At 62.4% G+C, this 57,671-nt stretch carries 34 protein-coding genes and 1 riboswitch (2 of these 35 running past the window's edge); of the genes, 10 read left to right on the top strand and 24 right to left on the bottom strand.

Annotated features, from left to right (window positions below; genetic code table 11):
• On the bottom strand, window positions 1-2,843 hold the 5' portion of the coding sequence (gene dnaE, locus H6678_10965; protein ID MCB9474320.1) for a DNA polymerase III subunit alpha. The gene continues 613 nt to the left of window position 1, outside the view; 2,843 of the gene's 3,456 nt are visible here — the first part of the coding sequence; the start codon lies at window positions 2,841-2,843; the stop codon falls past the left edge of the window.
• Between the two features lie 1,059 nt (window positions 2,844-3,902).
• Here dnaE and H6678_10960 point away from each other — a divergent pair.
• From H6678_10960 to phoU, 5 genes are all read left to right on the top strand, one after another.
• Window positions 3,903-4,874: a phosphate ABC transporter substrate-binding protein gene (locus tag H6678_10960; GenBank protein ID MCB9474319.1), complete on the top strand. Its 972-nt coding sequence runs from the start codon at window positions 3,903-3,905 to the stop codon at window positions 4,872-4,874.
• A gap of 99 nt (window positions 4,875-4,973) precedes the next feature.
• Window positions 4,974-7,190: an ABC transporter permease subunit gene (locus H6678_10955; GenBank protein ID MCB9474318.1), complete on the top strand. Its 2,217-nt coding sequence runs from the start codon at window positions 4,974-4,976 to the stop codon at window positions 7,188-7,190.
• Window positions 7,190-8,734: a phosphate ABC transporter permease PstA gene (pstA, locus tag H6678_10950; protein MCB9474317.1), complete on the top strand. Its 1,545-nt coding sequence runs from the start codon at window positions 7,190-7,192 to the stop codon at window positions 8,732-8,734. Before H6678_10955 ends, pstA begins: the two co-directional genes overlap by 1 nt.
• Window positions 8,735-8,742: 8 nt before the next feature.
• Complete coding sequence (gene pstB, locus H6678_10945; GenBank protein ID MCB9474316.1) at window positions 8,743-9,552, top strand: phosphate ABC transporter ATP-binding protein; 810 nt, start codon at window positions 8,743-8,745, stop codon at window positions 9,550-9,552.
• A 40-nt stretch (window positions 9,553-9,592) separates the two neighbouring features.
• Entirely contained in the window at window positions 9,593-10,291 is a 699-nt protein-coding gene (gene phoU / locus H6678_10940; GenBank protein MCB9474315.1) for a phosphate signaling complex protein PhoU, read from the top strand.
• Window positions 10,292-10,468: 177 nt separating this feature from the next.
• Here the strand turns inward: phoU and H6678_10935 are convergent, their stop codons facing one another.
• The 18 genes from H6678_10935 to ribD all read right to left on the bottom strand — a co-directional run bounded on the left by H6678_10935 (window position 10,469) and on the right by ribD (window position 30,062).
• Window positions 10,469-11,665 (bottom strand): SUMF1/EgtB/PvdO family nonheme iron enzyme, encoded by a 1,197-nt coding sequence (locus H6678_10935; protein ID MCB9474314.1) that lies wholly within the window; start codon window positions 11,663-11,665, stop codon window positions 10,469-10,471.
• A 333-nt stretch (window positions 11,666-11,998) separates the two neighbouring features.
• A complete protein-coding gene (locus tag H6678_10930) occupies window positions 11,999-12,556 on the bottom strand; it encodes a hypothetical protein (GenBank protein MCB9474313.1) in 558 nt (185 codons plus the stop codon).
• A gap of 75 nt (window positions 12,557-12,631) precedes the next feature.
• Complete coding sequence (locus tag H6678_10925; protein MCB9474312.1) at window positions 12,632-13,027, bottom strand: VOC family protein; 396 nt, start codon at window positions 13,025-13,027, stop codon at window positions 12,632-12,634.
• Window positions 13,028-13,045: 18 nt separating this feature from the next.
• A complete protein-coding gene (locus H6678_10920) occupies window positions 13,046-14,449 on the bottom strand; it encodes a DUF389 domain-containing protein (protein ID MCB9474311.1) in 1,404 nt (467 codons plus the stop codon).
• Window positions 14,450-14,677: 228 nt separating this feature from the next.
• The gene (gene nhaA / locus H6678_10915; protein ID MCB9474310.1) at window positions 14,678-15,898 is read right to left on the bottom strand and encodes a Na+/H+ antiporter NhaA; all 1,221 of its coding nucleotides are present in this window, start codon (window positions 15,896-15,898) and stop codon (window positions 14,678-14,680) included.
• Between the two features lie 57 nt (window positions 15,899-15,955).
• The gene (locus H6678_10910; protein ID MCB9474309.1) at window positions 15,956-16,582 is read right to left on the bottom strand and encodes a carbonic anhydrase; all 627 of its coding nucleotides are present in this window, start codon (window positions 16,580-16,582) and stop codon (window positions 15,956-15,958) included.
• Window positions 16,583-16,628: 46 nt separating this feature from the next.
• Window positions 16,629-17,207: a DUF1211 domain-containing protein gene (locus tag H6678_10905; protein ID MCB9474308.1), complete on the bottom strand. Its 579-nt coding sequence runs from the start codon at window positions 17,205-17,207 to the stop codon at window positions 16,629-16,631.
• Between the two features lie 202 nt (window positions 17,208-17,409).
• Window positions 17,410-18,276: an NAD(P)-dependent oxidoreductase gene (locus tag H6678_10900; GenBank protein MCB9474307.1), complete on the bottom strand. Its 867-nt coding sequence runs from the start codon at window positions 18,274-18,276 to the stop codon at window positions 17,410-17,412.
• Window positions 18,277-18,333: 57 nt separating this feature from the next.
• Window positions 18,334-18,837, bottom strand: a complete 504-nt coding sequence (locus tag H6678_10895; GenBank protein MCB9474306.1) for a DUF1569 domain-containing protein — start codon at window positions 18,835-18,837, stop codon at window positions 18,334-18,336.
• A 100-nt stretch (window positions 18,838-18,937) separates the two neighbouring features.
• Entirely contained in the window at window positions 18,938-19,747 is an 810-nt protein-coding gene (locus H6678_10890; GenBank protein ID MCB9474305.1) for an ion transporter, read from the bottom strand.
• Window positions 19,748-19,877: 130 nt separating this feature from the next.
• Window positions 19,878-20,624 (bottom strand): class I SAM-dependent methyltransferase, encoded by a 747-nt coding sequence (locus tag H6678_10885; protein ID MCB9474304.1) that lies wholly within the window; start codon window positions 20,622-20,624, stop codon window positions 19,878-19,880.
• 369 nt (window positions 20,625-20,993) lie between these two features.
• A complete protein-coding gene (locus tag H6678_10880; GenBank protein ID MCB9474303.1) occupies window positions 20,994-21,980 on the bottom strand; it encodes a T9SS type A sorting domain-containing protein in 987 nt (328 codons plus the stop codon).
• Between the two features lie 342 nt (window positions 21,981-22,322).
• Window positions 22,323-23,954 (bottom strand): DNA repair protein RecN, encoded by a 1,632-nt coding sequence (gene recN, locus H6678_10875; protein ID MCB9474302.1) that lies wholly within the window; start codon window positions 23,952-23,954, stop codon window positions 22,323-22,325.
• Between the two features lie 60 nt (window positions 23,955-24,014).
• Window positions 24,015-26,417, bottom strand: a complete 2,403-nt coding sequence (locus H6678_10870) for a T9SS type A sorting domain-containing protein (protein ID MCB9474301.1) — start codon at window positions 26,415-26,417, stop codon at window positions 24,015-24,017.
• A gap of 50 nt (window positions 26,418-26,467) precedes the next feature.
• Window positions 26,468-26,929 (bottom strand): 6,7-dimethyl-8-ribityllumazine synthase, encoded by a 462-nt coding sequence (locus H6678_10865; GenBank protein ID MCB9474300.1) that lies wholly within the window; start codon window positions 26,927-26,929, stop codon window positions 26,468-26,470.
• Window positions 26,930-27,016: 87 nt separating this feature from the next.
• The gene (locus H6678_10860; protein MCB9474299.1) at window positions 27,017-28,243 is read right to left on the bottom strand and encodes a bifunctional 3,4-dihydroxy-2-butanone-4-phosphate synthase/GTP cyclohydrolase II; all 1,227 of its coding nucleotides are present in this window, start codon (window positions 28,241-28,243) and stop codon (window positions 27,017-27,019) included.
• Window positions 28,244-28,337: 94 nt separating this feature from the next.
• Window positions 28,338-28,994 carry a riboflavin synthase gene (locus tag H6678_10855; protein MCB9474298.1) on the bottom strand — a complete coding sequence of 219 codons (657 nt, stop codon included), beginning with the start codon at window positions 28,992-28,994 and terminating at the stop codon, window positions 28,338-28,340.
• Window positions 28,995-29,006: 12 nt separating this feature from the next.
• Window positions 29,007-30,062, bottom strand: a complete 1,056-nt coding sequence (gene ribD, locus H6678_10850; protein MCB9474297.1) for a bifunctional diaminohydroxyphosphoribosylaminopyrimidine deaminase/5-amino-6-(5-phosphoribosylamino)uracil reductase RibD — start codon at window positions 30,060-30,062, stop codon at window positions 29,007-29,009.
• Between the two features lie 362 nt (window positions 30,063-30,424).
• Window positions 30,425-30,550, bottom strand: a riboswitch (FMN riboswitch).
• Between the two features lie 526 nt (window positions 30,551-31,076).
• On the opposite strand from ribD, the gene H6678_10845 reads away from it, so the two are divergent.
• The 4 genes from H6678_10845 to H6678_10830 are packed head-to-tail and all read left to right on the top strand — an operon-like array spanning window position 31,077 to window position 34,442.
• Entirely contained in the window at window positions 31,077-31,892 is an 816-nt protein-coding gene (locus H6678_10845) for a DUF2797 domain-containing protein (protein MCB9474296.1), read from the top strand.
• Window positions 31,889-32,797, top strand: coding sequence for a patatin-like phospholipase family protein (locus H6678_10840; GenBank protein ID MCB9474295.1), 909 nt, complete (start codon window positions 31,889-31,891; stop codon window positions 32,795-32,797). Before H6678_10845 ends, H6678_10840 begins: the two co-directional genes overlap by 4 nt.
• Window positions 32,794-32,958 (top strand): SlyX family protein, encoded by a 165-nt coding sequence (locus tag H6678_10835; GenBank protein ID MCB9474294.1) that lies wholly within the window; start codon window positions 32,794-32,796, stop codon window positions 32,956-32,958. The genes H6678_10840 and H6678_10835 overlap by 4 nt, the downstream gene beginning before the upstream one ends.
• Entirely contained in the window at window positions 32,955-34,442 is a 1,488-nt protein-coding gene (locus tag H6678_10830) for an ATP-dependent DNA helicase RecQ (protein MCB9474293.1), read from the top strand. The genes H6678_10835 and H6678_10830 overlap by 4 nt, the downstream gene beginning before the upstream one ends.
• 281 nt (window positions 34,443-34,723) lie before the next feature.
• Here H6678_10830 and H6678_10825 read toward each other — a convergent pair whose 3' ends face one another.
• Both H6678_10825 and H6678_10820 read right to left on the bottom strand, forming a co-directional pair.
• Window positions 34,724-39,613, bottom strand: a complete 4,890-nt coding sequence (locus tag H6678_10825) for a S8 family serine peptidase (GenBank protein ID MCB9474292.1) — start codon at window positions 39,611-39,613, stop codon at window positions 34,724-34,726.
• Between the two features lie 725 nt (window positions 39,614-40,338).
• Window positions 40,339-45,006: a S8 family serine peptidase gene (locus H6678_10820; GenBank protein ID MCB9474291.1), complete on the bottom strand. Its 4,668-nt coding sequence runs from the start codon at window positions 45,004-45,006 to the stop codon at window positions 40,339-40,341.
• Between the two features lie 767 nt (window positions 45,007-45,773).
• On the opposite strand from H6678_10820, the gene H6678_10815 reads away from it, so the two are divergent.
• Window positions 45,774-49,706 carry a hypothetical protein gene (locus H6678_10815; protein ID MCB9474290.1) on the top strand — a complete coding sequence of 1,311 codons (3,933 nt, stop codon included), beginning with the start codon at window positions 45,774-45,776 and terminating at the stop codon, window positions 49,704-49,706.
• A 507-nt stretch (window positions 49,707-50,213) separates the two neighbouring features.
• Here H6678_10815 and H6678_10810 read toward each other — a convergent pair.
• From H6678_10810 to H6678_10800, 3 genes are all read right to left on the bottom strand, one after another.
• On the bottom strand, window positions 50,214-54,329 hold the full coding sequence (locus H6678_10810; protein ID MCB9474289.1) for a UvrD-helicase domain-containing protein: 4,116 nt from the start codon (window positions 54,327-54,329) through the stop codon (window positions 50,214-50,216).
• Complete coding sequence (locus tag H6678_10805; GenBank protein ID MCB9474288.1) at window positions 54,326-57,022, bottom strand: DEAD/DEAH box helicase; 2,697 nt, start codon at window positions 57,020-57,022, stop codon at window positions 54,326-54,328. Before H6678_10805 ends, H6678_10810 begins: the two co-directional genes overlap by 4 nt.
• Window positions 57,023-57,377: 355 nt before the next feature.
• Window positions 57,378-57,671: the 3' end of a lamin tail domain-containing protein gene (locus H6678_10800; GenBank protein ID MCB9474287.1), read on the bottom strand. Its footprint extends 2,952 nt past the window's final position; the window shows 294 of its 3,246 coding nt (coding positions 2,953-3,246); its start codon lies beyond the right edge, outside the window; its stop codon occupies window positions 57,378-57,380.

Here is a 57,671-nt window from a genome sequence, read left to right as displayed (position 1 = left end):
TCGCGGGCCAGGCGATCCAGATCGGTCCAGGGCGCCACGTCGGAGAGGCGCGGCTTGGGCAGCTCGGTTTCCGTATCACCACCGCCTCCGAAGAGACTCATCTGGTTGCGGGACTCCTGCTCGTGCAGCACCTGGGCGTAGGACAGCAGCACTTCCACATTGGCGAACAGCGAGGCGCGGTGTTCTTCCAGGCTGTCGAGCGCACCGGCCTGGATCAGGCTTTCCAGCACCTTGCGGTTGGTCAGGCGCGTGTCCACCCGCTCGAGCAGGTCGAATACCGACTTGAAGGGACCTTCGGCCCGGCGCGCGGCCAGAATGCACTCGATGGCCGCCGAACCCACATTCTTGATCGCGCCCAGCCCGAAACGGATGTCGCCATTCACCACCGAGAATTCCGACTCGGACTCGTTGATGTCCGGAGGCAGCACACGAATGTTCAGCTTGCGGCATTCTTCGATGTAGAGCACGACGCGCTTGGTGTCGTCCTGGTCGTTGGTCATGACGGCGGCCATGAATTCCGCCGGATGATTGGCTTTCAGCCAGCCCGTCTGGTAGGCCAGCCAGGCGTAGGCCGCGCTGTGTGACTTGTTGAAGCCGTAGTTGGCGAACTTGAAGAGCAGGTCCCAGATCTTCGTCGCGATGTCCTCGCTGATGTCCTGGGCGCTGGCCCCTTCGAAGAAGATGACTTTCATCTTCTCCATCTTGGCCTCGATCTTCTTGCCCATCGCACGGCGCAGTTCATCGGCCTGCCCCAGGCTGAATCCGCCCACGGCCTGGCCGATCTGCATCACCTGTTCCTGGTAGACGATGATGCCATAGGTCAGCTCCAGATACTTCTCGAGAATCGGATGCAGGTAGCTGATCTGCTCGCGCCCGTGTCGGCGATCGATGTAGGACGGAATGTTGTCCATGGGACCGGGGCGGTAGAGCGCGTTCATGGCGATCAGGTCGTCCAGGCGCTCCGGTTGCAGGCGCTTGAGATGTTCCTGCATGCCCGAGGATTCAAACTGGAACACACCCACTGTGTCACCGCGCCCGAAAAGTTCGTAGGTCCTGCGATCGTCACGCGGGATGGATTCGATGTCGAACTCGATTCCGCGCGCCTTCAGGTGGCGCTGGGTGTCCTTGATGATGGTGAGGGTGCGCAGACCCAGAAAGTCCATCTTCAGCAGGCCGACCTCGTCGATCCACTGCCCGTCCCACTGGGTGGTGATCACATCTTCCTGGCCCTTGGGACCTTTTACCTTCTGCAGGGGCACGAACTGGGCCAGCTCGCCGGGAGTGATCACGACGCCCGCGGCATGCACACCCGTGGCCCGGTTCAGGCCTTCCAGCACTTCCGCATGCTGCCAGACCTGGGCCATGCGCTTGTCGGTCTCGAGCAATTCGTTCAGCTCGGGCAGCTGCATCCGGCAATTCTTGAGGGTAATGGCCTCGCCATTGGCCAGTTTCTCGGGAATCATCTTGGTGATGTGATCGGTCTCGGCGAAGGTCAGCCCCAGCACGCGGCCCACGTCCTTGATCACGGCCTTGGTCTTCAGTCGGCCGAAGGTCACGATCTGGGCCACGCAATCGTGCCCGTACTTGTCGCGCACGTACTCGATGACTTCGCTGCGGTGCTTGTCCTCGAAGTCGATGTCGATATCGGGCATGGAGACGCGTTCGGGGTTGAGGAAGCGCTCGAAGAGCAGCCCGAACTCCAGTGGGTCGATGTTGGTGATGCCCGTGGCATAGGCCACCATCGACCCGGCGGCACTGCCACGGCCGGGGCCCACCCGGATGTCATGCTGGCGCGCGTAATCGATGAAGTCCTTGACGATCAGGAAGTAGCCCGGGAAACCCATCGCCTTGATCACGCCAATCTCGAACTCGAGCCGGTCGCGGTGCCCCTGGGGCGGATTGGGTCCGTAGCGCCAGATCAGTCCTTCGCGGCAGACCTGGGCAAAATACTCGTCCAGAGTCTGGGCCGGTGAGTCGGCCGGAATGGGAAAGGCGGGCAACTGGCGTGCGCTGAAGTCCAGTTCCACATTGCACTTGTCGGCGATTTCAGTCGTGATCTTGCAGGCATCCTCGAAGCCGATCATCAGGTCGTACATCTGCTGCTGGCTCTTGAACCACAACTCCGTGGTGCCATAGCGCAGGTTGCGCGGATCGTGCTGCACCTGGTCGCGCACACGCACATAGATGTCATGACTGTTGACGTGGGTGGGCTCGAGGTAGTGCACGTCGTTGGTGGCCACCAGTGGAATCATCAACTGATCGCTCAGTTCGCGGATACGGGAGCGGGCCTTGTCTTCGTCGCGGATTCCGTGGTTCTGCACTTCCAGGTAGAAATCGTCGCCAAAGAGATCGCGGTAGAAGCGCGCGGTGTCCAGCGCGGCCGTCCAGTCGTCGTTGACCAGCGCCTGATTCACTTCTCCGGCAAGGCAGGAGGAGGTGCAGACCAGCCCCTTGTGATACTCGCTGATCAGCTCACGATCGACGCGCGGCTTGGAATAGAAGCCTTCGAGATAGCCCCGGCTGACCAGACGCAGCAGGTTGTGATAGCCTTCCATGTCCTTGGCCAGCAGGATCATGTGATAGTAGTTGCGCTGCCCGGGCACCTTGCGCTTGACCAGTCGCGAGCCGTGGGCCACGTAGACTTCGCAGCCGATGATCGGCTTGACACCCTTGGCGCGGCAGGTCTTGTGAAAATCCAGGGTGCCGAACAGGTTGCCATGGTCGGTCAGCGCCAGTGCGGGCATTTCCAGTTGAACCGCCTTGTCCACCAGCTGGGGCACGGTGGCCGCTCCGTCCAGCAGACTGTAATGGCTGTGATTGTGCAGATGGATGAACTCGGGCATGAAAAAGTCTCGCTGGTGTTGGTGACGAACCGGATGGCCCGTCTTGCTGCGGTTCTGGCCGTTGAAGATACCGAGGCCACAGGACAGCGGGGAGAGCCCCGCCCGATTCTTGCGTGGATAACCGGCCGAAGAGCACAATTGCCGTGGACAACCGGTGAACAACTCAATGGTATGGGCCGGGAGTGACGGGTGGCTGGTCTTGCAGCAGGCAGCACGCCAGCATCCTCCGCTGGCAAGGCAGCAGGCACGACGCCAGCATCCTCCGCTGGCAAGGCAGCAGGCATGACGCCAGCACCCTCCGCTGGCGAGGTTGCGGGCATGACGCCAGCATCCTCCGCTGGCAAGGTCGCGGGCAGGACGCCAGCACCCTCCGCTGGCTAGGCAGCAGGCAAGACGCCAGCACCCGCCGCCAGCGGGCATGACGCCAGCATCCTCCGCTGGCAAGGCAGCAGGCACGACGCCAGCATCCTCCGCTGGCAAGGCAGCAGGCACGACGCCAGCACCCTCCGCTGGCAAGGTTGCGGGCAAGACGCCAGCATCCTCCGCTGGCAAGGCAGCAGGCATGACGCCAGCATCCTCCGCTGGCAAGGACGCGGGCACGACGCCAGCATCCTCCGCTGGCAAGGCAGCAGGCATGAAGCCAGCATCCTCCGCTGGCAAGGATGCGGGCATGACGCCAGCATCCTCCGCTGGCAAGGCAGCAGGCACGACGCCAGCACCCACCGCTGGCAAGGCAGCAGGCAAGACGCCAGCACCCACCGCTGGCAAGGCAGCAGGCAAGACGCCAGCATCCTCCGCTGGCGAGGTTGCGGGCAAGACGCCAGCATCCTCCGCTGGCAAGGTCGCGGGCCAGACGCCAGCATCCATGGCCATTCAGGAGGTCAGCGGGAGCTCGATCAGCTTTGTATCGGCCAAAATTGTCTGCAATGAGGTGAGATCGCTAACACAGCGCTAACAGCACGTGAGCAAGTTGGGCCCAGCACGACCCCGACCGGGCAGCGAATCTGGCCCGTGGAGAATCCGTCGGGGATCTTCGTGGTACCAACTCAGGAGAACACCATGCTCACCCGTTCGATTGGCAAGGCCCTGCTGGTTCTTGGACTGGGATCCTTCGTCGCGGCCCAGGCGGCCGCCCCCACCGTGGATCCGGCCATTCCATCCTACAAGAAGGTGGAAGGGCTGCGCGGCACGGCCAACAGCATCGGCTCCGACACCATGAACAACCTGATGACGCTCTGGCTGGAATCCTTCCGCGCCATGTATCCCCAGGTGAACATCCAGATCGAGGGCAAGGGCTCCTCGACGGCGCCTCCCGCACTCATCGAGGGCACCGCCCAGTTCGGCCCCATGTCCCGCCCGATGAAGTCCAGCGAAGTGGACAAGTTCGAAGAGAAGTACGGCTTCGCGCCCGTGGGCATTCGCACCTCGCTGGACGCGCTGGCCGTGTTCGTGCCCGCCGACAACAAGATTCCCAGCCTGAGCCTGGAGCAGGTGGACGCCATCTTCTCGCGCACCTGCAACCGCGGACACGCCCCGATACAGACCTGGGGAGAGCTGCTGCCCGGCAGTTCCATCGCCGACAAGCCCATCAGCCGCTACGGTCGCAATTCCGCCTCGGGTACCTACGGGTTCTTCAAGGAAGAAGCCCTCAAGAAGGGTGACTACCTGGACACGGTGAAGGAGCAGCCCGGATCCGCGTCCGTGGTACAGTCCGTGGCCGCCGACCGCTCGGGCATCGGCTACTCCGGCATCGGTTACGCCACCTCCGGAGTGCGCGCCGTTCCCCTGAGCGAGAGCGACGGCAGCACGGTCTACGAGCCCAACCTGGCCAATGTGATCTCCGGTGACTATCCCCTGGCGCGTCCGCTGCTGCTGTATGTGGTGGCCGATCCCGACAAGGGCATGGATCCGCTGGTCCGGGAATTCTTGCGCTTCGTGCTGAGCAAGGAAGGTCAGCAGATCGTGATCAAGGACGGCTACCTGCCGCTGTCCGCCGAGATGGTCACACAGGAATTGGCCCGGGTCAAGTAGCATGTCAGGTTCCCGGGCCGTGTTCAGTCACGGCCCGGGCGCTTCCTGACGCAGCTTCACACGACACAAGATCGCCCAACAATGGTAAAGTCCGTGGCCATGACAGCCAGATCACAGACAGAAAAATCCAGCGCCAACAGCTTCCTCCGGCGTCGCCTTTTCGCGGATCGCGTGGCGGCCCGGGTGATCATGGCCGGTGGACTGAGTCTGATTCTGGCGATCGTGGTGATCTTCCTCTTCCTCGCCAAGGAGGTCCTCCCGCTGTTCGGTGGAGCCGAGCTTGGATCACCGTCCGTGATGGCACCCTCCGTCTCACCGCGGATGGTGGGAACCGATCCCTACCAGGACCTGGTCTGGAGCATGGATCAGCACGGAATTCTCCAGGTCTTCAACCGGGACGGTCTGCTGGTGCAGCAGCTGCCCCTGCCGCTGGATTCATTGGAGCTGCCGCTGCAGGTGGCCGTGGATGCGGGCGGTCGTACCGACCAGTTCACCGTGGCCACCGATGGGGGACGTCTGCTGAGCTGCCGGGTCCGCATCACGCGCACCACCTCAAACCCCGACAGCATCTTCAGCACTCTGCGCCTGCGTGTGGACGAGGTTCCCCTGCCCAGCGATTCCATGCGGAGCGGCATGGCACGCTTCGACAATCTGGTGATGGCCCGCGGGGACGAGCGCCTGCTGTGGGCCTGGACGGATGGCACACGCGCGCACCTGCTGCTGCAGGATACGGACGAGGACAGCTGGTACTGGCCGGAGCTGCCGGAAGAACTGGTCGGAACCTGCCCCGTGACCCTGGCCGCCGCACCGGGTGCCGAGCGCCTGGCTTTGGCGCTTCCCACGGGCGAACTGGCCGTGCTGGACCTGCGCCGCATGAACCAGCCCGAGCTGCTGCACCGCTGGCCTTCCGGCATGAACGGTCTGAGCGCGCTCACCTTTCTCAAGGGTGGCGGCAGCCTGATCGCGGGAGACAGCCAGGGACATCTGGCCACATTCCTCCCGCTGCCCACCGACACCCAGGGCCGCCATTGGGAACCGGGTGTTCCACTGCCCTCCCATGACGCGGGCATTGCGCGTCTGCAACCTTCGCCGCGTGATCGCAGTTTCCTCTCGCTGGACGAACAGGGGACACTCAGGCTGCAGGTCAGCACCAGCGGACGAGTTCTGGCCCAGGAAGTGCTGCCCGAAGGCAGCCGCCATGTGCTGGCCTTCAGCCCGCGTGCCGACGCCGTGCTCTGTGCGGGCACGATCGGAATCACGCGCCAGACCCTGGACAACGCCCACGCCGACGTCTCCCTCTCGGGCCTGCTGGCCCCCGTGCAGTACGAAGGCTATCCCGAGCCGGCCTTCATCTGGCAGTCCACGGGCGGCAGCGATGACTTCGAGCCCAAGTACAGCTTCATTCCGCTGATCTTCGGCACACTCAAGGGCACCCTCTTCGCCCTGCTGATCTCGGTGCCGCTGGCGCTGCTGGCCGCGATCTATGTCTCACAGTTCGCGCCCGCCTCGCTGGCCCGCACCATCAAGCCGATGATCGAGATCATGGCGGCACTGCCCAGCGTGATCATCGGTTTTCTGGCGGGGCTGGTCTTCGCCCCCTGGGTGGAAACGCACCTGACCTCCGTGCTCGCGTTTCCCTTGATCCTGATCATCCTCCTGCTGGGCATGATTCCGCTCTGGCGGCGCCTGCCCTCGCGGCTGCTGGAACACGCGGGCCCCCAGCTGGGCATCGGTGCGGGCATGCTGGTGATCTCGCTGCTGCTGGGTCGCTCGCTGGCCCCGGTTCTGGATGCCCACCTCTTCGGTGGCAGTCTGATCGCCTGGCTGCATGATCATCTGGGTCTGGTGTACGACCAGCGCAACAGCCTGGTGGTTGGCTTCGCCCTGGGTTTCGCCGTGATCCCCATCATCTTCACCATGACCGAGGATGCGCTGAGCAACGTGCCCGATTCCCAGGTGAGCGCGTCACTCGCGCTGGGGGCTTCTCGCTGGCACACGGTGCTGCATGTGGTGCTGCCCGGTGCGTCCGCGGGCGTGTTCGCCGCGATCATGCTGGGCCTGGGACGCGCCATCGGCGAAACCATGATCGTGCTGATGGCCACCGGCAATACGCCCCTGATGGACTGGAGCCCCTTCAACGGCTTCCGCACCATGAGTGCCTGCATCGCGGTGGAGATTCCGGAAGCACCCGTGGGTGGATCGCTGTATCGCCTGCTCTTCGCGGTGGCCCTGCTGCTCTTCGTGTTCACCTTCCTGATCAATACCGTGGCATCGCTGATCGGCGAGCGACTGCGCAAGAGCCAGGGGAGAATCTGATGAGTTCACTGCGCCTGCGCGCCCGGGACAGTGTGCCCGTGCTCTTCACCAGCATGGGTCTGGTGGTGATTCTGGGCATGCTGGTGCTCATGCTCTGGATTCTGCTCTCCCGCGGCCTGGTGGCCTTCTGGCCGCATTCGCTCGAGCGCATTGTGATGCAGGATGGCCGGGTGGTTCTGGGCGAAGTCTGGGACCAGGTCGACACCCCGGACGGCGAACGTCTGCGCGTGCGCACCGGCAATCGGGATCTCTGGGGTCAGGAATTCGTCCAGCTGGATGGCGCACAGGTGAGTTCCCGCGAACTGGCCGAGGGAGCTTTTCTGGTGGAACGCCTGAACCAGGGCATCTTCATCGGCATGCCCGGCGAGCTGCACATTCCGGATGCCCGCATCACGCCCGCGGATGCCGACTATCGCAGCAAACTGGACGACGCGCTGGACGTGGCGATCGCGCTGAACTCGACCCAGGAGCACACACTGGGCCAACTGCACCGCCTGGCAGGTCGCATCGCCCCGGAAGCCGGCGAAGGTCCCCGTGTCGATCGGGCCCGTGCGCAGTACACAGTGCTGGAAACTCGCCTGGACAGCCTGATCCAGCAGCGTGGCGCCGTGAGTCTCACCCTGTCCGCCATCGACGGAACCGACCTGGTGGTGCCGCTGGCCGATGTGGTGCGTCTGGTTCCATCCAACGAGCTGGGTACCATCGGACGCAGCGGAGTCTATATGTCACGACTCTGGGAGTTTCTCACGGCGGAGCCGCGGGAGTCCAATACGGCGGGCGGCGTGATGCCGGCAATCTTCGGCACCGTACTGATGGTATTGCTGATGTCCATCGCGGTGGTGCCCGTGGGCGTGATGGCGGCCGTGTATCTCAATGACTATGCCCGTCAGGGCTTTCTGGTGCAGACCATCCGGCTGGCGGTGAACAACCTGGCCGGTGTGCCATCCATTGTGTACGGCATCTTCGGCCTGGGTTTCTTCATCTATTTCGTCGGGGGTGGGCTGGACCAGCTGTTCTTCTCGGACAGCCTGCCCACTCCCACCTTCGGCACGGGCGGCATTCTGTGGGCCAGCCTGACCCTGGCCCTGCTGACCATGCCCGTGGTGGTCGTGGCCACCACCGAAGGGCTGCAGTCCGTGAGCCAGACCACGCGCATGGCCGCTCTTGCCCTGGGCGCGACCCGCTGGCAGATGATTCGCCAGGTGGTGTTGCCCAACGCCATGCCCGGCATCCTGACCGGTTTGATCCTGGCCATCAGCCGCGCCGCCGGCGAGGTGGCCCCGCTGATGATCACCGGCGTGGTCAAGCTGGCGCCCAGTCTGGCTCTTGACCTGGACGCCCCCTACCTGCACCTTGACCGCAAGTTCATGCACCTTGGTTTTCACATCTACGACCTGGGTTTCCAGTCCCCCAACGTGGAGGCGGCCCTGCCCATGCTGTTCAGCACGGCCCTGCTGCTGATCATCGTGGTGCTGATGCTGAATCTGGTGGCCATCCTGCTGCGCAACGCGCTGCGCAAGCGCTTCAAGCAGGCGGCGTTCTGATGATTGCCATGCCCACACCGGACCTGAGCGTCCCCACGAAGGAGAGTCGCCCGATGCCCGAACCCCTGATCGCGGTTCAGACCCACGAGCTGGAATTCTTCTATGGTCCGACTCGCGCCCTGCATGGCATCAATCTGCGCCTGCCGGAGAAGCGTGTCACGGCCTTCATCGGCCCCTCGGGTTGCGGCAAGTCCACTCTGTTGCGCTGTTTCAACCGGATGAATGACCTGGTGCCCGGGGCTCGCGTCGAAGGTCGCATCGAGATCAACGGCCGCGACATCCACACGCCGGGCACCCAGCTCGAGGAGCTGCGTCGCCAGGTGGGCATGGTCTTTCAGCGCAGCAACCCCTTTCCCAAGTCGATCTATGAGAACGTGGCCTACGGCCCCCGCGTGCACGGCGAGAAGGACCGGCACGTCCTGGATGAGATCGTGGAAAGCTGCCTGGTGCGCGTGGCTCTCTGGGACGAAGTCAAGGACCGCCTCAAGAAGAGTGCGCTGGACCTTTCGGGCGGCCAGCAGCAGCGCCTCTGCATTGCGCGCGCACTGGCCGTGGGACCCAGCATTCTGCTGATGGACGAGCCGGCTTCGGCCCTGGACCCGCGCTCGACGGCCCGCATCGAGGACCTGGTCACCGAACTGCGCGACCTGTACACCATCGTGATCGTGACCCACAACATGCAGCAGGCGGCCCGCATCTCCGACTACACGGCCTTCCTCTATGAGGGCAACCTGGTCGAGTTCAACGAGACCCAGCGCCTGTTCACCAAACCTGACCACGAGCAGACCAATGACTACATTACCGGTCGTTTCGGCTGAGAGGCCCCGGCACCAATCAAGAGTGAGTCGAGGAGAATCGATGACCCGCCACATGCTGCACGCACTGGACTCGCTCAAGGAGCGGGTGGAGGAGCTGGGCCGCACCGTCCTGGATTCCGTCGTGGATGCCACCGAAGCCGTGATGAGCGGAAACCTGGATCTGGCCAACCGCGTGATCCAGGGCGATTCCGCGATCGATCTGGAAGAAGTGGAAGTGGAAGAAGAGTGTCTGAAGGTGCTGGCCCTGCATCAGCCGGTGGCCACCGACCTGCGGCTGCTGGTGGGCATTCTCAAGCTGAACAATGACCTGGAACGCATCGGCGATCTGGCGGTGAGCATTGCCGGCCATGCCAACAGCATTCACCTGCCCGGTGACGAGAAGCTGGTGGACCTGATGAAGCGCCTCTCGCGGCGCAGCCAGGAAATGCTGCAACTGGGCCTGGACTGCCTGATCCGCCAGGACGGCGCGCTGGCCGAGCGGGTCTGCGCGGCCGACGACGACGTGGACGAACTGTACTCGATCATCCGCTCCGAAACCCAGTCGCTGCTGATGAACGAGACGCGCCTCGAACCCAGGCAGATCGAAGGTCTGATGCGCTTCGTGAGCGTGGCCCGCAGCCTGGAACGCATCGCCGACCACGCCACCAACATCGCCGAGGACGTGATCTACATGGTCACCGGCGAAATCTCGCGCCACGGCAGCCTGCGCGGCCTGCGCCCCTGGAAGGGCAAGGAATAGGCCGCATGCCGGGCGAAGCGCGGCCCGTCCAAGATCTGCACGCCCCACCCACCGTGGCGACCACGGGCGACACAGAAAACACCGCCTCGCGGCGGTGTTGGAAATCAGGCTGACATGAATGGTGTTCTGCGTCGCTCGTCTGCATTGGTGAGCGGAGCATCTCACTCCACTTCCTGACTACTCGGCCGCAGGCAGACTTCGTGCGGCGCGGAAGCCGATGAAGCTGGCGAAGCCGCCGGGAACCGAAGGCAGGAAGCGTCCGCTGGCCGACAGTGCGGCCTGGTCGAAGAGCCAGCAGCCGCCACGGATCACACGACCCGAGCCCGTGGGAGCACCCGCCGGATTGAACTCGGGGCTGGATGAATAGTTGCCCCACCAGTCATTGGTCCATTCGAACACATTGCCCCCCATGTCCTTCAGCCCCAGAGCCGTATCACCCCAGGTCAGCAGCCCCACGGGCAGCGTCCAGCCCACGCAGGGCACACCGTTCGCGGCATGGTTGGCGTTGCCGCAATTGGGCGTGGAGTTGCCCCAGGGGAAGGAACGCTGGTCGTCGAAGCGCGCGGCATATTCCCATTCCGCCTCGGTGGGCAGACGGTAGCCGCTGGCCGTGTAAGGATCATTGGCCGAGGGCGTGGCGGCCCAGTTGCCATTGTAATACGCGGGCAGTCCCTGCTGCAGGCTCAACCAGTCGCAGTAACAGGCGGCGCCGTACCAGCTCACCATCTGCACCGGATGCCGCCAGGGCAGATAGCTGCCGATTCCGCTGGCGGCCAGGGTGCGGCGCAGGGCCAATTGCCCGTCCAGCAGCACGATTTCCGAGTAGTAGGATCCAAGGTCCAGCAGACTGACTCCATGGGCCTGCAGAGTCGTGCCGACGATGGTGGCCAGACCCTGATCAAGCGCCCACTGGGCCGCCGCCATGTATTCCAGATTGGTGACTTCAGTCAGTCCCATCAGGAAGTCCTGCCCCAGTTCCACATCGTGCTCGGGACCGGCGACCGCGGCCTGGCCCATGGTGAAGGTTCCGGCGGGAATCTGAACCCAGGGCGACGGTCCCGGCACATCCGGATCCAGCGCGGATACACGGTAGAATTCCGCGGCTTCCGTTGACTGAACCACGTAGCGGGGAGCGGCGGTGCCCCCGACCCAGACGAATTCGCTGCGTGCCGCCCAGGGCGAGACACTGCGATAGACCGAGTAGGCCACGGTCGTGAGCGGGTTTCCGCTGTCATCGGTGGTCACGGGAGTCCAGCTCAGTTCCAGCCGGCCATCAGGCAGCCGCTGCACATGCAGGTCGTTCACGTCGGCAGGGGCGGCCAGGGCGATCTGGAAAGCGGCGAGAATCGAAAGGCAAATCATCGTGCGGCGCATGGTCACTCCGAAAAGAATGGGGAGCCGCTTCGGCAGACGCCGCATCCGTCCCACTGGAAGCAGGAAAAACGAATGCCACCCCGCCGGGCAGATCCTGGTTTGTGTTCACAAGCTGTGTGGGTTGGAATGTTCAGGGCACATGCCGCATCCGCCCAAAGCTGACGCGACTGTTCATTCCAATGGGTACCATCAAGCCAAATTCCGGGGCGATTCGCCAGCAATTACTCATCTCGAAAAACTTGTCAGGATCTGGAAGAGTCTCGGCCGGGGGGCCCGGGGAGGGTCGGGCGCCCACACACTCTCGCAGCAGTATTCTGGCATGCAGCGCGCGTGCTACACGTCGGGCCGCGTCCCGAAGGCCTCATCCATGGCTTTGCGCGCACATTCCGGGCAGTATCCATGGGAGAACTGGGTGTTGGCGTGGGCGCCGATGTAGGATTCCAGCGGCTGCCACTGGCCCTCCTTGTCGCGGATGCTCTTGCACTGCGCACAGATCGGCAGGAAGGCTTCCAGCACCTTGATTTCGGAGAGCGAGCGCCGCAGGGCTTCGGTGATTCGCCTCTCACGGTTCAGCAGGGTGCGGATGTGAGCCAGTGCGGACCCGATGGCCATGAAGGAGACAAGTCGGATCATCGTGTTCCAGACCGCAAGCGCGGTATTCTGGAACACATGCCCCGAACTCAGGTCCGCGCCGAACCAGACCAGGGCGCACAACACGGCGATGCCCACCGAACCGGCCCAGCCGAAGATCCAGGCCGCCAGCGAGACCGGCAGGAAATAGAACACGAAGAAGTTGAATTCGTACCCGGTGAGCCAGTCAACGATTCCCAACATCGGCACACAGGCGATGATCAGGATTCCCCACGACCACAGACGGACGCGGTTCGACATGATGTGCTTTCTGCCAGGTACGGAGACCGGGCACGCTTGATCGGGACATCGGGTCCCGGGTTTTCCGCAAGTGCCTCAGACGCGATACGGTTCATCAACCAGACGCTGCGAAATCCACCAGATGTTGCCATGCCCATCGCGCACGCCGCCCTGCCGGTCGCCGTAGGACATGTCACCCACGGCCATCTCCAGGGTGGCTCCGGCCTGCAGGGCCCGGGCCATTGACGCGTGCGCATCCTCCACGTACAGATAGAAGGCGGAGGCCATCGCAGGGTAGTCCGCGCTGGCTTCGCTGACCATGACGGTCGCATTGCCCAGGCTCACCTGCGCATTGGCGATGTGTCCATCGGGACGCAGGGAGCGCAGGACTTCCTTTCCACCCAGGCCATTCACAAGAAATGCCACAAAGGATTCCGCATCGTTCACGAAGAAGTACGGGGTGACCGTGGCAAACCCCTCAGGCTGTCGCACGATATCGCTCCTTTCGGCTCAGTCCACCTTCGAATTGAACAGGCTCAGGCCGTCCACCTTCAGCCGCAGCATCAGGAAGTCGCGCAGGCGGTTCTGTTCCTCGCGCCCGGGCATCTTCGTCCATTGGGCCATCACCACCAGCGAGAGCAGCGAGTCGGGAACGACGTCGTGCACCTTCTTTTCATGCCCCACCCCGATCGAGACCAGGTCGGGATAGAGCGCCGCCAGCTCCTTGCTCAGTTCGCCCACCGGAAACTGGGTCGAGCGCAGACGCACCACTTCGTCTTCCAGCACGCGTATCTGCTCCTCGCGCGCACTCAGGGCCGCATCGTTGCGTTGGTACAGATCCTCGAGAATGCCCTGACGCACCATCTGGCTCAACTGCTCCACGTTGGCCTGGCCGTCCACGGGCTGATTCAGTACCAGCTGGGTGCCTTCCAGTCCGTAGGTCCGCAGGCGTTCCTCGAGCATGGTCTTCACCTCGGGCGGCAGCGGTTGGCCCAGCAGGGTGGCCGTGATGGTGGAACCATTGCGCGAATACTTCAGGTCCACATTGAGAATGGCCCGATCATTGAACGCCAGATTCTCGCTGATGTAGCGCCTGGCCACCTGCTGGAAGCGGGCTTCCTGGATCACACGCCAACCCGTGAACGCGCTGGGCACGGCAATGGCGAAGGTCATCAGCACGATCAGGAATCGTGCACGAGTGACATGCTCCTTGTCCAGCTCGGCCACCCGCTCGAAGTACATCAGTCTCACGAAGCCCAGGGTGGCCAGACAGATGAAGAGCGCGTTGATCAGAAAGAGATGCATCGCCCCCAGGAAGAACCAGAGATTGCCCTGGGCCAGTCCGTAGCCCGCCGTGCAGAGCGGGGGCATCAGGGCGGTGGCGATCGCCACGCCGGGCACCACATTGCCCTTCATCGCCTTGCGTGTCACGGCCACCACGCCCGCTCCGCCACCGAAGAGCGCGATCATCACATCATAGAGCGTGGGGCGTGTGCGCGCCAGCAATTCGGACTGGGCATCCTCAAGCGGCGAGATCAGGAAGTAGAGCGTGGAAGCCACCAGCGCCACGCCCGTGGCCAGCAGCAGATTGCGCGCGCTGCGGCGCAGGAGGGGAAAATCGTTGGTGGCCAGGCCAAAGCCCGTGCCCACGATGGGTCCCATCAGCGGCGAGATCAACATGGCGCCGATCACCACCGCGGTGGAGTTGACATTCAGGCCAACCGAAGCGATCAGGATCGCGAAGACCAGGGCCCAGATGTTGCCACCCCGGAAATCGATGTCGGCGCGCACCCTTTGCAGGGTTCCATCGTAATCCGTGTCCGGTTTCAGCGAGAACAACTGCTGCATCAGAGCGCGCATCGAACTGCCGATGGTCGAGAGCAGACCACTGCTGGCACTGGTGTTTTCCATCACGATCCCATCCGGTTGGACCCGCGCGCGGGTCGGCAGGTTGATTGAGAAAAGCTGCGGGCGACGGATTTCCATGGAAGCGGCCAGCACTGGACAGGACCGGCCTTGCGAATGCTGATGGCGCCCCGGGCATTGGTTCCCGGGGCGCCATGATACCATTGACCATGTCAGGGCTCAAGCCCGTGCACCCGGACGTTCTGTGTCACAGGGCAGGGGTCACGGCATGCGGCTTCAGGCTGGCGCGCTCTCCTTGAGGCTGGCGCGCAGCACGAAGTAACCAGCCACACCGGAGATCAACGATCCCACCAGGATTCCCAGGCGCTCGAGTCCCTGCCAGTCCATGCCGCCTTGCTCGAAGGCCAACGAGGCGATGAAGAGACTCATGGTGAACCCGATGCCGCAGAGCAGGGCCGCTCCGTACAGAGGTCCCCAGCCGATACCGTCGGGGCGGGCGGCCAGTCCCAGTTTCACGGCGATCCAGCAGGCCAGCATCACACCCACCTGCTTGCCCAGGAACAGCCCGGAGACGATGCCCAGCGGAACCGGATGCAGTGTGTCAGCCAGAGTGAATCCGCCCAGCGGCACGCCCGCGTTGGCGAAGGCGAAGATCGGCAGTACACCGAACGCCACCCAGGGATGCAGCGCATGCTCCAGGTCCTTGAGCGGGCTATGTCCGGCATTGCTGCCGTGCTTGTTGCCGGTCGTTCCCAGAGGAATGAACATCGCCAGCACCACTCCGGCCAGGGTGGCATGCACGCCCGACTTGAGCACGGCCACCCAGAGGGGAATTCCCAGCAGAATGTAGAACACGGGACGTGTGACACCCGCCCGGTTGAGCAGGGCCAGTCCGCCGATCATCGCCCCGGCGATGGCCAGGGATCCCATCGAGAGTTCCGCCGTGTAGAACAGTGCGATCACGATGATCGCTCCCAGATCATCGAAGATGGCGATGCTCAACAGGAAGGCCTTCAATGCGGCTGGCACGCGTGGTCCGAGCAGGGTGAGCACACCCAGCGCGAAGGCGATGTCCGTGGCGGTGGGTACCGCCCAGCCCCGGGTGGCAATGGCGTCACCCCGGTTGAACACCAGATAGAACAGTGCGGGCGCGACCATGCCGCCGATCGCCGCAAAAGCGGGAAGGCTGGCCTGGCGCAGGCTGGAAAGATGGCCCTCCACGATTTCCCGCTTCAGCTCCATGCCCACCAACAGGAAGAACACGGCCATCAGGCCATCATTGATCCAGAGAATGAGGGGCTTGTGCAGGTCCAGCGCTCCAATGCGCATCTGGACGGGCATGTCCAGCAGGGAGAGATAATGGGCGGCCAGGGGAGAATTGGCCACGCTCATGGCCAGCACGGTGGCCAGCATCAGCAGCAGTCCTCCGGATGCCTCCAGTCGCAGAAAATCCTGCAGTGCCTGGCTCACACGGTCAAGGGTTGGGCGAGTCGTCATGGGCCATCAGGTCCTTTCGGCTTGCCGGCCCCTCAAGGGACGGCGAATCGGGTTGGTTCAGGAATCCGTGAGATCATCGAAGAACTCGACACGTCCGGTTTCGAGGGAGTACTCGGCACCGACGATCTGCAGTCCTTCCTTGTGGATCAGTTGCTCGAGCACTTCGGAACCGTGTCGCAACTGGGACACGGAAACCCGGATGTTGGCACGCACGGCCTGCTGCACCAGGGCGGCCGGGTTGTGGCGCAGGTCGGTCACCAGCAGGGATTCCACCGAAGGGCGAATGCGGTCCACGATCGAGCGCAGATTGCGCGACTGCACGTTCATCGGCTGCTGCAGTTCCTCGAGCGTGGCCTCGATCGCGCCGCACTGGGTATGCCCCAGCACCACCACCAGCCTGGTGTTGAACTTGGTGGCCGCGAATTCGATGCTGCCCACCAGCGAGGGTGCAACGATGTTGCCCGCGACGCGAATCACGAACAGGTCACCCAGCCCCTGATCAAAGACGATCTCGGCGGGCACCCGTGAGTCCGAGCAGCCCAGAATGATCGCGAACGGTGTCTGCCCGGAGGTCAGTTCGTTGCGCCGTGAGCTGCCCGAGTTCTCATGAAGGCTGTGATCCTCTTCCGCGAACCGGAGGTTTCCCTCTCGCAGGCGCTCCAGGGCTTCACGCGCTGGTATCATCGTCAGTCTCCCACTCGTGTTCTGAATCCCGTTGACCCGGACTGCATCAATCAGTGATCAGCACCCGCTCGATGCGGCGATCGGGCAGCAACCACATCAGTGCGACCAGGACATAGACGGCGGTGGCCAGTTCGGGCAGCACCATGGTCAGCATGATCGCGATGGAGTACAACCCGATCGAGACCTTGCCCTTCCAGTCCTGGCCGATCGCCTTGCGGAGCAGCGAATCGGGTCCCTGGGAGCGCACGATCGCCAGCTGCAGCACGAAATACGACAGGGCGGCCATCAGAAGAACCACCCCATAGACCGCCACCGTGGCCGCCGCAAAATGGTTTTCGCCCATCCAGCCCGTGGTGAAGGGCACCAGCGACAACCAGAACAGCAGGTGCAGGTTGGCCCAGAGAATCGGCGCGTCCACCTGCTCCACCGTGTGCAGCAGGTGGTGGTGGTTGTTCCAGTAAATGCCCAGATAGATGAAGCTGAGCACATAGCTCAGGAAAACCGGCACCAGCGGCAGCAGGGCTTCCAGTCCATCTCCATGGGGAACCTTCAGTTCCAGCACCATGATGGTGATCAGGATGGCCAGCACTCCATCGCTGAATGCTTCCATGCGCGAACGCTTCATCTTTCCCCCGTCCCTGTGGGCGCCCCGGCTCGATTCGTTGCCCCGACAGATATCCGGTGGGGATCAGCCCAAGACTCCGGACGGGGCGGCAAGGTTCCGGAATGTGGCCGAAAAAGGTCCTGTTTTCGATCCAGATTGCCAATGCCGAGTCGAGGCGCACGGTCGTGGGATTGGAAGGACCGTTCTCGCGACCCGATCCCGATCATTCTCCGGGGACATCCGTGCCTTGACGGCCCCGCAGGGCGGCCAGCACGCTGTCAAGTTCCGGAAGCTTCGCAGCGTCCTTGAACGGCGCCATGCGGCCGTAAATCTCGCCGGCGGCCTCATGGAACCCCTCGGGCACACCCGCTGCGGACAGTGTGGCCGCGATCTCGGCCATTTCCCCCTGAAAGCGCCAGGCTTTCGCGGTGACCCGGCGTGCCTGTTCCCGGATGCGCTCGCTGGAACCCGCCTGATCCTCATCCCAGCAGGATTCCAGTTCCCCGCGCACGCCCAGCGACTCAGCGGCGGCCAGCACCGCGCAGTTCAGCGCCGCCCGCCCCTTGGACACTGCCGCGTAACACATCTTGAGCGCCGAGGCCCGACCGATCCCGTCTCCGATCACGCGAGTCCTCAGAGGGGCGGCCGCAAAGCACTCGGCAAGCTCCTGCGCCATGGGTCCGGCAAGGAATAAAGTGGTCGAATCGGGGTGCCAGGCCGGAGGACCAATGATCGCGCCATCCACAGCCTTCATTCCGGCTTCGTGTTGCAGGCGTCCGATCTCGCGCATGCGGTCCGGCGAAATGGCATTGAAGTCGGCATAGATGCCGCGATAGCCCATCTCACGTACCTGGCGGGCCACGGCATCGGCCGCGTGCGGCGGGCAGATGCTGACCAGGATGGAACAGCGCTCACACAATTCCCGCAGGCTGGCGACTTCCTGCAGTCCGTGTGAGTCGGCACGTTCGCGCGTGGCGGGGCTGCGTCCCTCGGAAACCCAGCATGGCACACAACCGCTGGCCGCGGCACTGGCCGCCAGCGAGACCCCCATTGCGCCCGGGTGCAGAAAACCGATCTGGGTGCCTGTCATGGAATCACCTCCCGGTCCTTGTCGATTGCTGCAGCGGAACGGGTGCGCATGCTTGAGCTACAGAATGCGTGTGTACTGTGCATGGTGGTGCCGCATGTGCAGCCCCTGGAATCGCGCGAAGTCCCCCACGCCCACCGTCCCGAAGATGCCGCTGTGGACCTGCAGTCCACCGGCCACCCGTGTCCGGCAATCCTGCTCCAGAGTCAGCAGGGCCGCTTCAAGTCTTGCGGCTCCGGCTGCGGCCGTGGCGGATCCGGTGACCGGATTGAAGGCCCGGCTGGTGCGGGCGCGGGGCAGGCGTTCCTTGCGCAGAATGCGAAGGAAGAACAGACGGATCACCGGCCGCAGAAAGGACGGCAACACCGGAAAGCTGTTCTTCGTACCTCGCACGACAAGGGCCGATTCTTCAAGTGAACGCGCCAGATGCTCGGTGATCTGGGCGGGCGACCACTTGCCCGGGGCTGCGGGCTGGTTCCAGTTCGTCTCACAGGCCCGGATGGTGTCCAGAAGCTCCCGCAGGATCCGGCGATTCTCCGCGAGGCTCTGGTTCAGGTCGGCCACGATTCCCCCTTTGTGTGTCAATCCATGGTCTTCGCCGGCCACTGGACCCAGGTGTTTCATGGCCGGAAGCGGCCAACCCGGAGAGTGTGTCGGAGAACGGTCAAAGTGGGCTGCCGCACAGTTTGCAATATCTGGCATCCTGTTCGTGATCGCTCGAGGAGCAGCCCGGGCAGGCACGCCTTGCGGCCCGGCTCCGGCCCAGCTCCACGGTAACAATGCCCGTGGGAACCGCCACGATGGCATAGCCCAGCAACATGATCACCGACGCCAGGCTCTGGCCCAGAGGAGTCTGCGGGGCGATGTCCCCATAACCCACGGTGGTGATGGTGACGATGGTCCAGTAGATCGACTGGGGAATGCTGGTGAACCCGTGGGTGCTGCCTTCCACCACATACATCGCGGCACCCAGGAATACCGCGATGGTGAAGACGGTGGCGATGAAGATCGAAAGCTTGCGGCGGCTGTTGCGGATGGCCACCATCAGCACATCCGCTTCCCCGATGTACTCGGCCAGCTTCAGGACCCGAAACACTCTCAGCACACGCAGGATGCGGATGATCTGCAGATACTGGGTACCCGGAAGCACCAGACTGAGGTAGGTGGGCAGAATCGAGGCGAGATCAACCAGACCGAAGAAACTGCGGGCATAACCTGCTGCGCGCGGGGCACAGACCAGCCGCACCAGATACTCCAGCGTGAACAATCCGGTGAAGATCCACTCCAGCAGGAGCAGCTGGCTCCCGTAGTTCTCGCGGATGGAACTGACGGAATCCAGCATCATCGCCAGCACACTGAGCAGGATGGTCACGATCAGCACCAGGTCGAAGGCTTTGCCTCCGCGGGTCTCGTGGCCGAAAATCACGGTGTGCAGTGTGTTCCGCCAGGCCGCGCGTCCAGCGGGTGGACGCAGCGGATCGGGTCTTTCGGGCACGATCCACCTCCTCTTTGCCTTGCTCGCAGCGAGTGCCTGCCGCAGGAATGCGCGCAGCCTGCGACGCGTGAATCTGGCAAGATGGAGGCAGAAGGCCGACAGGAATCCGTCAGCTCAGGTCGCGCTTGCGCACCTGGAGGATCGTGATACGTCCCAGCAGATTGGCCCGGGTGCACATCCAGCGCAGGTGGCGACGGTGCAGGCCTTCCTTTTCCCGGTATTTGCGACCGAGCAGCTTGCGACGCAGGGAAAGGGCCAGCAGTGGATAGAGGATGGGCATGAACAGCAGCGAGCCCTTGCGGTAACGGTTGGTGGCCACGCCGACCACCTCGCCCCCGAAGCGTTCCGCGTGAAAGATCAACTGGGGCAGGCTGATGGGGTTGATGTGCTGCATGAAGTACGCCTCCATGCCCGGATCCAGCGGCACCGGCGCGCAGTCGCAGTACCCGTAGAGGAAGTGATGCCAGCGCGAGGACAGGCTGAGCACATTGGGAGTGGTCACGATGATCACGGCCCCGGGCCTGGCCACACGCAGCAATTCGCTCATGAAGGTGAAGTGGTTCTCGATGTGCTCCACCACCTCGATGCTCACCACCAGGTCGAACTGATTGTCCTCGTAGGGCAGGCTCTCGTTCAGGTTGGCCCTGCGGAAAGGAATCGTGGGGCATTGGAAGAGTTCGGGCAGAAAATCACATGCATCCACCTGATAGCCGCGTTCCTGCAGCTTGTGGCTGAAGTGGCCGTGACCGGCTCCCACATCCAGGGCTCGACGCCCCGCCCCTTCGGGCAGCAGGTTCTGGACTTTTCCATAGATGTTGGGCTGAAAGGTGATCGGCATGGGCACGGGGGGGCTCATCCATCCTCCGGATGTTTCCAGAACCTTGGCAACCGGCCATTCTGTATACGGACGATCGAACCAGGAAGGATCCGGGGCATCAGACAGCCTCGGTCGGCACAGGATAGAATCGAAATCTGGATTCTTTCGGGATTTCACCCGACCCGGGCAGGGGGTTGGTCGTCATGGTCGAAAGACATCCTTGGGGGACGCGCCAATAATCGCACTTGTCAGGCACTTGGAAAGCCAGAAATGCAGGCCCGACTGATTGACCCGGGGATTCAATCGCCCCCCACTCCGCCCCCCGCCGTAACCTCCCACCGTAGCTTCCAGCCGGGCCCGGCCTGAAGCCACGTCGGCAGACTAGGTCGAGACATAAACCGTCTCATATCATTTCACCAGCAGCATTTCCTGCATGTCGCTGAAGGTGCCGGCGACCAGCTTGCAGAAATAGAAGCCGCTGGGCAGGCCGCTGCCGTCGAAGGTGCGGCGGTGCTCGCCAGCGGGCAGCTGTCCTTCGGCCAGTCGTGCCACCTCGCGGCCCGCCAGGTCGAACACGACCAGACGCACGGTGCTGGAGGTGGGCAAGTTGAAGACCAGGGTGGTCGAGGGGTTGAAGGGGTTGGGGTAGTTGGGCTTCAGCCAGAAGCGGTCCGGAGTGTATTCTGCCTCGCGGAGCACGGCTGTGGCCCCCGCGATGCCGATGGTGTAGCTTCCCGTATACCCGCCATCTCCGTCACTGACAACGTCCATCAGTTCATGCTCGGGCTCGGGACTCTGGAAGATGGAATCCAGGCTGTTGGTGGTCGGATTCACCCCTCGCGCGGCATACAGGGGTGTCACATGCACTTCGTCGTTCACCGCATCAGGAAAGGCGAACTGCGAGGTGACGTAGGTCGTGCTGTCCAGGCGCACCTTGAAATGCACATGGTTGGCCCGACCGGGATACCAGCCGGGATAACTCGTGATGAAGGAACAGTTGCCCGCCGAGTCGGTGAGCTGGATCCCACGCATGAAGTCCTGTCCCACGGTGCTGCCGCCCTGCTGGACGTACCCACTGTAGAGGCCGTCCTTGTCGGCATGCCACACATCCACGATCACATCGGGAATTGGAGTGCAGTCTTCGTCCACCACGCTGATGTTCATGCGCAGGGGCAATCCGTCATGGTATACGCCCGTGTCCACATCCGTGCGAATGTCTTCGCGTATCAGGTTGGCGTTGAAGTAGAACGGCCCCGCGGTCTCCTGCGGCGTGAGCCAGCAGGTATCGGTCTCCCGCCCTCCCGACTTGGCCAGCACGGTCCGCATCACGGGCAAGGGCAACAGGCTGCTCACCCCCGCCACGCCCAACCCCTTGAAGAACTGCCGTCGATTCATGTCGCGCCCCCAATGCTGAACCCTACACCCTGGCGTGGTTCATTCGATACTGCTGGTGATTTGCCGTGTGTGATCGAAGTAACCATCTGACACCCGCACCGCCAACGAAAGAATTGGCAGCTGCAAGATCCTTGAACTTGCCAGACATCGTAGCCCGGATAAGCGCAGCGCAATCCGGGTCACCCCAAACAACGCATTCAGCATCCGAATGCCCGCAGGGGGGGTCCTGTTACGGAAGAATTCAGTGTGAGTTACCCGGATTGCGCTGCGCTTCATCGGGCCCGGCTGGAAGCTACGTCGCAAGGCATCGTCGTGAAATCATGTTGTTGCAGAGCAAGGATGTCAGGTCGTTTGCAACTGCTCGCGGAGGCGGCGGGCGGCGGCGCGTTCGGGGGGGCCGGTGTGGCCGGACTGGAGTTGGGCGATGTGATCCAGGCGGCCGTTCTCGTCCAGCCAGCGGGCCGTGATGCGCGTGCGCTGGCCGTCCCACTCCTTTTCGACACCCAGGTGGTGTTCGGCAGCGGCAGCGATCTGGGGCAGGTGGGTGATGCAGATCACCTGATGGCGCGTGGCCAGTTCACGGATCCGGCGTGCCACTGCCAGAGCGGCGCGACCCGAGATGCCCGTATCGATCTCGTCGAAGAGCAGGCAGTGCCCTTCGTGGTGCTCGCTGAGCACGGTGCGCAGGGCCAGCATGATGCGCGAAAGTTCTCCCCCGCTGGCGATCTCCTCGAGGGGAGCCGGTTGGCTGTCCGGGTTGGTGGCGGCCAGAAAACGCGGGCGCTCCGCGCCCAGCGGATCGTGTTCGGCAGCCGGTTCCATGACCACGCTGAGACCGCGGCCTTCGATGCCCAGCTCGAACAGCAGGGGATTGATGCGCGTGCAGAGCCAGTCGGCTCCCGCGGTCCGTGCCTCGCTCAGGCCAGCGGCGGCTGCATCCAGGTCACGGCCCGCTCGGGTCAGGGCCTGCTCGGCTTCCTGCAGGCGCTGCTCGGGATCACCCTGTTCCGAAAGCCTGTGTGACAGGCGCTCCTGTTCGGCCAGCAGGGCGTCCAGGCTGCCCCCGTACTTGCGTATCAGTTTGTCCATCACGGCCAGACGCTCGCGGACCACGGCGAGGCGCTCGGGGTCCAGCTCCACGCTTTCCGCATGATCCGCCAGGCTGCGCCCCGCCTCCTCGATCAGCACCAGACATTCATCCAGCTGGGCAATGCTGGGCTGCAGGCGCTTGTCCCATCGGGCCAGCTGACGCAATTGAGTGACGATCTCGGCCAGGCGCGCATGAATGTTGTCCTCGTTCTCCCACAGACTGTCGGCGGACTGCCAGGCACCCTGTTTCACTTCTTCCACATGGGAGAGCGCGCTCTGCTCCTCGGCCAGGGCCACATCCTCGCCCGGGCGGGCCGCAAGCGTATCCAGTTCTTCCAGCTGATAGGTCCACAGGTCGCGCAGCTCGCGATCACGTTCGCGCTGGCGCAGCAGTGTCGCATGAGCGTCCCGGGCCGTCTCCCAGGCCTGCCAGCAGTGGGTGTGCCGCGCGCGCACCGGTTCCACCGCGGGCAGCGAATCCAGCAGGGCCGCGTGTTGCACGGCATCCAGCAGGCGCGTCTGGTCGCGCTGGCTGTGAAGGTCCAGCAGGGTGGGAGCCAAAGCCTTGACCTGCTTCTGGTTGGACGCCTCTCCGTTCAGCAGGTAGCGACTGCGTCCGTCGTCACGCAGGTCGCGCTCGACGCGACACTCACCCTGTGGCGTGGTGAACACACAGGCCACCCGCGCGCCACTTCCCGTGCCGCCCTGAGTGCCTTCGCGCAATGCGTCGCGCGAGACGCGCTCGCCCAGGCAGGCGGCCACGGCGGCCAGCAGCATGGACTTGCCTGCACCCGTCTCACCCGTGATGGCGGTGAAACCGGCGGGAAACTCAAGCTCCAGCTGACCGATGAGGGCGAAATCGCGAATGGACAGACGGTCCAGCATGCTCTTCCAGGGAAATGGCCCGGCGCTGCCGGGGAGATTGTGTCTGCTGCGTCCGGAGACTCAGTCGCGGATCACGGCCACCTTGCCGCTGCCACTGCCCGAGGAGGTTGACACCAGCACCATGTACACTCCGGTGGGTACCAGGTCGCCGTTGCGATCCCGCCCGTCCCAGCCTTCTTCGGCCTGGCTCAGGGTCAGTCGGCGGATCAGCCTTCCGCCCAGATCGAAGACCGAGACCTTGGTATCCCCCGCGTTGGCCAGACTGGGTGAGGAAATCGACAGGCGTCCGTCCCGCTCTGGATGGAACGGGTTGGGATACACGACCGTGTCGTCCGCGGGCTGCTCGCCGTGATCGCGCACGGGAGTATTGGCGCGGAACAGGCCCATGTTGGTGGCCAGATACAGCCAGCCGCTTTCAGGATCGGCCAGCACCCGGTTGATGCTCAGACCCTGCTGGCCCGAGATCAGGCGATTGAACTCATTGACCCACTCCGGCTCCGAGAAGGCGATGGCCAGTGGGTCGTAGATGTTCAGTCCCCGATCCGAGGCGATCCAGACCCGGCCGCGCACATCCGTGGTGATTGTCGAAGCGGTCTCGGAAATCAGGCCGGGCACGAACTGGATCCGGCTGAAACTCTCGGGGCTGGTATTGAACAGCGAACTGTAATAGATGCCGTTTTCGGTGCTGACCCAGACGGTGCCATCGCGATCACTGGACAGGCCCGTGATCAGGCCCGAAGACTCGCCATCGGCATAGCCGAAGTTGTAGCGTGCATCGGAGAGGGTCACCAGAGTTTCGCGCCAGTCCCGCAATGATGACAGGCTGGAATTCGAGGACGGCCGATACTGGGCCATGGTCTTGTCCGTGTCACCGGTTTCCTTGCCGCCCACCCCAACCCAGATCTCGCGCGGGTCGGGCGCGGAGACGAACCAGGGATAACTGTCCCGGTCGCCCGCCACATGCCGTTCATAATAGTGCCGGTGAAAACCCGTGCTGTGATCGTTGTGCCAGGCCGCCGGAATCACCACCAGAAAGGAATCGACCCAGGCCCGGTGATTCACGAACCAGATGTTGCCCTGGCTGTCTTCAGTGACGTCGCTGACCAGCTCGAAGTCCGCCTCGTTGCTCAGGAAACCATAGACCTTCTGGTTGTCCGCCGAGCCGTTGCGATAACTGAGTGTATCCTGCCCTTCCCGGAAATGGAGCAGGCCCCGCCCCCAGGTGCCCACCCAGATGCCTCCCTGCTGGTCACAGAGCAGGCTGGTGGGGTACTGGCCCAGCCGATCGAAGCCGAAACGGTGACCGACCCAGCCATCCTCCGTCAGGTGATACAGGCCGTTGCGTCCGCTCTCCTCGGCCACACCGGCCAGCCAGAGACTGCCATCGGGAGCCAGGTCCAGATCCACGAAGCCCTCGGCGCCCGGCACATTCGGTGTGTGATACTCCGCATTGTCCGGAAAAGCGGGGTCCAGCAACCGCAGGCGCCCGGGCTGCTCATCGGGAGCCAGCGAGTACCAGAGCAGGCCATCATACACGCTGACGGCACGGCACTCCTGGCTTTCGTTGCGCGAGTGATGGCCGCTACCGTCCTGGAAATGCAACCAGCCGCCTCTCTCGCTCCAGGCCAGCAGTCCCTCTCCTCCGGCGGCCGCCAGCACGGTTCCCTGGGGAGCATCGGCCTCGACCCAGGTATCCGTGTTCCAGCTCAGTCGGCGCGACTGTCCCTGGCTGTCGGTGAGAAATGCCCAGAGCCCCGTGCCCGTGTCCACCAGCCAGGCCTTCTCGAGCGGCCCCATGCCTTCGGGCAGGGCCTGTGTGGCAAAACTGCCCAGGGTGCCGTTCCAGCCCGGGGCATGCGCGAATCCTGCGCCCGTGATCACATGCAGCAGGCTGCCGTCGCTGAGCGCGGCGTAGGGCACGGCCCCGGCCGGCAGAGAACCGAACTGGTGCAGATTGCTCTCCACCAGAAACTCGTCGCTCTCCGCTGCATAGTGGAAAATGGTCAGGCCGTTCTGGTGGCAGGCGATCACGCGGCCATCCCGGCCCGACAGATCCAGCACGGAAATGATCTGTGGATGGTCTCGAAACTCCAGGAACCCCCGGGACCACTGGCTGCCGTCCGCGGAACAGGCGGAAATGCTGGCATCGGAGCCGGCCCAGAAGACCCAGCCCGCGCCATCGCCGGTGACCTGACTCTGCTCCAGACTGACCATGTGACCGGTGATCGAGAAGTGCTGCCAGCGGTCCGTGTCCGGATCGAAGGAAAATCCACCGCGATTGGACGCTCCGAAGAGCTGCCCTTCCACGCTGCACAGTTCGCCGGCATCCGTGTAATCGGCCAGGTGTTCCCAGGTCACGGCGGCGTGGGCAGTGGGCAGTGACAGCAGCAGACAGGCTGCGATCAGCAGCCGTGAGACAGTTTGCCGGCCTTCGCGGAGCGCACGGGTGGGGGAATCGGTCATGAGAGCAGCGTTTCCAGTTGGGGCATCACCGGGGGCGATGCGGGCCCGGGTCAGATCCGGCTGGCCAGGTCGGCCATTTCAATCGCGGCCAACGCAGCATCCCAGCCCTTGTTGCCGGACTTGGTGCCCGCGCGTTCCACCGCCTGCTCGATCGAATCGGTGGTGAGCACGCCAAAGGACACCGGAATCCGGCTGTCCAGCATGACCTGGGCAATGCCCTTGCTGACTTCTCCGGCCACATAGTCGAAATGGGGAGTGCTGCCCCGGATCACGGCACCCAGGCAGATGATCGCGTCGACTCCTCCCTTGTCGGCCAGCAGGCGGGCCGCCAGTGGAATCTCGAAGGCACCGGGCACGCGGACCAGGGTCACGCTGTCCGCATCTCCACCATGGCGTGTGATGCAATCGAGGGCCGCATCCAGCAGGCGCGAGCCGATGAGGTCGTTGAAGCGGGCCAGCACGATGGCGAAACGGCGCCCCTGGGCGCTCAGCTGACCTTCAAGGGTTTGCATGATGTCCTCGCGGATTGGGCGGAAAGCGCACGCTTCCCGGGCGAAGGCCGGTGTTGCCGGCCGGTTGAACACAGGTCCGACGGATACCTAGAACATGTGTCCCAGTTTGGAGCGCTTGGTTTCCAGGTAACGGGCGTTGTCCTCGTTGGGCGGCAGTTCCAGGGAGACCCGTTCCACCACTTCCAGTTCGAAGCCCTGCAGTCCCACGATCTTGCGCGGGTTGTTGGTGATCAGTTTCAAGCGCCGCACACCCAGTTCGTTGAGAATCTGGGCGCCAATGCCGTAGTGGCGCAGGTCCGGCGGAAATCCCAGGGCCTCGTTGGCTTCCACCGTGTCGGCCCCCTCGTCCTGCAGGGCGTAGGCCTTCAGCTTGTTGGCCAGGCCAATGCCGCGGCCTTCCTGGCGCATGTAGACCAGCACTCCGCGTCCCTCATGCGCGATCATCCGCATCGCGGCATCCAGCTGGCCCCCGCAGTCGCAGCGCCGGGAATGGAAGATGTCGCCGGTGAGACATTCGCTGTGCACGCGCACCAGCACCGGTTCACCATCGTCAATGGTACCCTTGACCAGAGCCAGGTGATCGCGCTTGTCCACGGGCGAATAGAAATGATGCAGCGTGAACACGCCCCAGTCCGTGGGCAGTTTCACCACGGTTCGCGCGATGACCTGACTCTCGGTCATGCTGCGATAGTGGATCAGGTCCTTGATGGTGATCATCTTGAGCCCGAAGGTGTGTTTCACCTGCACCAGATCGGGCACCCGCGCCATCGTGCCATCGTCGTTCATGATCTCGCAGAGCACTCCGCCCGGGGCAAAGCCCGCCAGTTGCGAGAGGTCCACCGAGGCCTCGGTATGTCCGGCCCGGCGCAGCACACCGCCATAGACCGCGATCAGCGGGTGGATGTGTCCCGGGCGTGCCAGATCCGTGGGTTTGCTGGCGGGATCCATCATCACCGCGATGGTCCGCGAACGGTCCGCCGCGCTGATGCCCGTGGTGGTGCCGCTGACCGCGTCCACGCTGACGGTGAAGTTGGTGTGATGCAGGCTCGTGTTGGCCGGCACCATTTCCACCAGCTCCAGCTCCTTGCAGCGGTCCTTGTTCAGGGCCACACAGATCATGCCCCGGCCGTACTTGGCCATGAAGTTGATCTTCTCCGGGGTGGCCTTTTCGGCCGCCATGATGAAATCGCCTTCGTTCTCGCGGTCCTCGTCGTCCACCACGATCACGATCTCGCCGCGCTGGATGGCCTCGATCGCACTGTCGATGCTGTCGAAGGGCCGTTCTCCGTCGGCTTTCCTGGGTGTGTTCGTCATCCAACCCTCATCTATGTTCGGGAACACCCGAGGTTCCCGGAAACGCGGACAGTCGACGCCGCCGCGCAATGGCGTGTCCAGCCTGCTGGACAGATCAGTATCCCAGCTCGCGCAGGCGCTGCTCACTGAGCGAGCCACCGGCGGCCCTGCCCGCAGGCTCCAGGCCGTGCAGCAGCAGTTGTTCCACATACTTGGCCAGGCAATCGAATTCAAGGTTCACCGGGTCCCCGGCCCGCAGAGCTCCCAGAGTGGTGTTGTCGAGCGTGTGGGGAATCAGCGCGATCTCCGCGCTGCCGGCAGTGGTCGCGGCCACGGTCAGGCTCACACCCTCGATGGCGATGCTGCCGGTGCGGGCCACGTAGCGTGAATACTCGCGGGGAAACTCGAGCACGAAACGCTTGCCCGGGTGTTCGGCGCGGATCGCCGCCAGCCGCCCCACGCAGTCCACGTGCCCCTGGACATAGTGCCCGCCAATGCGTGTGCTGGGCGTCAGAGCGCGCTCAAGATTCACCTTCGACCCCGTTCGCAGGTTGCCCAGGCTGGTCTTGGCCAGTGTCTCGGCCACGGCCTGCAGCTGAAACTGCTGACCGTCGATTCGGACCACCGTGAGACATACACCATTCACCGCGATGCTGTCCTCGATCTTCAATCCTTCGAGCACACGCGCGGCCGAGATCACCAGCCGACGGCCCTGGCCCTCGACCGTACTGGAGGCGAGCACGCCCGTTTCTTCAACGATCCCGGTGAACATGGCGGGCACTCCTCAGCCGATGGGACGCAGGCGCAACCAGCAGTCAGCCCCATGGCGACGCTGGTCGATGATCTCGAAACCCCGGGGCAGGTCCAGTCCGTGAAAGGCTTCCAGGCCGCGTCCGAAAATGCGCGGGGCAATCAGGCACCAGGCTTCGTCCAGCAGTCCCTGTTCAAGGAACATGCGCAGCACGGTGGCACCACCTTCCACGAGCACACCGTTCAGACCCAGCCCATGCAGGGTCTCCAGCACGCGCGGCAAGGGCAGCAAGCCATCCTGCAGGGCCAGGCGGATCACGCGCACCCCCTGCTGCTCCAGACGGCTCACACTGTCTTCCGGAGCCTCTGTGCCACACAGCACCAGCAAGCCCAGTTCGCGCGCGCTGCGCACCAGACGCGAATCGAGCGGCAGGCGGGCGTGGGCGTCCAGGATCACACGCAGGGGATTGGGGCCTTCGGCCTCGCGCACGGTCAGCATGGGGTCATCGGCGACGGCGGTGCCCAGTCCGATCAGCAGGGCCGGCAGGCGTGTACGCAGGCGGTGCACTTCGCGCTGGCTTTCGGGACCGGTCACGGGAGTGGGGCGGCCACGGTTGAGCGCGATGCGTCCGTCCAGGCTCTGGGCCCATTTCAGGACGACCCGGGGACGCAGCTTGGTCTTGGCGGTCACGAAGTTGGCGTTGAAGGCGCGGCAGTTCTGCTCGAGCACGCCCACCTGCACCTCGACACCGTGTTCACGCAGCCAGGCGATGCCGCGACCGCTGACTCGCGGGTCCGGGTCCACCATGCCGCAGACCACGCGCCGGACGCCCTTGCGCACCAGCAGTTCGCAGCAGGGAGGAGTGCGACCGTGGTGGCTGCAGGGTTCCAGATTGACCACCAGCGTCATGCCTGCCGCGCCGCCGTCGGGAATGTCCTTCAGGCAGTCCGCTTCGGCGTGGGCCAGACCCAGTCCGTGGTGCCAGCCTTCGGCGATGACCTGCTCGCCATCAAGCAGCACGGCTCCCACCAGCGGATTGGGATGGACTCTGCCCCGGCCCTGTGCGGCCAGCTCGAGGCAACGATGCATGCGGGATTCCATGACGACCTCATGAAACAGACGATGCCCGATCCGTCGGGCGCTCTGGAACTGGGTCGGGGTCGGAGGGCGGGAAGCGGTCGTGCCGCAGTCCCAGCACTGACGGAAAAGTCGGAGCGCTGGCGGGCGACCCCCGGCCAGCACATCCTTGGGATGTCCTGGCGTCTGGATCGCCCAGGATTCTGCCGGACTTGGGGGCCATGACGGATATCGCGTTCACATGAGGCCAGATTTCTTGTCCATTTCGCAGCCTGTAGCGGGACTACCGGCAAGAAAGGGGCGAAAAATGTGAACCATGTGGGCGTGACAAGACGCAAGCACACAAGTCCGACAGACTCCCTGCTGCGGTCGGTGCCGTTCCTCTTCCATCCGGACTGTCACCGTCGGCCCCTGAGTTTCACAGGATCAGTCCCCGCCGCAGCAGGGAGTCGCGGGCTGTCACCGCCGATTGGGAATTTCACCCTGCCCCGAGGAACGGGCATCTCGGTCGGCGAAGCCGACCGGATGCCTTCGGAGTTTTCGCTGCGCGAAAACTCCGGGCCTGAAACCAAATCTCTCGTCGTGGGCATCTCGGTCGGCGAAGCCGACCGGATGCCTTCGGAGTTTCCGCTGCGCGGAAACTCCGGGCCTGTGTCAAAATCTTCTGCTACCAGCGTCTCGGTCACCGGGGGCGACCGGACGTCTTGCGGGTTTTTCTGCGCGGAAACTCCTGGCCATCATCCACTTCTCCCATGGTGAACCACGGAGGGAAACTGGGTCGGCGGGGCCGACTGGAGGGTGAACCGGGATCCGGGGCAAATGTTTCGGAGTTGCCCTTCGGAACTCGCGCACGGAAGCTAGTGTAGGGATGCTGGAGGCGCAAACCCTTGATCGGGCGCATGGGTGTCGGGCCGGCTTGACATGCGGTGCATCAGGCTCGCAGGCTTCTGCGGGATTCTCGCATCCCAAGACCGCAGCGGCTATCTTCGGCAGTCATCGACCGCTCACCCCACTTCCGGAGGCCCCATGAGCCTGCTCTGGCAGGGAACCCTGAAGAAGATGCCCGTGCAACACAGCCAGCCCGTGGGGTATCGCCTGCGCGATGCCTTTGATCCCGGGCTCGAGCTGGAGCTGAATCCGCTGCTGGGGCGTCGCCTGCGCCTGAAAGCCGAGGGCGGACTGCGTTGTGTCTGCTGCGGCAAGTCCACGCCCAAGTTCTTCGGGGAAGGCGCCTGCTGGAACTGCTTCCGCAGTCTGCCCCAGAACGACATCTGCATCGTGCGACCCGAACTGTGCCACTTCCACAAGCCCGACGATCCCTGCCGCGACCCGGCCTGGGGCGAGCGCCACTGTTTTCAGCCCCACTTCCTGTATGTGGCCATTTCCAGTGCGCTGAAAGTGGGCATCACACGTCAGGTGAACGTGCCCCATCGCTGGATCGACCAGGGTGCCAGCCGGGCCGTGCCCGTGGCTCTGGTCGAGGACCGTTTCTCGGTGGGGCGGCTGGAAAAGGCCCTCAGCGCACACCTCAATGACCGCACCAACTGGCAGCGCATGCTCAAGAACGAGGTCCCCGATCTGGACATCGAGAGCGAGGTCTCGCGCGTGATCGAAATGATTCCGGCCGAATTTGTCGATCGTGTGCTTCCCGAGCGCGTGGTTCACGAGTTCGAGTATCCTTCGCTGGGCTGGCCCTCCAAGGTGCGCAGCTACAATCTGGGCAAGACTCCCGTGCTCGAAGGCACCCTGATGGCCATCAAGGGCCAGTACCTGCTCTTCGATGCGGGCGTGATCAACATCCGCAGCCACAGCGGTCATGGTGTGATTCTGGAGGAACTGTGATCCAGCGCGTCTCCGCACTTCTGATCCTCCTGCTGGCGCTGGGAATCCAGGCCGCCGAAAGACCCCGTCTGGCACTGGCTCTGGGCGGAGGAGCCGCGCTGGGTTATGCTCATCTGGGCGTGCTGGCGGTGCTGGAAGAAGAGGGCATCGTGCCCGATCTGGTCACCGGTGCCTCAATGGGCAGCATCGTCGGTGGTTACTGGTGTGCGGGCATGCCGCTGGACTCGATCCGGATGGAAGCCAGCGAGCTGAATCTGTTCAAGCTGCTCGACTGGAAACTGGGCAAGCGCGGCTTCTTTGAATGGAAGAAGGTGCGCCGCCGCCTGGACCGCCGCCTGGGTGGCCTGGAGATCCAGAACCTGCCGGTACCCCTGATCGCGGTGGCCACCGATCTGTATACGGGCGACCGGGTGATGCTGGACCACGGCAACCTGATTGACGCCATGCTGGCCTCGGCGACCATTCCCGGGCTGTACCAACCGGTGACCATCGCCGGGCGGGAACTGGTGGATGGCGGGCTGGTGGACGAAGTGCCCATTCTCAGCGCCCGGGATGCGGGCGCTCTGATCGTGGTGGCCGTGGATGTGAGCCATCCCCTGCTGCCCGCGGACATCGGCTCGCCCTTCGATGTGATGCGCCAGGCCTATTTCATCATCCAGATGCACAATGTGGCCGCCCGGGCCACTCAGGCCGATGTGCTGATCCGCCCGGAACTGGAGGGCCTGGACTTTCAGGACTTCGGCCAGGTGCAGGAAGCCGAAGCCGCCGGGCGCAAGGCGGCCCTGGAAGCCCTTCCCCGCATTCGTGAACTGCTTGCGAATACCGCGTTTCCAGCCGTCAGCGTTCCCGACGCGGCGGACAGCGGATCCGCGGAGTCATTCCCGGTCAAGGAGGACGCGCCATGAGCGAGAACCCGACACGCGAAGAGCTTGAAGCCCTGGAGACCAAACTGGCCTGGCTCGAGCGCCTGTTGCAGAAACTGAATGAAGCCACCGTGGATCAGGAGCAGCGCATCGAGAAACTCGAACGCACCCTGAAGGACGCGCTGGCGGGAGACAAAGACTGAACACGAGCCCGGACGGGGCATCCCCCGCAAAGACCCTTGAGATCCTGCAGCGGGTGTTCGGTCACTCCAGCTTCCGCAACAGTCAGGCCCAGATCATCGAGCGCAGCCTGGCAGGGCAGCACAGCCTGGTGCTGATGCCCACGGGCATGGGCAAGAGCCTGTGTTACCAGTTGCCGGCAGTGGCTACGGGCGGGCTCTGTCTGGTCATTTCTCCGCTGATCGCCTTGATGAAGGATCAGGTCGATGGACTGCGTGCCATTGGAGTGGATGCCGGATTCATCAACAGCTCCCTGGGCCGTGCCGAGCGCGAACGCCGCCAACAGCAATTGCGGTCAGGGCAGTACTGCATCCTCTATGTCACTCCCGAACGCTTCCGCAAACAGGAGTTCCTGGAGGTGCTGAGCGAGCGCCGTGTGCGCCTGCTGGCCATTGACGAAGCCCACTGCGTGAGCGAGTGGGGGCACGATTTCCGTCCCGATTACACGCGCATCGGGGAGTTCCGCCGGCTCATGGGCAGTCCGCCCACCATTCTGCTGACCGCCACCGCCACTCCCCGGGTGCAGGAAGACATCCTCGCCCAGTGTGATCTGAACCCTGCGGAGGTGCGCGTGTTCCACGAAGGCGTGGAACGCCCCAACCTGCGCCTGGAGGTGACACTCTGCCACGGTGATGGTGAAAAGTTGCAGCGGATCCGTGAACGACTGGACACCGCTCGCGGCAGTGCGATCGTCTACTTCAGCCTGATACGGACTCTGGAACGCTTCTCGGCGGAACTGGCCGAGGCTGGAGTGGAGCACCTGTGTTACCACGGACGAATGGACGCCGGTCCCCGCAAGCGCGTACAGGAAGCCTTCATGGAAGGACGGGTGCCCGTGGTGCTGGCCACCAATGCCTTTGGAATGGGCATCGACAAGGAAGACATCGGCCTGATCGTGCATGCCGAGCTGCCGGGCAGCCTGGAATCCTACGCCCAGGAAACCGGGCGCGCGGGCCGCGATGGCCTGCCCGCCACCTGTGTGCTGCTCTACGACGAGCAGGACCTGCTGATCCAGATGGACTTCATCGACTGGGCCAATCCTTCCGGCGACTATCTGGATCGCCTGCTGCACCTGCTGAGCGAGTCCCCCGAGGAAGTGAATTCAAACGGGCTGGAATGGCTGCGTGCTCAGTTGAGTCACAGGAACCGCAGCGACTTCCGGCTGGAAACCGCCCTGAATCTGCTGGACCGCCACGGCGTCACCGAAGGAGATCTGGCAGCCCGCACCCTGTGCTGCACCGAGGATCTGGGTGGTGACTTCGCCGACTCGCTCTTCGACGAGGCCGCCCGCAAGCGCAAGAAACTGCGCGACCAGCAGCGTCTGCACCAACTGGTGACCTGGATCCGCCTCGAAAGCTGTCGCCGCCAGTTCCTGCACGCCTACTTCGGCTTCGAAGATCCTCCCTGCGGAAATTGTGATGCGTGCGACTCCCGCGAACCACAGTAGAACCGTCTTCCCCGCGCAGGCGGGGATCCCGAGGCGATACCGCACACTTGCATTCCACACAGTCGATGCAACAAAAGTGCAAGCATCGCATGGATGGAACCATGGGTGAGTGAAGACCTGCCCCAGGTGTAACCACTCGGGGTTCCCGCTTGCGCGGGAATGACTGTGTTCTGGTAGTGCGTGGGGATGACGCTTCTGTGTACATACCTGATCTTGCCAGCCAATGAAAGAAAGGGCCTGTCCGTTGCCGGACAGGCCCTTTTGCAAACGTGAGACTTGCTCTACTTCAGGTAGGTGTCGCTCACCACTCCGTTGGAGAGGGTGCGCTTGACCGTGCTGCTCAGCGGAGCGGGGGTCTTGCCGGGCAGGTCAAGGTAGACCCGGTTGCGATACGGATCCACAGGCACACTGCTCGAGGCCACGGCAGCGGTCTTGGCCACGACCTCGTAGTAATGTCCACCGGACACCGCGTTGGTGTTGTAGGTGGTTCCAGCCGTGTTGGACATGAAGCTCCAGGGACCGTAGCCGGCCGTCGCACTGTAGATGTCATAGCTGTCCGCACCGGCCACAGGATCCCAGCTCAGGGTCACCTGATTGCCGACCAAGGTGTAGCTGGCAGCGACCACGGGGGCATCCAGCGCACCACCGCCACCACCACCGGAAATGCACATGTCATCGACATACCAGTACCAGTCGTACACATCCTCGAACTCGAACATGATGCGCACGTCACTCTGACCGGCAGCGAAGGAACTGATGTCGAAGAGCTCGTTGCCCTCGATGGTGATCTCCACCGGCTCGAGGTTGGCATGCCACTCGGCGATCAGATGGTCGAAGGTCACACCACCGTCGGTCGACGCACGCACATAGGCATCGGTGTAGGCACCGGTATACCCCATGCGGAGGAAGTGCCAGAAGCTCAGGTCCACGACGGTCATTCCACTGCAATCGACGGGGGGCGAGATCAGGGCGGAATGGTCCACCTGGTCCGGGGAGCTGAAGGAAATGTAAGCCGTGAAGAACTGGGGATCACCGTAGTCCTCGGTGGTCCAGGAGCTGCCCAGGGGATCGTAGGTCTCCACGGTCCAGCCAGCCAGGTCATTGGTCTCGAAATCGTCGCAGAAGACGGGTCCGTAGTCCACCACATTGAAGGTGTAATCCGGGGTCGTCGCGCTGTTGCCGTTGTCGCTGGCATCCACGGCCGTGATGTGATAGTCGATCACATCACCATAGGAGCGGGGACCGGGGATGTCACCGGTGTAGGCGACACGGGCCGGGCTCATGGCCACCTGATTCCAGGCACCACCGTTCACGCGATACTCGAGGGTCGCGCTGGCGATCCCGGACGCATCAGTGATGTTGGCATTCACGGTGTAGGGTCCTGCGGTATTGGACGTATTGCCCAGACCCGTATGCGCGATGTTGGGGGCAAAGGTGTCTTCGCCGGATTCCATGCCGAAGGGGTTGGTGGTGATCAGCAGGCTGATGGAGCCACCGGCGATCGGCGAGGAGGTGATGTCGTAGACACCATTGAATCCGTACTGCACGCCGTCGGTACCCGTGCCGTCTTCGATACCGATGGTGGAGCTCAGACGATCTTCCGTGTTGTAATGAATCAGGAAGGCCGCGTCACCCGTGGGCGTCGGGAACAGACTGGGGTCCAGAATCACGAACTGCATATACATCGGGGTGGTGGTTCCGTAGAAGAACACGCCGTCAAACTCGATCACGTACCCGCCATGGGCGGCACTGTACATCACCCAGACCGTTCCGCCCGCGCTGGGATTCATGTCATCCCAGGTTCCATAGACCGCGCCGTTGGGAGTACCCACACTGGGAATCTCGACGTTGCTGTACGTGGTGTAACCCACGCCCGGCACGATGTAACCATTCGAGCACACCGAAATCGAGCTGAAGGTGTTGCCGTAGAAGTTGTACGAGAACGGGGTCGTCTGCTCGGAATAGCTGTCATCCGTCAAGGTGAGCTGGGTTCCAATGCCGGAAATGCTGTTCCAGGAGTAGACCGGGGCGCCGGTACCGTCGTTGCTGTCGAAGATCCGATAGCCGTAGTTGTCGGGGTCCGAGGGCGAGAACATGGGATCACCGGGCAGGGTGAAGTTCAACACCGTGTTGCCACTCATCGTGACGGGCAGGGTCTGGCTGCCTTCGCCACCACCGACGGCCTGCACGGACCAGGAGGTGTTGTCCAGCACTTCGATGCTGTACAGACCACCACCGGAGGTGACCACGGGAGCGTAAGGGCTGCCCAGCACGGTCACCGTGGCGCCGTCGAAGGGCACGGAATTCTGGTCGAAGACCGTACCACTCAAGATCGCGGTGGGCATGGCCGTCAGTGCGATGTCAACGGTCGTGGTGGCATCCACGGTCACATTGACGTTGGTCACGGAGTTGGCCACATAGCCGAAGGCACTGGCATCCACATCGTAGGTACCCACACCCAGAACCATGCTGTAGAAACCGCTGCCATCCGTCATCACGGAACTGGCACCGGCGGTGACCGTGGCACCCACGATGGGATCGCCACTGCCGGCCTCGGTGATCGTGCCTTCCAGAGTACCGGTGTCACCGGTCATGGTGGTGATCAGCAGGCTCAGTCCGGCGGCGATCTCGCTGGAATGCACATCGTAGTTCAGATCAACCACGTACTCCACGGCGTCGTCGCCAGCCAGGTTCTCGATACCGGTGGTGCTGGATCCGCGGGTGCCGCTGTTGTAGTGGACCAGCCACTGGGCATCGCCGCTGATCGTGGGCCACACGGCCGGGTCACGCAGGATGATCTGGAAATCGACCGTGTTGGCATCACCGAAGTAGGGCACATTGCTGTACTCGACCACGAATTCGCCGGTGCCAGCGCGGTATTCACTGTAGACCGCACCACCGGCGCCGGGATTGAGGTCGTCCCAGATGCCATAGACGGCATTGTTGGGAGTACCGGATCCGGGAATGGCGCCGTTGCCCAGGGAGCTGGATCCGTTGACCGAACCGGCGGTCACGTACCCATTGGAGCACACGGCGATGTCGTTGAAGGTCGCGCCATAGAAATTGAAGGCGAAGGGCACGGCCACGGCAGCGAAGCTGTCATCGCTGAGGGCAACCGGCGTACCGGTACCGGAAATGCTGCTCCAGACGTGCACGGGCGCGCCGGCTCCATCGTTGGAGTCGTAGATGCGGTAGCCGTAGTTGTCGGGATCGGAGGGCGAGAAGCGGGGATCGCTGGGCAGGTTGAAGTCCAGCGTGGTGTTGCCACTCACGGCCACGGTCTGGGTCTGCTCGCCAAGGCCTGCGCCGGTGGCGTGCACATCGTAGGTCGCGCCGTCGGGCAAGTTGATGGAATAGAACCCGTTGACATCGGACACGGCCGGTGCCAGAGGTGTGTTCAGTACCGTCAGCACGGCACCTTCGAAGGGCAGGCTTCCGGGATCGAATACCGTTCCGGACAGGGTCACCGAGCTGGCGGCGGCCAGGTCGATGTTCTGGATCACGTCGGCATCGCCCACGATCGAAATGTTGGCGGTACCCGTCACATAACCGAAGTAGCTGTACTCCAGCACGTAGTTGGTGTCGCCGGGCAGGCCCATGGAATAGTTGCCGTTGACGTCGCAGGTGACCATCTGGGGGCTGCCCTGCACACTGACCGTGGCGGGAATCGGCGACCCGTTGCCGGTGACCACACCGGACACGCTGCCATAGCCGTTGATGCTGGACAGCACGCAGGCCAGGGCGTCGATCATGCCGTGACCGGAATCGTTGTTGTCACCGCTGCCGCTGAAATCCGTGCCCGTGTCCATGATGATCTGCTTGATCGTGATCACGTCCAGGTTGGGGTTGGCGGAGCGCATCAGGGAAATCACGCCGGCCACATGGGGAGTGGCCATCGAGGTGCCGCTCCAGGACGAGCTGTAACCACCGCCGGGAATCGAGCTGTACACGTTCACGCCGGGGGCGGACACTTCAGGCTTGATCTGCAGAACGGGATCCGCGCTGCACAGCGAGGGTCCACGGCTGGAGAAGGAAGCCACGAAGGGGTTGTTGGGGTCGGACACATCCAACGCGCCGATGGCGAAGGTGGAGTAGATGCTGGTGGCGCGAGCCGAGGGGCTGCGCAGACCGGAGGTGCCTTCGTTGCCAGCGGCGAACACGACGGCGGTACCGGCGGCTTCGCAGGCGTCAATGGCGTTCCAGTAGGTCTGGTCGCACTGGGGCAGCGTGCCCTGGGGAATGCCCCAGGAGTTGCTGATCACGTCGGGCACATCGGCCAGGGTGCCGGGGTTGTTGTCGGGATCAACGGCCCACTGGAAGGACTGCAGCGCCAGGGTGATGGTACCGCCAATGCCGCCACCGCCGGGATGGTCGATGGTGGCCGCGCAGATCCACTGGGCACCGAAGGCCACACCCGTGGTGTCACCGGTGGTCGTGGACATGCCGGTGATGGTTCCCATGGTATGCGTGCCGTGCTGGCCGGAGTCATAGGGAAAACTGGTGCTGTTGACGGGATCGTAGAAGCACTCGGCAGCGGGGGCGCTGTTGCCGCGCCAGCGGGAGGAGAGAGCGCTGTGGTTGCCGTCCACACCCGTGTCGATGTTGCAGACCAGAGTACCGGCACCCGTGTAACCCAGAGCCCACACATCGGGAGCACCGATGGCGGACAGTCCGGGAGCGGCGTAACGGCTGGGCGGAACCTCACCCGGCTTGGTCGGCAGAATGATCGGCTCTTCGTTCTCGATGCGGTAGTCCTTGTTGACCTGGCCGACATCGCTGCGACGGGCGATCTGCTCGATCAGCTCGCGGGTACCCACCACCTGGACAGCGTTGGTGATCCAGAAGGATTGCCATGACGCCAGGTCGGGGGTGTTCTCCTGTGATTTGAGCCAGCCCTGCAGATCGGCCTGAGTCACCTCGGCCAGATCACGCAGCTCGCTCACGACCTTCTCGTGGCGGACCTGGCGGGAGACCTGCTGGTAGTGCAGGTCCCAATCCACGGACTCCACCGGATACTGCTCGGACATGCTGATCAGGGCACTGACCGTCTCGCCTGGCTTCAGGCTGGAGAGATCGGAGCGCAGATCTTCCGAGATGGTGCCTGCGTGCAGCACCGGAGCCAGACAGGCAGCGGTGAACAACAGGCCCAAACGGGTTGCTGGACGAAACATTACGCCTCCTCGTTGAACAGGTTATGGGAAAAGCGACAGTGTGTGAATCTTGTAGGCTGGGTCGACGCTATCAGGATGGCGAAGCCTTGGCTTCAAGCAAACAAAAAAATAGGAGCAGCAAACATTCCCGAAACCTGGCCAACAAGTCTCCGCCGAGGCCATGATAAACAATAACAATGATTTGAAACGGACGATCGATGTCTGGCTGCGCGTTCTTCAGGGTGAGCGGAAAAGCGAACTACTTGTGCATGTCCATTTGAAGGCGTCTGGTCCCGGCAGCCGACCGCGTTCGTGCCGAATCGATTTCCTTTCCATGCCCATGGCTGTCCAGTGCCGCATGGTTGGGACACTCGGTCGTTCTGGGCGCGGCCCGGCAGATGAGCATCTGTCCCGGTTTGGCTCCGTCCGGCAGTCGCGCCAGTCAACTGCCCCGCACGGACATGGTGGGCCGGGCCGGACTGAGTGCCTTGCAATGGACCCGGAGTCTGGCGCATGCAGGTCAGAAGCCAGCGCTGCGCATGCTTGGCCTCGCTGCGATTCTGGTCACGGGTGTACCGGCAGGCTAGGTCGCGCCCATCGCCCCCTGGGCCCGTTCCGTTTCCCGGCCAGGCCGCTGCCGGAAGTCGATGGCGACGCGTTGACGCCCGGGCGGACTTTCTTTGCCGGCATCGGAACACAAATGGGGCGCGCGCCACAGAGAGAAATCCAGACCCGCAGCATCCTGCTCAGCGCAGTGGCCGCAGATCCTCGAGGACGGTTGGAGTGTCACGATCCAGCAGCGCCCGCACCCGGTAGAACCCGCTGCTGCCCTGCACGGACACGGGCAGCGAGAGATCGTGTGTGTCGCAGATCCGGCTCCAGGGCCCCGTGGGTGTCTGGCCGAACTCCACGGTGTACGCCACGGCCTGATTCACCGCCTGCCATGAAAGCAGCAACACCTGCCCGGCGGATTCGTGGCGAACCTCCAGCCGGGGACTGAGCGGAATCAGGTCACACAGATGGATCTCATCCACCGTCCAGCTGGACCAGGCATCGTTCTGGAAGCGGAACTCGATTCGCACGTCATCGCATTCGGCAGCGATGGCTGGCAGCTCGATCCATTGACTGCCGATCCGCTGCAGCGGGTCGGTCTGGACACCCTCCGGTTTGTCCCACACCAACAGCTCGTGATCATAAGTCTCGCCCCCATCCGTGGACAGACTGACCGTCGCCCGGGTCGCCGTGGACACACTACCGTCCACCACCAGTGTCTGCCAGAATTTCAAGGCAGGATGCCGCGACTGCCCCGCATCCACCCGGGGAGTACGCAATGCCCCACCGGCTCCTTCGTTGAGCCCGCTGACCCGGGCGGCCCAACCCTGCACGGGCCCCTGCCAGACCGCAGCCCAGGTGTTGGGCTCCGTGTCACCGTGCAGCAGCTCACAATCTCCCAGATCCTGCCCGTCAAAGGACTCCTGGTACAGTATCTGCCAGGGAAGACTGAAGAAGTGATACTCAGGACTGACTGCCGGTGTGGATCCTTCTTCAAGTCCCCGCGCCAGTACACGGTAATCCACACGATCACCCGCTTCAAGATTCTGGGGCAAGGGTGCCTCATATGCTGTCAGTCCCTTGTGCTCCATGGTGACTCGCGACCAAGGAAGCTGATTCAGTCGTGTTTCAAGCTCCACATGCAATTGCCCACAGGCGCCATCCACGGCAACCGACAGTGGCGGCGGGCTGTCTCCCGGCAGCAGGTCTCCCTGGGGTTCGATCGTGATTCGCGGAGGCTGGGCGTCATCGCACTCCAGAAGGCCCCGGGAGTCTGTCGTGAAGAGCAGGCAGCTGCCCGCCTGGATGGGGCTTGCGCTTTCCGCGAGCACGTACGCATGCTGATACTGCACACCGGTGGCCCCATCCGGATCTTCAATCCCGACCGTAAAGCTCAAACTGCCCGGGTCCTTGTACTGGACAAGGAAATCACTATCGCTGCCGAGATTCCCCGACAACTCCGGATCCAGCAGAATGATCTGGAACGAGACGGTCTGGGAGGTCACGGCCACTTGGTCGAATTCGATCACAAGCCCCCCGTGCGCCGGGCTGTACTCGGCCCAGAGAGCTCCCGCCTGGTCAAATCGAAGCCGTCGCCAATGGGCGAAAATGCTGCCATTGGGACGTTGTGAGCCCGGGATCGGTCCATTGATGGCACTGGACATTCCGCGACCGGGCGTGAGATAGCCGTGCTCGCTGACGGTGAGGCTGTCGAAGGGGATCCCGTAGAAGCTGCAGGCAAAGGGTACCGCCAGTCGAGCGCAGCCGTCCGCTTCCAGCGTCAGGCGCGTCCCCTGGCCGGCAATGCTCGACCAGCGCCTCGTGGGACCGCCCAGATCATTGCCATCGAAGATCCGATAGCCCCAGGCATCGGGACCGCTGGGCAACCAGGCCGGGTTCTGGGTCAGCTGGAAATCGAATCGGTCGTCGTGTTCCAGTGTCAGTGTGTGCGACAGTGAACCGATGCCCGGGGCACTGGCTTCGATGCTCAGTGTCTCACCTGCCCAGGCATCCAGAATGTAGCGCCCGCTCAGGTCGGTGATCAGCATGCTGTCCAGCGAGCCCTGAATCCGGATGGTGGCCCCGGCCAGAGCGTCTCCCCCGGGCCCCCGGACGCTCCCCTGCAGAGTGGCGGGAGAAACTGGTTGCAGGGACAGATCCAATGGGGTTTCCCCGGGCACGACCACCAGAGTGTCCAGCGGGGCATACCCGCGCGCCGAGACTCGCAGGTTCAGTTCTCCACTGAGCACGTTCAGCCGATACGCGCCATCGCTGCCACTCCGGATGGTGGCTGCGCCCGCGTTGATTTCGGCTCCGGCGATCGCCAGCTGATCATCGGCGCGCAGAATCCGTCCTTCCACCACCGTGGGAGTGCCGTCTCCCCAAAGGAACAGCAGACTTGTGCCCGGTCCCGGCGGATTGGCATGCGGATCAAGCTCGCCGTTGCAGGCATACTGCAGGGCCTGCAGACCTGTTGGATTCTCGATGCCGATGGTGCAGGTCGAAGGAACCGGACTGTTGTAGTGCACCAGCCACTGGGCTTCCCCGCCCTCGCTGGGCCAGAATGCGGGATCGCGCAGGATCAATTGAAAACTGGCGGTCTGCGTCCCCGACTGGGTGGGGATCTGATCGTACTGCACCACGAAATCATGCCGATCGGGGCGATGGCGATAGAACAGGCTTCCGCCATCCTCCAGCCTCAGATTGTCCCACATGGCGTACACGCTGCCATTGGGCTCGGTCCCCGATGGAACGCATGTGTTGTAGCTGACATCATTGCCATGTGCACCGGGCGTGACATAGCCGGAATGGAAGATCATCAGGTCCTGCTGCAGGACACCATGGAATCGGTAGCTGAAGGGCAGGGTCACCCTGTGCTTGCGGGACTCATCGGGAAAGAGGCGGACTCCGTTCCCACTGATGCTCTCCCATTCGAAAACAGGAGAGCCGGGTCCGTCCAGTGAATCGAATATCCGGTAACCCATGGCATCCGGTCCGGTGGGTTCGCAGGCTGGATTTCTTTCCACCGTGACCTGCACCAGCGTGTCACCGGAGAAGAAGAAGGAAAGCTCCCGCTCCAACAAGCATTGAGCCTGGATCCGCGCGGTGAACCAGTACCCGATGGGCAGCTGCAGTTCCACCCCGCCATCCACATCACTCAGCACCGGAGGCAAGGGTGTGTCCACCAGCTCGACCAGAGCGCCCTCGATGGGCTCGCCCTCTTCAGTCAGCACCAGCCCGGCGAAGGTGGCGTGTGGTGCCGGCAGCAGATCCAGATCGTGCACCAGATGCTCGTCTTCCAGAAATTCAACGGCGAAGTCCTGGGGCAGAAACCCGAAACATCCCGCGCGCAGATCATGGTGCGCGGACCCGGGAAGCGAGATGCTGTAGTGGCCCGTTGCATCACAGACAACTCGATGATCGCTGTCCCGCAGCTCCACCCAAGCGGTTCGGGGCAGGCCGTTGCCCGTAACCAGACCGCTCACGATGCCATGGCCTTCCCGTGCCGCCTGCACGCAGGCCAGCGCATTGACCAGACCATGTCCCGACAGATTGTCCTCGCCGGCCGGGGCAAGATCCAGCGCCGTCTCCATCAGGATCTGCTTGATGGTGATCACATCCAGCTCGGGATTGACCTGGCGCATCAGCGCCACGATGCCCGAGACATGGGGTGCCGCCATCGATGTGCCATTCCATTCGTCACTGTAGCCACCCCCGGGTATGCAGGAGCGGATGGCCACGCCGGGTGCGGCGACTTCCGGTTTGATGGCATTGACGGGGTCCTGGGTGCAGGGGCTGGGGCCCCGGCTGGAAAAATCGGCCACCTGGAGATTCTCCGGGTCTGTGGCATCCAGCGCACCCACGCTGAAGGAGGTATAGGGGGTGTTGGCTCGCGCCGCCGGATTCTGCAGTCCCCCGATTCCACTGTTCCCGGCCGAGAAGATCACGACCGTGCCCGCAGCCTCACAGGCATCCAGCGCATTCCAGTAGAATGGATCACACACATCCAGACCCGCATCGGGAATGCCCCAGGAGTTGTTGATCACATCCGGCACATCGTCCAGTGTCATCGGATCGCCATCGGGGTCGCAAGCCCACTGCAATGACAGCAGAACCAATGCAACGGTACCCGCAAGACCCTCGCCCTGGGGATGGTCCAGAACGGCTGCCGCGATCCACTGGGCCCCGAACGCTACCCCGGTGGTGTCTCCGGTCAGGCTGGAGAGTCCCACCATCGTGCCCATGGTATGTGTGCCATGCTGGCGCGTGTCGTAGGGAAACTCCTGCCCCAGCACCGGATCGAAGAAACATTCGGCGACGGGGGCATGGTGCCCGCGCCAGCTCGCATTCAGCGCACTGTGATTCAGGTCCACACCCGTGTCGATGTTGCAGACAAGCCGACCCTCGCCCGAATAGCCCAGTCGCCAGACTTCGGGGGCATGAATCACCAGAAGACTCTGCGAGAGTGTCCGGTTCCATGGCGTACCTCCGCCGTCACTCCTTGTCGGATTGGCATTGACGATGGCCCGGTCCAGCTCCATGTGACGCACACCCGGTTGTCGGGCCAGGTCCTCCAGCAGCTCGCGCCCTGCGCGGAGATGGAGACCATTGGTGATCCAGAAGGGCGTCCAGTCAAGCGTCTCACCAGACGCACGACGCGCTTCGAGCCACTCGACAAGCGGCTTCTGCCGGGATTTCGACCACTCCTGCAGTTCACTCACCACACGCTCGTGACGCTGCTGGCGTCCGGCCCCCTGGTGAAGGATATCCTCTTCCAGCTGCTGAAGTGGAAAGGGCTCCCCCACCTCCACCAGCACACTCAGAGTGCTGTCTGCGGGCAGAGAGTTCAGCGCTGCCTGCAATTCCGGTGATGGAGTGGATGCGGTTGCCCGTGGGTGCAAGGCAAGGAAAACAAGGAGGAGCGGAAAAAGTGTGGCCCGCATGATGTTCCAGGAGACGTGTGACTGGGAACCCGCCGACAACAGTGGCGAATTCAGGCTCCAGTATCAAGCTTTCAAGCAGTATCCCACAGGTTCCTGCCCAGTCACGGTGCTGGAGATCACTGCGAGTCACTGTCACACCGCGTGTGATCGTGAGCTCATGCCAGCCCGGGCACGGCCCTGAATCGAGCGGACTGCCACCCGCGGGCTCTGGTCGCTCTGTCTCTCCGGGGGCCCAGGTGCGGGCGTGAGACACAGGTTTCGGCTTGCCCGCCTCAACGTCCATCCCCACAGGAACGGAAGACCCACCGCCACCACGAAGACACCCGAGCCCGTCAGGGTTCGTCCGGGCAGAAAACCCTGCCGCCTTGGGGAGAAGTACCCAGCGGCATCCACCCAGACAGAGGCCCGGAACCGCGACAGGCTCAGCCCCGCTTCGCCTTGCTCAGGCCACTGACAGTCGGTTGGCTGCTGGATCAAGGAGCATGCCCCTCAGGAACGGACGCGCAATCGCATGGCAGCGGTTCACGGCAGCCTGTTGTGCAGAATCCCGCACATGACACAGCAACGCTTGCAATTGAGTCAAGAATGATTGTTGATGACAAAACAGAGTTTGCGTTTTGAAGCTCTGATCAGGGCACGGATCTTGCTCACGAACTTCCATTCAGCAAAAATCAGAGGAGAGATACATGTCGCCTGCAATGCTTCGACGGCTCGCCCTGCTGGGCGCCATTCTGCCAACATTGGCCATGGCCAGCACCCTGGTGCCCGGCGGAACCCTGACCGTCAATACGACCTGGAACCTCGCCGGCAGCCCGTACATCGTGCAGGGCGACCTGTACGTCTATGGATCCACGGCCCCTCGATTGACCATCGAACCCGGAGTGGAAGTCCGTTTCCAGCCCGGTGCCGGCCTGTTCATCAGCTACAATGGCTACGAGAACGTCGCCTGGATGGGTGAACTGCATGCCGTGGGCACGGCGCTGGACCCGATCCTGTTCACGGCGAACAACGGCAACAGCGGTGGCTGGGAAGGCGTCGTGATCGGCAACAACGCCGACACGGGCGGTTCCACCAGTCAATTTCAGCACGCCATCATCGAGAAGGCCATCCGCAACCTGGCCCTGCACAACACCACCCAGCCCGCCACTCTGGCCAACCTGGAACTGCGTGACGCATCCGATGAGGGGCTCTTCCTGCTGGGAGTCTCCACCGATCCAGCGCTCTCCAACCTGTCGATTCACGACAACGCCGACTTCTCGGTCCTGCTGAATGGCAGCCAATTGCCGGCCATGAACGCCGTGACCCGCACCGGCAATGGCGAGGACCGCGTCGCCTACACGGGCATCATCGAGGACGATCTGACGCTGGACATCGCGGGCTACTCCGAGCCTGTGATATTCACCGGCACGACATTCGTCTACGGCGCCGCCAATCCGCGCCTGACCCTGACCCCGGGCAGTGAACTGCGCTTCAGGACCGGTGCCCGGCTTACCATCAGCTACGATTCGGGCGAGAACACCACCTGGCGAGGCCAGCTGACCGCCGTGGGCACGGCCCTGGATCCCATTGTGTTCACCGCCGACAACGGACTCAGCGGCGGCTGGAATGGCCTGTTGATCGGCAACAACGCCGACACGGGAGGAGCCACCTGCCAGCTGGAGCACTGCCTCATCGAGAAAGCCAACCGCAACCTGGCTCTGCACAACACCACCCAGCCCGCCACTCTGGCCAACCTGGAACTGCGTGACGCATCCGATGAGGGGCTCTTCCTGCTGGGCGTGTCCACCGATCCCGTACTCTCCAACCTGTCGATTCACGACAACGCCGACTTCTCGGTTTTGCTGAGTGGCAGCCCACTGCCCGCGATGAGCGGCGTGACCCGTACCGGCAACGGCGAAGACCGGGTCGCCTACACGGGCGACATCCAGGGAGATCTGACGCTTGACATCGCGGGCTACACCGAACCCGTGGTCTTCACGGGCACGACATTCGTCTACGGATCCGCCAACCCGCGCCTGACCCTGACTCCGGGCAGTGAACTGCGCTTCAGGACCGGTGCCCGGCTCACCATCAGCTACGACTCGGGCGAGAACACCACCTGGCGCGGCCAGTTGACCGCCGTGGGCACGGCCCTGGATCCCATCGTGTTCACCGCCGACAACGGACTCAGCGGGGGCTGGAATGGCCTGCTGATCGGCAACAACGCCGACACGGGAGGAGCCACCTGCCAACTGGAACACTGCCTCATCGAGAAGGCCACCCGCAATCTGGCCCTGCACAACACCACCCAGCCCGCCACTCTGGCCAATCTGGAACTGCGTGACGCATCCGATGAGGGGCTTTTCCTGCTGGGCGTGTCCACCGATCCCGTGCTCTCCAACCTGTCGATTCACGACAACGCCGACTTCTCGGTCCTGCTGAGTGGCAGCCCTCTGCCCGCGATGAGTGGCGTGACCCGCACCGGCAACGGCGAAGACCGGGTTGCCTACACGGGCCAGATCGAAGGGGATCTGACTCTTGATATCGTCGGGTATCCGGAGCCCGTGGTCTTCACCGGCACGACATTCGTATATGGCTCCGCCAACCCACGTCTGACCCTGACCGCCGGCAGCGAGTTGCGCTTCATGAGTGGGGCGCGGCTCACCATCAGCTACGACGCCGGAGACAACAATGTCTGGCGCGGCCAGCTGACCGCCGTGGGCACGGCCCTGGACCCGATCCTGTTCACCGCCGACAACGGTCTCAGCGGCGGCTGGAATGGCCTGCTGATCGGCAACAACGCCGACACGGGAGGAGCCACCTGCCAACTGGAGCACTGCCTCATCGAGAAGGCCACCCGCAATCTGGCCCTGCACAACACCACGCAGCCCGCCACTCTGGCCAATCTGGAACTGCGTGACGCATCCGATGAGGGACTCTTCCTGATGGGCGTGTCCACCGATCCCGTGCTCTCCAACCTGTCGATTCACGACAACGCCGACTTCTCGGTCCTGCTGAGCGGCAGCCCCTTGCCCGCGATGAGCGGCGTGACCCGCACCGGCAATGGCGAGGACCGCGTCGCCTACACGGGCCAGATCGAAGGAGACCTGACTCTTGACATCGCCGGATACTCCGAGCCGGTGGTTTTCACGGGCACGACCCATGTATACGGCCCTGCCAACCCACGCCTGACCCTGACCGCCGGCAGCGAATTGCGCTTCATGAGTGGGGCGCGGCTAAACATCAGCTACGACGCCGGAGAGAACAATGTCTGGCGCGGCCAGCTGACCGCCGTGGGCACGGCCCTGGATCCCATCGTGTTCACCGCCGACAACGGACTCAGTGGTGGCTGGAATGGCCTGCAGTTCGGGGGCAACGCCGACACCGGGGGAGCGACCTGCCAACTGGAGTATTGCCTCATCGAAATGGCCACGCGCAACCTGGCCCTTCACGACACCACCCAGCCTGCCACCCTCGCCAACCTGGAACTGCGTGACGCATCCGATGAGGGGCTTTTTCTGCTGGGGGTCTCCACCGATCCCGCGCTCTCCAACCTGTCGATTCACGACAACGCCGACTTCTCGGTCCTGCTGAGCGGCAGCCCATTGCCCGCGATGAGCGCCGTGACCCGCACCGGCAATGGCGAGAACCGCGTCGCCTACACGGGTCAGGTCGAAGGGGATCTGACTCTTGACATCGCCGGATACTCCGAGCCGGTGGTATTCACGGGCACGACATATGTCTTCGGCTCCGCCAATCCGCGCCTGACCCTGACCGCCGGCAGCGAACTGCGCTTCGCCCCGGGCGCCAGCCTGCGCATCAGCTACGATACGGGCAACAACAATGCCTGGCGAGGGCAGCTGACTGCCCAGGGCAGTGCCAGCGACCCCATTGTCTTCACCGCGGACGATGGCCTGAGTGGTGGATGGAACGGCATCACTTTCGGCAACAATGCGGACTTTGGAGGGGCGGTGTCCTCCATGGAACACTGCCGCATTGAGTTGGCCGGCGAGAACCTGGTGTTCTCCAGTACCAACCAGCCGGACACCCTGCGCCAATGCCAACTGGGCGCGGCCTTGACCAACGGATTGAGACTGACAGGCAGCTATCCGCTGGTGGCCAATTGCACTTTCGAGGACAATGCCACCGCGATCCGCCTTGAGAACAGCGCCACCACGACCATCGGCAACAGCCTGGCGCTCTCGAACAGTTTCCTCGGCAACAGCACCTGGTACCTCTACAACAATGGGGCCGGCGATGTGGACGCCCGCTACAACGGCTGGTGCACCTCGGACGGTTTCACCCCCTCCGACCGGATCTGGGATGAGGTGGACGACCCCGCCAAGGGCCTGGTGACCTATCTGCCCGCAAGCGAAGTGAATGTGCTGCGAATCTCGATTGACTACCACGCCGCGGCGGATTCCTTCCACTTCGAATGGTGTCCCGTGGTCGGCGCGCTGAGTTACAATCTGTACAGCAGCCCCGAGCCCGGTTGGCCGATCAATGCCATGGGGACCCTGATCGCCAACACCACAGACAGCTGGCTGGACCTGCCCCGCAGCGCCCTGCCCGATCGCCTGTTCTTCTACGCCACGGCCGAGATTCCCGTAGCCACGGCCCGCTCGGGTGGTTGCCGTTAGGTCCTGACCATTGATGCAGCGAACCGGCCGCTCCTCACATGGGAGCGGCCGGTTCTGCTCAATGGGTCCGGGTGCCTGGCACCAGCCGACGAACATGACGTGCACATTCGCCTGCGAAGTACCTGACTGATGCGCACACCCACGACCTCACATCCCGCAACGGTCCGCACATGCGGTACATGACGTTCCGCCTCGGGTGGTCTACCATGTTCCTGCCATCGCCAGAGACCCTGCTCGGCAGCATGATGGGCGACACGATTGATCTGAGTATCACAGGAGCGCAGCAAATTCATCGAGTGGTCGCGGAAAGCTGCCTGCCGCCGGCCAGATTCAGGTGATGTCACATTCCGGGAGAACTTTTCTGGACGACCTGATTGAGCCGGGACGGGTGAGACAAGGTGACCAGAACCCAACCCGTCGGGGCTGCGATAGCACAGTATGAAAGCACCCCGGCATTTCCGGGGCGCTTGTCAGAAAAGATCACATGTGAAAGTCGGAAGAAGTGTTTCAAGCATTCGCCGCCAATGAATCGTCGGAATCCTTGATGGGGACAGGCTCGAGAAAGCCATCGGGCATCACATACCAGTAGAATCCTCGAGCCTGAATCCAAGGATGAATCCGGAACTTGAGCTCGTCCTCCGTCAACTCCCGACGGATCACGGAGCCCACCGACAGTCCGCTCATTGGAGTGAACGATGGCAGTCCAAGGCAGGAGAGGTGTTTCAGAATGTTCTTCTGGAAGGCTTGGGAAATCAGTCCCACCACACGTTGAAAACCTTCCGCCTGAACCAGGCGCAGTTGATTGCCAACAAGCAGCAATGGGGCTTCGAATCGCACTTCTTCATGCAGAAATCGCTGGTGGTCTTCCAGCCCTTCCACGGTTGAAAAGGCTTTCTCGTGTACCATGCCAGACAGATAGATCTTCTCCGCCGAGTCCAGTACAAGGACCTGAGGCAATGGGTTGCGATAGCACTGGTTCTCCTCGAAGGCTCGCTCACGTGGTCCTTTGATGATCACAAGATTTCTGGCTGCCCGTGTGCGTGCCACGTACTGGATTCGACGTTCTTCCTCCCTGTCCTCCTCCATCAAGGTCAGTTCATGGTGCGTGGGCGCCAGAATCACCTTGTCGAATTGCAGACCCTTGGCTCGATGGATCGTGCTCAAGGACACGATGGTCGTGGGCCGTGCTTTGGACGTCCCCTTGTGACCTGTACCGGTCAATGCTTGCAACATGGATGCGGGTTCGTGTACCAGATCGTCCAATTCGGCGAGATACTCTTCACGAGACACGTCGTTCGGCCTGTCTTCAATCAGTAGCCTCGCCAAGGCCACCCCTGCATTGAACGCCCAGGTGTTCCATCGGCCTGGCAGTTTTCTGAATTCCTGCCGAAGGATTTCAAGTTGAGGCAGAACAAGATCCGGTCTCACATACTCCGGCAAGCGCCCAAGAGCTTCCCGCACAAGAAGCCACTCCCGGAAGCCATAAAAATGCTCATAGTGCCTGTCAGTGATCACACGGACAGCTTTCATCTGCATCAGGTTCTGGAAGCGTTCATCCTTCAGCAGAGCCTGCTGGGCCAACAGCAACTCGCCATTGGTCCGGAAAAGCACACCGATGCGATCCCGTGAATCAGTGACCAAACGCCTGTTCTCCCCGATCACCAACTGGAACACTGAATCCACAAGAGCTGGCAACCATTCCGATTCAACCTGAATCTGGCGCACAGGCATTCCGCCCGCAACTTTTGAAGTCTGACGCTTCTCCCCACTTATGGCCTGAAAGCGATGTGCCTCCTCAAGAATTGGAGCTGTGCTGCGGTGGTTTCTCCTGAGAGTCAACCGTGAAACCTGGCCACCCTCCTGTTCCAGATGCTCCACCAACAGATTCAGGAAGTGAATGGGGTCCATTGGATCGCCATCAATCCGCCGTTCATATCCATATATCGACTGATCAGGATCACCGACAGCAAACAGGGACACTGAGCGGTCTGGTACCAGGGAACGCACGAGATCAAGGCGCTCCCGATTCAGATCCTGTACTTCATCCAGCAGTACATGTTGAGGTTTTGTCAGCCCCGGTGTGGACTCCAGCAGCCAGGCTGCCCAGGAAATCCACATCTCCAGGGGCAAGCGAACTCCTTCGACCGATTTCCCGGGGTCATCAGGATGTTCGCGCGTGATCAGCAGATCCTCCCTGACCATGTACCCTTCAGGAATTCTTCGAAGAATTGGCCGCCTCGCTTTGGTTCCCGTTCTTGAGCGTGTCCAGATTTCGATCCACTCCGGGTGTACGATCTCGAGCTCATTCAGTGCAGCATGGAACTCATCCAAAGGCATGAATCGCGTTCGGCCACGCAGTGTCCGGGCAGCCCAGGAATGCAAAGTCAGCACAGGAACGCGTTCACCTTCCCCCCGGATTCCCAGATTGTGAAACAATTGCCGCAGTCGACTTCGCAATTCGAGGGCCACGGCGCGATTGTAGGCCAACACCAGCAGTTGGGAGGGGCGAAGTTCCTTCTCCAGCAACAGCCACGCACAGCGATGTACCAACAGATGAGTCTTGCCACTTCCCGGACCAGCCGACAGCAGCACATGGGTGGAAGGATCCTGCAGCACCGCTCGACGTTGGTTCTCGTCCAGATCTTCAAGTCCGGTTTTCAATCCCTGTTGCTTGACTTCCTGGAGGATCCGTTCCGTTTCTTCCAGTTCGCCGGAGTTCTTCCAGCGGTCTCGATTTGAATGATCATCCAGAAAATCTCTCAGGAGCGTTTCGATTTCTTCAGATTTCGAGCAAGCGAAGAACCTGGAAAAGAGATCCCTCTGCTGTGATGAGTCCAGATGCGAAGCTAGATCCAGACTGGCCAGTCGGAGCTCACCCAATCGCTGATGCTCCCTGAAATCCCGTTTCACATTCCGGTCATTCAGCAATGGTTGATTGAGTCTTCGGGTAGTCGTGATCTCCAATTCAATACTGCGCCCCAGAAGACTGTCATTGACCAGAACTCCACACGCATGGAGCACACCCATGGCCGAATCAAGCTCCCCAAGGCTGCAATCGAGATCGGCCATCAAAGCAGAAAGTCTGACGGGTTTGCCCTTTCGAGTGGATTCGGTTGCGTGTGCCAGCAACAGCATGCAAAGGTGCTCAAGTCTGCTTAGCGCTTTCCCTGCATCGTTCTTCAATCTCCTGAATGTCTGTACGACACCCAATGTCAGATCAAAGCGTGATTCGATGCGGACTCCTCCATCATGCCGCAGGATACGATGGAGTGGTCGCAGTTGCCCTTCAACGGTTCGGCGTTGGAAATCACTCCACAGCTCGCGCCGCCTTGCCAGATCTTCCCGTCTTGACCCAATCAGCCATCCTGTGGACTGTCCTTCCATCTCTGAATTGATGAAGTCTCTGATGCGTTGCTGCATCTCCGATCGGACAAGCTCCAGATCTCTGGTGATCATCCCTTGAATCAACTCTCTGGCAAAGTGGAGACGCGCGGTCACGCGGAAGGGCAGACGCCCGTGTTTCACGCACCACTCGATCTCATCCGGGCCGAATTGCGAATCCACGCGAAGCTGCACTTCATCGAGCGACAAGAGATATTGACGGGACTCGGCCTCTCGGATTGCAGAGAACACAGTGTCAAGATCTTTGGCTCTGAGCACCTTGAGCAGCTCGTTTGAGTCCACCTGGGCGGTTTCATTCCCACGTGCCAGTTCCCGTACTCGCCTTGACAGGACCGCGCCGGGAGCTGTGTCACTAGCATCAGGGAAAACTCCCAGGCGAAAGGAGAGGTAGGGCGGCACAAAGTGTCCAAGGCGAATTCGCTTCAACGCCTCGAGCCAATGAAGTGCCATGCGCAATTGGCCGTCTGTCAAGTCATTCAGGCCATCGAACTTGGCGGCTTCCAGCGGAATGACCAGAAGTCCTGTTCGAAGATTGCCACGCACAAGTCGACACAACTTGAACAGACTGTTCTGAACATCCTGAAGACTGTTCCAGAGAAGGCGTCCGCTACGCAGAAAACCTCTGGAACGATTGATTTCATCTTGACTGTAATACAAAAGGCAGCGGATCGGGTTATCTGCCGAGTATCCCGCTTCCTTCAGCCTGTTTCGATCCCGGCCGGCTCGTCCGATTTCCTGCAAGTAATCCTCAAGGGTTGTGGGCATCTCCAGATGAGCCAGAAAATGGATGTTGGGAATGTCCATGCCCATTCCGAAAGCCTTGGTGGACACCAACACATGCAGACGGCCATCGAGGAATTGTTCGTACAACTCTAGACGTTCTTCGCTGGAGAGACCCGCATGGAATGCGGCAACCAGGAGCCTCATATTTCTGGATGAGAACATGGCCCTCAACAATTCCGCGAATGCCATGGTATGCGCACGGGTTCGCGCGAACAGCAAGGCTCGGCTCGTGGCAGGATTGAAGTTTGCTCCCAACCTGTCGCACACATGGTCCAGCCGATGCAGCAGATGCGCAGGGGTCCTGATCGGGGTCTCAACTCCTTTCAATCGAGAGTGAAGTATCTCGAGGCTCGGCTCGGTCCGGTGATCAACACGCAGCACTTCGATTCGCAAGTGGTCCGGAATGGGATCCGGACGGTGAGTTGGGTGCTCGATCATGTTCCGGATTTCCCGAAGATTTGATCCAGCTCCTGCCGACTCTGATCTGATAGTGTGGCTGAAAGCAACAGGATTGGGGCTCTGTGATCCCCCGTATCACGAAGATCTGCCGCAGTTTTTGCCGCAGAACAGTAATCGGGGCGAAAATCAAGGCCCCACTGACTGATGCAATGTGCTTCGTCAAAGACCCAGTACTGGGCTCCTTGATCGCGTTTCAACCGCTGCTTCAAAGACTTCATGAATGCACGGCTTCGAAAGCGCTCCGGTGAGACATACACCATCCAGATTTCGCCACCGGCAATGCGCTGGTAGATGTCCTGCAGCTCGAAAGGATCAAGGTCCCCCGTGACAGCTTCAACCACCCCCACGATTCCCAGATTCATCAATGCGGCCACCTGATCCGTCATCAAGGCACGAAGAGGAGCCACGACCACGCTCAATCTGCCGTTCCAGAATCCTTTCAGCAGGGCAGGACACTGAAAGATCAACGACTTCCCACCTCCTGTAGGAAGAGCGACGATCTGATCCCGTTCACCTTCCATCACGCGTCGCAGGTAGGCGATCTGTTCATCTCTGAAGCTACCGGGTCCACCGTTTGCACCACGACCCGCAAGGAAGGCCTTTTCGAGCAATGGTCGCCAGACTTCCTCAGGGACTGCTGGAGTACTCCGTACAGGTGTATCCCGGTTGAAGGCCTGCATCACAAGATTCCTCAGATCTGGTGTTGGTGATGGTGCCATGGTGTCATGCAAGACAACCTCAACTCCAACCCGAGGCGCACGAATCAGCCGAAAATCCAGGACCCAGGCATCTGCTCCTCCGACAGCATTCCAGTCCTGCAACACACGCCCCACCCAACGAAGCCAGTTCTCGGCACCGATCCTTCGCCAACCCGATGGCAGTACGTGATGCGTTGGCACTGGGTCCGTTTCCGTGTTCAGTCCCGTATCGATGAGGGTCTCGGATGTTGCGTCCAGCAGATCCTGGCTTTCCCTTTCGCTTGGTGAAGGCTCCGGTAGCGGCATGGATCGATTGGACGGAAGCCATTCGGTATCGATGCACTCGAACACCAAGCGTATTCCCACGGGCTCCAGTCCCGGAAGTTCGTCCAGACAGGACATCGGCAGTACAGCGATACCTGTGCCGCTCCGCCTGAGTCTGCGAATCAAGACCGCCGGGTCTGTTTCGTCCACAAGGGTCAATGACGAACGCCAGTTCTTGAGAACCGTGCATAACGCATCCACATCCGCAGTGAAGCGAACGAGAACCAGTATCGGGACTTCGCCCAGCAGCTTCCCCAACCAGGGCAACACGCCAAGCCAGTAGTCCGCACGCATGGGGCTGCCGGCCGATATGGGCACTGGAGCCGGAGACTTTGCATCTGGATCGTCCGTCTCCCGGAAGCAATGCAATTCAGCACGCTCACTGGCTGCCCAGTTCAGAAGCGCACTCATGGACTCCGGTGCACCTGCCCCGATGTGACTGGCCAATGATTCTGGATCCTTCAACGTTGACGTGAGACGAAATCCCCACAATGGGTCTCGTTGCAAGTACCATTCCCTTTGATGGCTGACAATGTTCATATCCGATTTTAGGAGCTGATCGACTTTTTCTGCCGAGAGACGAATTCGCTGTTCCGGGGCGTGTCCCAGAGTGATGGACCCTATCAGCAAGCCCGTATCACCGAGTCGTTCCTCTCCAATGCGCCCGTGATCTTGCCGGGTCCCTGGTATGGCCGCGTCACCTCCCACTTGAAGTGTGCTGGATGGTGTGTTGGTTCTCAGGAAGTGCTGCACTGCTCCGGAATCCAGTTCATCCCATCCAACCAACCACAGCGCTTGTCGCTGTGGATGCGCTGGGCATCCTTCTTCGGGGCATTCCATGCAGTTTGCCCTTTGCCCTGGCTCAGTTCCTGCCATTGGATGAATAGACCGCAGAGACAAGCTGTGTCCGGTTGACCATGTTCGCCAGGCTCTTGTCGAGAGCCGAAGACAGAGATCGCCAGCGCTCCCGAGAACCGTCGTACGGCGCCGACTGGCAAAACCATGGATCAGATGAGGAGGAAGCACGACAAGTCTTGACATGGCGGGAGCTGTTGCTCGATCTGACACATCGGCTGCCGGGACAACTTCCAGTACTCGCTCCAGCCAGGGATGGATTCCCTCGGGTTCCAGACTTTCTTCGGAGGCAGGCTGTCCAAGCAGCTGATCCAGAGACAGTGGCAAGATCGGAAGAATTGTCAGTCGTTCTGCCAGTGCAAGAAGTCCGCTGTGATCCACATGAAGATGCGCACTGGCTTCGGCGGCTTGAGAAAGAGTGCCTTGCTGGATCACACCTGCTCGGGCAAGCTCACCAAGTTGCCGGACGAACAGATCCAGGGCATTAAGTGCATCCGTGTCCGCTCTGTGCAGTGTTTTGAGCGCCAGATTGCGACGCCAGGGAGTCAGTTCCACCTGCCAATCGAGAGTATCCAACACGGGAAATCGCCAGTCACCCATTTCCGGAAGCCATTGTTTCAGACGCGGCAGGTCCCAACGTGACAGGTTGTGCCCGATCACAAGTGGCTTTCTATCCTGGAGTCCTGCGAGAACTCGCTGGATTGCATCCTTCGAGTCGAAGAGACGACTGCCCTCAGGCCCCGCCAGCCCCAACTGACGCACCCCGTATCCGTCCCATTCGATATCGAGTGCCACGACCGGTTTTCCGGCCAGGGGATGACCAGGAACTGGTCTGTCTGCAGTCGCCATTCTCGACCCTGGAGTTGTCTGGCACAGTCATGGATTTGCGCCATTATCACTGCGGCTAAACGATGAAACGCAGCTACAAGTATCGTTTGTTCATACCGAATGTGTAATTCCATTCCTCAGCCATCGTCGTTCGGCCAACCAAACAAGGCACTCAAAAGCTGTTGTCCAGGCAGGGGTTGCAAGGGAAGTCGGTATTCGCCGAAAAGATGATTGTTGGGCACGCTTCGCTTTGACAAGCCAGCGATGAAAGCGCCCCGATCCAGCAGGATCGGGGCGCTTTGTGTCTGGCTGGGGGAAAGGTCTACTTGACCAGCATGACCTTGCGCACGGCGCTGCCCTGGCGCTCGCCGCTGAGGCGCACCAGGTACATGCCGCTGGCCTGGGCCGAGAGGTCCAGGGGCAGCTGGTGGGTGCCGGCGGGGGTCAGGCCCAGATCGATCTGGCTCACGCGCTGGCCCAGCAGGTTGCAGATCTCCACGCTCAGCATGTCGGAGCGCTCGAGCTGGAAATCGAGCGTGGTGCGCGGGTTGAAGGGGTTGGGGTAGACATCCGTGATGCTCAGGCCCACGGGGCGCCCGGGACGTTCCTCGATGCC

It is taken from the genome of Candidatus Delongbacteria bacterium (assembly GCA_020634015.1).
GTDB lineage: Bacteria > CAIWAD01 > CAIWAD01 > CAIWAD01 > CAIWAD01 > JACKCN01.
The sequence above is the reverse complement of the archived record's forward strand: the minus strand, read 5'-3'. Positions and strand labels throughout refer to the sequence as shown.

What these genes read in the sequence shown, in the direction of transcription:
- H6678_10960 (MCB9474319.1), top strand. Translation starts at nt 3,903, where the DNA reads ATGCTCACCCGTTCGATTGGCAAGGCCCTGCTGGTTCTTGGACTGGGA.
- H6678_10955 (MCB9474318.1), top strand. Translation starts at nt 4,974, where the DNA reads ATGACAGCCAGATCACAGACAGAAAAATCCAGCGCCAACAGCTTCCTC.
- pstA (MCB9474317.1), top strand. Translation starts at nt 7,190, where the DNA reads ATGAGTTCACTGCGCCTGCGCGCCCGGGACAGTGTGCCCGTGCTCTTC.
- pstB (MCB9474316.1), top strand. Translation starts at nt 8,743, where the DNA reads ATGCCCACACCGGACCTGAGCGTCCCCACGAAGGAGAGTCGCCCGATG.
- phoU (MCB9474315.1), top strand. Translation starts at nt 9,593, where the DNA reads ATGACCCGCCACATGCTGCACGCACTGGACTCGCTCAAGGAGCGGGTG.
- H6678_10935 (MCB9474314.1), bottom strand. Translation starts at nt 11,665, where the DNA reads ATGCGCCGCACGATGATTTGCCTTTCGATTCTCGCCGCTTTCCAGATC.
- H6678_10930 (MCB9474313.1), bottom strand. Translation starts at nt 12,556, where the DNA reads ATGTCGAACCGCGTCCGTCTGTGGTCGTGGGGAATCCTGATCATCGCC.
- nhaA (MCB9474310.1), bottom strand. Translation starts at nt 15,898, where the DNA reads ATGACGACTCGCCCAACCCTTGACCGTGTGAGCCAGGCACTGCAGGAT.
- H6678_10910 (MCB9474309.1), bottom strand. Translation starts at nt 16,582, where the DNA reads ATGATACCAGCGCGTGAAGCCCTGGAGCGCCTGCGAGAGGGAAACCTC.
- H6678_10905 (MCB9474308.1), bottom strand. Translation starts at nt 17,207, where the DNA reads ATGAAGCGTTCGCGCATGGAAGCATTCAGCGATGGAGTGCTGGCCATC.
- H6678_10900 (MCB9474307.1), bottom strand. Translation starts at nt 18,276, where the DNA reads ATGACAGGCACCCAGATCGGTTTTCTGCACCCGGGCGCAATGGGGGTC.
- H6678_10885 (MCB9474304.1), bottom strand. Translation starts at nt 20,624, where the DNA reads ATGAGCCCCCCCGTGCCCATGCCGATCACCTTTCAGCCCAACATCTAT.
- H6678_10880 (MCB9474303.1), bottom strand. Translation starts at nt 21,980, where the DNA reads ATGAATCGACGGCAGTTCTTCAAGGGGTTGGGCGTGGCGGGGGTGAGC.
- recN (MCB9474302.1), bottom strand. Translation starts at nt 23,954, where the DNA reads ATGCTGGACCGTCTGTCCATTCGCGATTTCGCCCTCATCGGTCAGCTG.
- H6678_10870 (MCB9474301.1), bottom strand. Translation starts at nt 26,417, where the DNA reads ATGACCGATTCCCCCACCCGTGCGCTCCGCGAAGGCCGGCAAACTGTC.
- H6678_10865 (MCB9474300.1), bottom strand. Translation starts at nt 26,929, where the DNA reads ATGCAAACCCTTGAAGGTCAGCTGAGCGCCCAGGGGCGCCGTTTCGCC.
- H6678_10860 (MCB9474299.1), bottom strand. Translation starts at nt 28,243, where the DNA reads ATGACGAACACACCCAGGAAAGCCGACGGAGAACGGCCCTTCGACAGC.
- H6678_10855 (MCB9474298.1), bottom strand. Translation starts at nt 28,994, where the DNA reads ATGTTCACCGGGATCGTTGAAGAAACGGGCGTGCTCGCCTCCAGTACG.
- ribD (MCB9474297.1), bottom strand. Translation starts at nt 30,062, where the DNA reads ATGCATCGTTGCCTCGAGCTGGCCGCACAGGGCCGGGGCAGAGTCCAT.
- H6678_10845 (MCB9474296.1), top strand. Translation starts at nt 31,077, where the DNA reads ATGAGCCTGCTCTGGCAGGGAACCCTGAAGAAGATGCCCGTGCAACAC.
- H6678_10835 (MCB9474294.1), top strand. Translation starts at nt 32,794, where the DNA reads ATGAGCGAGAACCCGACACGCGAAGAGCTTGAAGCCCTGGAGACCAAA.
- H6678_10825 (MCB9474292.1), bottom strand. Translation starts at nt 39,613, where the DNA reads ATGTTTCGTCCAGCAACCCGTTTGGGCCTGTTGTTCACCGCTGCCTGT.
- H6678_10815 (MCB9474290.1), top strand. Translation starts at nt 45,774, where the DNA reads ATGTCGCCTGCAATGCTTCGACGGCTCGCCCTGCTGGGCGCCATTCTG.
- H6678_10810 (MCB9474289.1), bottom strand. Translation starts at nt 54,329, where the DNA reads ATGATCGAGCACCCAACTCACCGTCCGGATCCCATTCCGGACCACTTG.